This is a genomic window from Streptomyces sp. NPDC006339 (assembly GCF_040612775.1).
Classification (GTDB): Bacteria; Actinomycetota; Actinomycetes; order Streptomycetales; family Streptomycetaceae; genus Streptomyces.
Window position 1 is genome coordinate 1 of record NZ_JBEXQW010000055.1, and the last position, 49236, is coordinate 49236.

The following is a 49236-nucleotide window of genomic DNA, read 5'->3' on the forward strand; positions in this document are numbered from 1 at the left end:
AAGAACGTCGTCAACTCGATCAACATGTTCGGGATCATCGCCGTCGTCGGTGCCCTCGCCGTCTCGCTCGGCGTGTGGGCCTGGGGCCACCACACTGGTGGCCACCAGGCCGAGGCCAACGGCAAGAAGGGCGCTGTCGTTGCGGCCGGCGCCGCCCTCGGCCTCGGCGCCGCCAACGGGATCGTGAGCTTCTTCTCGGCCCTCGGGTCGCAGGTCCAGTGATGCAGAAACGATTCCCTTCTCTTTCGTTCTCCTCGTACGGCGCCGACTGGTCCGCCAACCGGCGCATCGCGATCGTCGCCGCCATCGTCGCCGTCCTGCTGGCTGTCGCCACGGTCGTCGCCTGGCTGTCCGGCGGCAACAACGGCCACCAGGCCCCGGACGCCTCCGCTCCGGCCCCGGCGCCGAGCACGTCCTCCTCCGAGGCCGCCCCGAAGCCCGCGGCCGGATCCGGGTCCGTTCCCCACTCTCCGCGGATCGCCGAGCCGGTCGCGTATGCCAAGGCAGCGGCCCAGATGCTGTGGTCCTACGACACCCGGACCACCAGCCGCGACCAGCAACTCGCCGGGATGCGAGCGTGGATGACCAGCGAGACCAAGTACGCCGACTGGGCCTCCGTCGTCGGACAGGTGCCCGATCCGGTGCTGTGGTCGCGGATGGCCGACCAGGACCAGCACGCCACCGGCACGGTCCTCGAAGGCCACTACCCCGGCGCGTTCAAGCAGGCCCTGACCGAGGACCCCTCTGCGATCACGAAGGCGTACATCTACGTCGTCACCGTCAACGGCAAGCAGCAGATCGCCTGGAAGAAGGGCGGCGCCGGCGCCGAGGGTCGCGCCGTGACCCTCGCCGTGCAGTGCCGCCCCAGCCACGACTGCGCCCTGGCCGCCATCGCTCCGAGCGTCACGCAGTGACCCGCGCCTGACACAAGATAAGGAGGAGTAACTCCTCGTGGGTTTCTGTGACTTCCCCCTGGCGGACAAATTGTGCGCCGTCGGCGACGCGGTGGACTTCGCTTCCAACCCCGGCAAGGCGATCGGCGACTGGATGGCGAAGTCGGCAGGCGAGCTTGCCGCCGCTTCCGCCGACCTGGCCGCCGAAGCCGTCGACACCACTACCAAGGTGGACCTGAACGCCGGATGGTTCCGCGACAACTACGAGACGCTGCTGCCGCTGGGCCTGGTCCTGCTGGTCGCGACGTTCTGCGCCCAGCTGGTCCGGGCCGCCGTCCGCCGCGACGGGCAAGCCCTCACCCAGGCGTTCACCGGCACCATGGGCGGCGTCCTGTTCGCCTTCTGCGCCATCGCCTTCACCACGGTCGCCGTCGAAGTCGTCGACGCGATCTCCGACGGCTTGTTCAAGGCCGCACAACTGGACATCGCCTCAGCCGTGCGTCGCATCGTGAAGGTCAACCAGATCGGCGCCCTCGCCCCACTGGGCTGGCTCGTACCGGTCGTCGCCGGCCTCGGTGCCGCGATCGGCGCGATCCTCTACTGGTGCGTGATGATGGTCCGCAAGGTGGGCATCCTGGTCATGGTCACCTTGGCGATCTTCGCATCCGCCGGTGGCGGCTGGGAGGTCGCTCGGCGCTGGCGTCGGGGCTGGATCGAGGCCACCGCCACCCTCGTGGTCAGCAAGCTGCTGATGACCGTGATCTTCGTGCTCGGCATCGCCGCCATGGGTCGGACGGAGGCCAAGGACGGTGTGGCCGCCCTTGCCGACGTCATGGCCGGCATCGTCATCATGGTTCTCGTCCTGCTGTGCCCGTACGCCGTTTTCAAGTTCGTGCACTGGGCGGCCGAGGGCACCGACGGCGAGTCCATCCACCGGGCCGGCGGCGCCGGAGCCCAGATCGCCAAGGCGCATGCCGAGAAGGCCGCCCGGAAGGCCGCCGCAGCGGCGGCCACCGCCGGAACCGGTGGTGCGGCAGCCGGAGTGAGCGCCGCCCCGCAGGGCCCCTCCGCGGCTGGTGGCGGTGGTTTCCCTGGCGACATCGCCTCCCACCCGACCGGCTCAGGTGGAGAAGGCAAGGAAGGCTCGTCGAGCGGCGGAACGGGTGTCTCGCCCGGTGGTGATGCCATCAAGTCCGGTCTGGAGAAGGCCGTCCAGCCCGCGCCGACGAGCGTGTCGGCCGACACCAGCGGCCAGGTGGGTGGCAGCGCGGGGCAGGGCGGTTCCGGAGTGAACCCCGCGTCCGGCCAGGGCGGCGGATGGCAGTCCACTCCGCCGACCACGACCCCACCGCCGCAGGGCGCATCCTCGTCCTTCGGCTCACAGAACGCCACGTCCGGCGGACCGGCCTCACCGCCGCCGCCTCCGGCCGGCCTCTGATCCCCTGCCCGACTACCGGGGGCGGGAGTGCACGCCACCTCCCGCCCCCTGGTTCCACCCGCGTCCCCAGGACCCGTCCCTTGACTGATCTCTCCGTCGCCCCGGTCACGGTGAAGTTCCCGCACCGGTCCCGCCGCGGCATCCTCCTCGGCCTCTCCCTGCCCCAACTGGTCCTTGTATCCGCCACCCTGGCCCTGCTGCTGATGACGGTGGTCTCCACCGGGCTGCTCGGCGCCGTCACCCTGACTCCCCTGTGGGCGGCCTCCGGTGCGCTCGTCGCGATCCGCCGGCACGGCCGCTCCCTCATCGACTGGATGCCGATCGTCGCTCGCCACGCGCACCGCCGCCGCACCGGCCAGGCTCTCTGGCTCGCCCGACCCGTCACCCGCCCCCGGCAGGACGGCGTCCTTCACCTGCCCGGCAGTGCCGCCTCCCTCAAGGTGGTCACCCCCGGCGACTCCGCCAACGGCGGCGCGGCCGTGCACGACCCCCACCAGCAGAGGCTGACCGCCATCGCCCGCGTCAGCAGCCGGGCCTTCGCCCTCCTCGACCCCGCCACCCAGAATCACAACGTGACCAGCTGGGGACGTGCGCTGGCGAGCATCGCCCGCAGCGGGCACATCGCCACCGTGCAGGTCCTGGAGCGCACCGTTCCCGACAGCGGCGACACCCTCACCCGTCACTGGACCCAGAACGGGCAGCCCCAGGCCCCGGTCGCAGGCCAGATCTACTCCGAGCTGGTCGCCTCGGCCGGCCCCGCCGCTGCCCCGCACGAGACCTACCTCGCCATCTCCCTCGACCTGAAGGCCGCCAAGCGGCTGATCGCTCAGGCAGGCGGAGGCTTGCCCGGAGCGTTCACCGTCATGGAGCAGACCACCGCCTCCATCGCCCAGGCCGCCCGCACCGCCGGCCTCCAGGTGACCGGGTGGCTCAGCTCGCGGGAGATCGCCGCCGTCATCCGCACCGCCTACGACCCGAAGGCCCTCGGCGCACTCCAGCAGTGGTCCGAGACGGGCCGCGCCGAGGCCGACCCGGCCGCCGCCGGGCCCGTCGTCCAGGTCGAGGAGTACGACCGGATCGCCACCGACAGCGCACGGCATGCGACGTACTGGGTGGAGAACTGGCCGCGCACCGAGATCGGGGCCGGATTCCTGCACGGGCTGATGTTCACGGCCGGCGTGCGGCGCAGCCTATCCCTTATATACGTGCCGCAGGGGCTCGAGTCCGCGCTGCGGGACGTCCAGCGGAAGAAGGCCGCGATCATCGCCGACGCCAACGAACGAGCCCGCCGGGGACAGGTCGACAGCGAGGAAGACTCCGTCGAGTACGCCGACGTCAAAACCCGCGAACGCCAGCTCATCGCCGGTCACGCCGACGTGGCGCTCACGGGTCTGATCACCGTCACAGCCGAGACCGACGCCCTCCTGGACGCCGCCTGCGCGCAGATCGAGACCCACGCCGTCACCTCGGGTGTCGACCTGCGCAGGCTCAACTACCAGCAGCCGGACGCCTTCGCCCTCAGCGCGCTTCCGCTCGCCCGGACCGCCCTGTGACCCGGGCCCGCCCCGGTCCTGCTGGCCCCCTCCGATCGTCTGCGGCGGAACCCCCGTCGCCGCCCCTGCCTTCCGGCAGGAAGGACCACCACCGTTGACCTCCTCCGCCCACCCGGCCGACGCCCACCCCTATCTCCGCGCCGCGAACGCCGGAGTACGCCACCACACCCGCGCACTGGCACCGTCGGATACGGGCCCTCCCGCGTCGGCGGACCGCCTGCACCTCGACGTGCTTCACGCCCACCTCACCACCGTGCACCGGCTCCTCGACCGGCTCGCCGAGACGACCCGGCCACCGCACCCGGCAGCCGGCCGCCGCCTGGCCGCCGCGCACACCTACCTGTGGCAGGCCGCCAGCGAGGTCCACGCCGCCTTCCACCTGCTGCCCAGCAGCACGACGGCGGGCACCGAGTCGAGCACGTGCCGTCCTGAACGGCTGCCCGAGGGACCGCCCGTGCTGACCATCTGCCAGCGCCACCTCGCCGCCGGCCACGTCGTCCGGCGCAAGACCACCCCCACCGACCTCCGCGCGCACACCACGGCCTGCGCGCGATGAGCACGACCCGCAGAAATGAGGGCCTCCGATGAGTCACCGGCCCGCCCGCCGCGCCCGCCGCGCCTCCGCGTCTCCTCTGTTCACCCCCCATGGCACCGACCGGGCCAGCCGAAAGGCCGCTCGCCGTCAGCTCGCCGAGGCGACCGCCAAGGCCCGCGCGGAAGCCAGCGCCCACCAGGCCGAGACCACGACGGCCGAGCACGACACGCCGGCCCCGCTCTACCCTCCGGGCGGACGCCCCGGCCCTGCCTCCGCCCGCCACAACCGGCTGAAGCTCCCCGCCCACCGCATGACCACCGCTGTGGCCGCCGGAGCGTATCCGTTCCTCGCGGAAGGCGGGCTCGGCGCGGAAGGCATCTACATCGGGCGCGACGTCCACGCCGAGGCCAGCTTCGTCTTCGACCCGTTCGCCCTGTACGGCAAGGTCGAGGGCTTCACCAACCCCAACATCCTGTTGGCCGGCGTCATCGGCCAGGGAAAGAGCGCGCTGGCCAAGTCCTTTGCGCTGCGTTCGATCGCCTTCGGGTACCGCGTCTACGTCCCGTGTGACCCGAAGGGCGAGTGGACACCGGTGGCGGAAGCCCTCGGCGGACGGTCCGTGGCCCTCGGGCCCGGACTGCCCGGCCGGCTGAACCCGCTCGACGCGGCCCCGCGCCCGGCAAGCGTCTCGGAGGCGGACTGGGTCGGCGAGATCCGCAAACGGCGCCTGCTTCTGCTCGGCTCCCTCGCCCGGACCGTCCTGGGCCGGGACCTGATGCCGATGGAGCACACCGCCCTGGACATCGCCCTGGACGCAGTCGTCAGCCGCGCTGCCGCCACCGGCCGTACGCCGCTCCTGGGTGACGTCGCCGCGACCCTCAATGATCCCCGGGCGCTCGACGAGGCTGCCGGGATCATGTCGGGGCAGCTCGGCGACGCGGCCCGCGACCTGGCCCACGCGATGCGGCGCCTGGTCCACGGTGACCTCGCCGGGATGTTCGACGCCCCCTCAACCGTCGCCTTCGACCCGAACGCGCCGATGCTCACCATCGACCTCTCCCGGCTCGGCGGCTCCGGAGACGACACGGCCCTCGTCCTGGCGATGACCTGTGCCTCCGCCTGGATGGAGTCTGCCCTCTCCGACCCGAACGGCGGCCGGCGCTGGATCGTGTACGACGAGGCATGGCGCCTGATGCGGCACGTCGGCCTGCTGCAGCGGATGCAGGCCCAGTGGAAGCTCTCCCGCGGCCTCGGCATCGCCAACCTCCTGGTGATCCATCGCCTGTCCGACCTGCTCACCGCCGGCGATGCCGGCTCACAGGGTCGCGCTCTCGCCGAGGGCCTGCTCGCCGACTGCTCCACCCGCATCATCTACCGCCAGGAGAACGACCAGCTCCAGGCCGCGGCCTCCCTGCTCGGCCTCACCTCGGTCGAGATGGACGCCATCGCGCACCTGAACCGCGGCCGGGGCCTGTGGAAGGTCGCCGGACGATCTTTCATCGTGCAGCACCTCCTGCACAGTCACGAGCTGGCGCTCTTCGACACCGACGCCCGAATGCACTGAAAGGCCACCGGGACCCTTCCATGCCTGATATCACCCACCCCGTCTACTTCATCCGGCTCGCACGAAGTGTCGACAGGACCCTCAACGACCTCCCTGAAGCCGAGCACCTGCGTCAGGGCGACGACATCAGCCCGGCCATCCAGAGCATGGTCAGCGACATCGCCTACTACTTGATCGAGATCAGCGAAGAGCTGGCCACCAGCAACCGCCACGAAGCCGAGATCCCGTCGGCGCACAGCCACGCCGAACGTTCTGGCACCGCAGCCCTCACCCGGTGTGCGGCGCCTCTCGGCACCGCCCTCGCCCATCTCGGCCAGGTAATCGAGCGTCTCGGCTTCCTCCACGAGAACATCCGGCACTCCTCCACCAAGCGCACCCCCGCGCCGGACGACGTCCGGCATGTCCTCCAAGAGCATCTTGACCACACCGACACCGCCCTGCGCACGGCCGCCCAGCACCTACGAGGTCACGCCGCGCAGCTCTCGCAGGCACCTTCGGTCAGCAGCACGACCGCACCGGCCCACCCCGTGGCACCTCCCGCTGCGACAAACGCCTCGCGAGGACGCTGACATGAACGCTGACGGCGACAACCTCGCAGACGCCCGTCACACCGGCCGGCTCGCTCCGCTTCCCGATCACCGCCACGTCACCGCCCCCTGGTGGCAGGAGCTGTGGTATCGCCACTCTCACATCACCATGCCCCTGCGCCGGCGCGGGCTGGAATGCAACGTCGAGTTCGGCCTCAGTGCCTACGTCGTGCGCGTATCGCTCCCCGACGACAGCCACCTGGTCATCGGCCCGCCGCAGGAGCCCTGCTCCGACCGCCCGCCCGGGGATCCCGAGGGGTGGATCGTGACCCGCGAACACCCTGACGACCAAAGCCTGTTCGAGGTGATCTACGACTCCAGTCCCGCTGCCGGCTCCAGCACCCCTGATCGGCCCGAAGCCGTGCATGGCGGCAGCATCCCACCCCTCATCGAGGCGATCGACGAGCGGCTGGCCCAGCTCGGACTGCTCCACCACGCCCCGGGAAGGAGCGTCGATACGCCCCCGAGGGTGCTTCGCGGGTACGCCCGCCGGGACTCGGAAGCCTTTCTCGCCGAGCATCCGCTTCCGCAGGAGCCCCTTCCGCTCCCGGTCCTGACGCCCTTCCTCTCCGCCCTGGGCGCGGCCGAGACGCCCGCCGAGGTCAGCGCGATCACGCACCACCTGGCCGGGATCACCGCGCCGGTGCTCGACCACATTGCCGGGCACATCGTCGGTGTGGCTCTCTGGCGCGGCCAGGACCACCAGCACACGCCCCAGGCCCAGCGCCTTCTGCGGGAGGCGGCGCAGAACATCCGCACAGCCATGGCGAAGGTGGCCGAGGCCGACCTGGAGAACCTGCGCGCCAAGTACGCCCCCCTTCCTGCGCCCCCGTCCGCAGCTCGAAGGACCGCTCCGGCGCTTCCTCCGGCTCCGCCCAGCTCACCGAAGCCCGGCACCTCCCCCAGCCGCTGACCGCTCCTGGAGAGTTCCCCCTGACCACCGGTTCCTTCATCGCCCGCCCCACCGGCACCGGGTACACCGGGGTGTACGTGAGCCTCGACGGCACGCCCGCTTCGAAGCTCCCCCTGCTCGTCACCGCCTTTCAGTACCGCTTCGGCCGGGATCTGGAGGCGATGACCCGGCACCTCGTGGACGACGTCGCCATCGGCTGGGAGGAGCTGGGCAGCGATCTCCTCGACGGAGCACCGCCGGGGATCGTCGCCGCCCTTACCGGCGGCGAGCCCTGGCCCAGTCGGACCCTAGACAACCTGATCACCCCGGACGGCTCGCCGCCGTCCCGCATCGCGGTCACCGAGACGACCGTCAGCGGCATGGACGTGGAGTGGGGGTACATCCTGCGTCCGTCCGGCGTCGAGGTGTTCCCCACGATGTACGCCGCCTTCGGCCCCGTCGTCGACTGGGACGCCGACCCTCTCACCGACTTCGGGAACCCCGCATCCTGGCCCACCGTCACACCGCCTCGCTCCGCTGCGCCGTCCGCAGCCTCTCCCGTTCCCGCAACCCCGGGCGCCTCCCGTACGGGCGTGCGTCGCTGACCGTCCCGTCCCGCCCCGAACACAGGAGCCCTTCGCTGTCCGTCCCGCAGATCACCGTCGTCATAGCCACCCAGCTCCGCCCCGAGCGCCTGCCCTACCTGGAGGAGATGCACGCAAGCCTCGCCCGGCAGACCGTGCCGTGGGAAGCCGTACTCGTCCTCGACGGCGCCGACCCGCAGCAGCTCCCCAGCTCGGTTGCCGCCGACCCACGCGTCCGGCCTCTTGCACTGCCCCGCCCGGTCGGTGCCGCCTGCGCTCGCAACCTGGGCCTGACCCAGGTCCGCACGGAGTTCGTGAACTGGGCCGATGACGACGACCTCTTCCCCGATTGGAGCCTGGGCCTGCGGCTGGAAGCCTTCACCGACCGGCTCGGATGGGTCGCCGGATACAGCGAGGACTGGCTCCCAGACGGCTCGACTCGCCTGTGGAAATGCCCCGCCCCGCCCGGCTACCACGCGGCCGGCGACGTGATCACCTACTGGCCGCGCCCCGAGGACACGATCCCGATCGGGCCGACCACGATCCTCGCCCGCACCCGCCTCGTACGCGCAGCCGGCGGCATGGGCGGACTCGTCCAGGGCGAGGACTACATGGCGGCTGTCGGCACCTCGAATCTCGCGCCCGGAGTCCTACTGCCGGTCCCGGTCTACCGGTACCGAAAGTGGGGCGGGCAGATGACGGCCCAGGTCGGGTACGACCGGATGGAGGCGGCGGCCCGCAGTCACGCCTGGCAGTACGGGCACAGCCTGCGCTCCGTCCTGCACAGCCGCGCGGATCTGGTCCACGGCTGACAACCGGGGCGTCCTGTCGCACCCCACCGCCGCCGCCTCTCCCCGCTTTCACTCCAGTGCGCCCTTCGACGCGGCCCACCCGCCGCATGACAGCCGCTGATCACCTCCACCACTGACCCGTGAGGAGAACCCCGCCCCTTTGCAACCCGGCACCCACTTCGCCTTCGGCACCCACAAGGACCACGGCTTCGTCGCATCCTTCACCACCTCCATGCCCGCGCACCTCGCCCACTGGTTCCTGGAGCGCGAGCAGTTCGAGCCCGTCCCCGGGAAGTCCCAGCTGTACCGGCTCGTCGAACCCGAGCACGACGGCCCGCGCCGCACCCGCCAGGCCGTCCACGACCTGCGACGACAGGGCTACACGGTGCACGCCGACATCGCTCTCGACCCCGCCTCGTCAGCCGGCCCGCCGCGTCCGATCCGCCCGAACGGACTGCAGGAGCGGCGCAGCCGGCTCGCGCAGGCCGCCGCAGGTCGAACCACACAGCGCGCTATACCGCCCACGACCTCCCTGCCAGCCGCCCGGCCGATCCCGCCGAGGCCCAGCTACGCACCCACCGTCCACCTGACAGCGGCAGGCGGCGGGCGATCCCGATGACACCCGATAGCAACCCGCCCTCGGCCGTTTCCCCGCCAACAGCGCTCGACCTCACCGACCGGGCCCGCACCTTCCGGCTGCGGATGGCGGTCATCGACCGCGAGACCGAGACCGCGCTGGACATGACCCGCGACCGCTACGGCCGCACCGTCCACCCAGACGCCGCGGCAGAAGTACGTGCTCGCCGCGACAGGGCGGCCGTCGAGGCGTACACCACGTATCTCGCGCCGTGCGCCGATGCCCTACTCGACACCGCCCGTCATGCGCTCGACGAGCTGCCGCCCGCCCGGCACCTGGCCGGGTGGCGGACCGTGCTGGACGGTCTCGCCGCCTCCACCGCCGCAATCCGCCGGGGGCTCGAACGGCCCACCACCCCCGGCACCGCGGGCGAACGCGCCCAGTACAAGTCCCTTTGGCCACACCTCACCGCCTGGGCGGACCACGGCTCGATCGCCAGCCATCTCGCCAACCTCGACCAGCGCCAGCATCACAAGGCCCCGCTGACCGGAGACGAGCAGCAGATGTGGACCGAGCGGGCCCGGGCCGCGCAGAAGCGGGGCGAGCTGGAGCTCACCGAGTCCTGGTACGCCGCGGACGGACAGCCGATCACCCTTGCCTACCTGGTCGAGGACGACGACTCGACGGTGGTCGCGCTGAGAGGCGACCCGGACGCACCGGGCTGGCAAGTGATCGGCCACTACACCCACGAATACGAAGCAGGGAAGGCACTGCCCGCCGCAGTCCCACCCGGTGTACTGCGGTCCGATGTCTCCGAGTTCAACCGGGCCGAGCCTGCCCCCGAGGTGTCGCTCCAGGAACTCATCCGGGACATCGTCGAGTCCCAGCACGCCGGTGACGCGTCCAACGCGCTCCTCGGCGCCATACAGCGCGGCCACGACGCGGGCCCGATGGTCCGCCTCCAGGAACTACTAGAAACCGGCGCTCAGTTCGCCGAAGCCCTGGAGACCGTTCAGGGCCGGCAGATCGCCGCCCGGCTCGCCGCACTCGGCCGGCAGATCGAGTTCCTCACGCGCGAAGTCGAAGAGGCGGCCGAGGACCTCGGCGCGACCGTCGCCGTCCTGCCGCCGCACCGCACTCCCGTGCCACGCGTCCGTCCACGACCTGCCGTGGACACCACACCACCCACGCCGGCGCCCCGCACCAGCACAGCCGCCCGCCACCGCTGAGCCGTCGCCTCCCCGAGAGAGCCCTTCTTGTCCCTGACCGCACCCCCGGCCCCAGCACCGCGCATCACCTACGGCGCGGTGCTGGGCAGCCCGTACGTCGCCCGCCTGCTCGGCGGCACCCTCGCCGGCCGCCTCCCCAACGGCATGGCACCCGTCGCCATCCTCCTGTGGGCCACCACGAACGGCGGCAGCATCGCCTTCGGCGGGCTGCTCAGCGCTCTGTACGGGCTGTCGTCCGCGCTGGCCCAGCCGGTCAAGGGACGCCTCATGGACCGCCACGGCCAGGCCGCTGTGCACCTTCCGGCCGCCCTGCTCAACGCTGCCCTCCTGGTGACCCTTCCCCTGGCCGGACCGTACGGTGGACCAGGTCTGGCCGCGGCCATCGTCGTCGCCAGCGGCCTGACGACGCCTTCTTTGGAGGCAGGGCTTCGGGCGCTATGGCCGAGTGTGCTGCCCGACCACCGGCTGCGGCACGCGGCGCTCGCCCTCGACACCGGCACGCAGGGCCTGTTGTACATCGTGGGCCCCCTGCTCGTCGCCGCGCTCGCCTCCGCGTACAACCCTTCCGTCGCGCTCGCTGTCATCGCCGCCCTCGGACTTACCGGCACCGCCGTGGTCGCCTTCACGCCACCGTCACGGCGCTGGTGCCCGACACCGTCCGCACAGGCACAGGCCAGGACGGCGGCCCGGTTGGCCAGCCCCGGCCTGATCCTGCTGTTCGTCTCTCTCACCGGAATCGGGTTCGCAATCGGGGCCATGAACGTCTGGGCGATCACCATGGCCGGGCACCACGGGCAAGAGCTGCTCTCCGGAATCCTGCCCGCCGCGTTCTCGACCGGCAGCTTCCTCGGTGGCCTCCTCTACGGACGACGCCGCTGGAGCAGCACCACCACTGATCGGCTGATCGGCGCCGGAACCCTCTTCCTGGCCGGATGGCTCCCGCTCGTTGCTCTCCCGGGCCCGTACGCGGCCACCGCCGCGGTCGCCTTGCCCGGTGTGTTCCTGACCGTCGTGATCGCGTGCGCCTACGTGACCACCGACTCCCTGACACCCGCGGGCCGCACCAGCGAGGCGTACGCGTGGCTGATCCTGTCGATCGGCGCCGGGCAGTCCGCCGGCACCGCCCTGGCCGGACACCTCGCCGAGCAGCCCCTCGCCACCGCAGCGCTCCCTGCCGCTGGCTCGGCCTTCGCGCTCGTCGTCCTGCTCACCGCGCGTCGTCGTCTCGGCCCCGCCGGACGCCTGAACCGCCGCGGTCGACACCGCCGCCCGCCCGAGGGCCAGCACAAGACGTTCTGATTCAGGGCATCCCCACCTTCCCATCGTTTCGCCCGACACCCCACCGCTTTCCCGGCACCACCGATAGGAGATCCGCCTTGTCCGAAGCACCAGCAGAGCCGTTCATGCCGATCCGGCATGCCATCACCGGGGAGGTCACCACTACCGGCTACAACGCCGCCGCCCGGCGGATCCTGCTCCAGGACGGCTTCGAAGAGGCGCCAGACTGCGCCTGCCAGGCGACGGAACCCGGTGCGGAGCAGACGCACGGGCCTGCTCGGCAGCCAGCGAGCTGCTCGTTGCCGGCCATCCCGTGCACCTGGACCGAGCCCTCGGCCGGCCGGTGAGCGCCGACGGTACGCCCCAGTCGCTGATGTCGGCACAGTCCGTGATCGGCTCCGAGAGCGGCCAGCCTCTCCAGCGCTTCGCCAACCCCGCCCGCACCCGCACCTGTTGAAGGGGCCTCGTTTGACCACACCCGTTACGCCTACCAGTCCAGCGCGCACCAAGGGCGGCGAACTGCGGGCCAAGGTGGCCCGGCTGCTGGCCGACCGGCCGGCGGACGCGATCACCATCGGGGACATGGCCAGGCAGCTGGGCCACTCCCACGGCGCCGTCCGCAACGCCGCCCTCACCCTGGTGCGACGCGGCGAAGCCGACCAAAGCGGAACCGGACAACCGGAGTTCCGAGCGAACGCGAAGACCGCAGCAGCCGCGCAGACCGCTGTGATCAGCCCACCGGGCACCCACTCTCCCCGCGCCCAGACGGCCACGGCCCGCACGACCATTACCGCAGCATCCACGCCCAGGCAGACCGGACCGATCCGCCGCGCGGGAGGCCAGCTCTACCACCCCCGGGAGCTGGCCGATCTGCCCGACGTCGAAGCTCTGAATCGCCTGCGCGACGCCGACGTGCCAGTGCTGCTCTACGGCCCTCCAGGTACCGGCAAGACATCGTTGGTGGAGGCGGCGTTCCCGGACCTGCTCACCGTCGCCGGTGACGGCGACACCACGGTCGGCGACCTGATCGGCGAGTACACACAGGACGACGGCGGCAACTACGTCTTCCAGTACGGTCCGCTGGTCACCGCGATGACCGAGGGCCGCGCCCTGCTGATCGACGATGCCACCTTGATCTCACCGAAGGTCCTGGCGGCACTGTATCCCGCGATGGACGGGCGCAGGCAGATCCAGGTCAAGGCCCACAAGGGCGAGACCATCAAGGCCGAGCCGGGCTTCTACGTGGTGGCGGGCCACAATCCCGGCGTCCACGGCGCGGTTTTGACGGAGGCGCTCGCGAGCCGGTTCAGCGTGCAGATCCAGATCGGCACGGACTATGACCTCGCCCTGGCGCTGAGGATCGACGCCCGGGTGGTCCGGGTCGCCCGACACCTCTCCCGCCAAGTCGAGCTCGGCGAGCTGGGCTGGGCCCCCCAACTGCGAGAGCTGCTCAGCTACCAGAAGACCGAGGCCGTCCTCGGCACCAACGCCGCGCTCGCGAACCTGGTCGGCATCGCTCCTCTGGAGGATCGCGACGCCGTCGCCGACGCCGTCGTCAAGGCTGTCGGCGTCAAGAAGATCGCGCCCCTCACCCTCGGCAAGCAGCTCCCCGCCTCAGCAGTCCGAAAGCCTCCGGGCAGCACCGTCTCCGCGCACCGGGGCCGCTCGCGATGAGCGCCCACCACCACGTTCAGTCCCCCGCCACCACGCCGGACGACGACGCCGACCTCGCGCGATGGGTCGACGACGGCGCCCCGCCCGCGCAGCCCCGTTCCTCCCCGGACGCGTGGCTGCGCGTGGGAGCCGAGCTCGGCGACCGGCTGGTCGCCCTCTCCGGCCGCCAGGACCTCCTCGTCACCTGCCGCCCCGGCACGCGCAGTGGCGCACCGGCCGCGTTCTTCCCCGCTCTGGGCGAGGTCGAGTTCGACGCCGGCCTGTTCGCCCCGCTGAAGCCCCACGAGATCCATCCGCGGATCGTGGGCGACGAGGAGCGGTATCCCGCCGCCTGGGGGGTGTTCGTCCACGAGGCCGCGCACGCGGCCCACTCCGTCTGGACGGCGCCTGCCGGAGCGAACCCCCGTGTCGTCGAAGCCGCGCTCCTGCTGGAGGAGAGCCGTGCCGAAGGCGCACACCTGACCAGGCGGCCCACGGACCGCACGTACCTGCGCACCAGCGCCCGGACCCTGGTCATGCCCGACATCGCCCACCCCACCCTTCAGGGCGTCGAGCACGCCGCCGGTGTGGCGGCCCTGATCCTCGGCCGCCGTGACGTCGGCATCCTGGACGCCGGCGAGACCCAGGCCGTCGCCGATCTGTGCGAAAAGGTGTTGGGCGCAGACCTGCTGACCACGCTCACCCGTATTTGGACCGCAGCCCATCAGTGCGCCGACCACGATGCCACGACCATGCTCGCGCACGCTCAGGAATGGTGCGACGCTCTGGACATCGCGGCCCCGGCCCTGCCCGTGCCGGAGGGCCTTCCCGATCTGCTGTCCGGCGCCGTGGGGGTCGTCATGGACAGCGCGGCAGCCACCGACGCCGCCGACCTCGCGGCACAGGAGGCAGCGGCCAACGCCAGGGCCGCGCAGTCCAAGGCGCAGGCTCAGGACCGCGCCCAGCAGGCCGGACAGCGACGCAAAGCCGCCGCCACCGCCAAGTCGGTCTTCAACGCCCGTGGCACCACCGTCGCCCCCGACGGCACACCGGCGCCCCGCAGCAACCCGGTCACCGGCACCCGCAGGCCCACCGCCGCCGAGCAGAGCGCCGCCGCCCGTCTGAGCCGCGCCCTACGAGCCGCCGCCTACCGCGAGCGGACCGAGGAACGAACCACCAGCCCCACCCCACCCGGCCGCCTCAACATGCGCGCGGCCCTCGCCCGCGACGCTCAGCGCGCGGCCGGGTCGGTCCCCACCGCGGAACCGTTCACCCACACCCGCCGCCGGAACTCCCCCACCCCACCGCTGCGCGTGGGTATCGCCGTCGACGTCTCCGGCTCCATGCGTGCCGCCTGCGCGCCCGTCGCGTCCGCCGCCTGGATCGTGGCACGCGCAGCAGCCCTCACCGACCCCGACTCCCGTACCGCCACCATCGCCTACGACAGGCACCTGACCGCATTGACCCGACCCACCCACCGAGCACCAGAGCGCGTGACGACGTTCGATGCCACCGGCGGCCACCACAACCTCGGAGACGCCATCGACGCACTCGACCACGCCCTCGACCTCAGCCGCCCCGGCGCCGGCCGCCTCCTCGTGATCGTCACCGACGCCCAGTACCGCAGCGACGAAACCGCTCAAGCCATCACCCGCGTCAAGCAGCTCACGACCGCCGGCTGCGCCGTACTCCAACTCACCCTCACCCCGAAGTCCCGCCACTTGCCGGGAACCACCTTGCTGCACCTGCCCCGGCCCTCCAGCGCTCCCGCCGCCATCGCCACGGCGGCCACAGACGCCATCCGCAGGACCCGCTGAGACGACACAAAAGATAGAAAGTAGGAATAATTACATGGCAGTACGTACGAAGTGGACTGTTGAGCACTCGTGCTCCCACCAGGTAGTTCATGACCTGTCCGACCGCCCCGCCGACCGGCGGGCCGGCTTCGCCCGCTGGCTCGCCGGCCGGGACTGCACCGACTGCTGGAAGGCAGCCCGTGACGCCGACACGGAGTCCAAGGAGGAGTGGCTCGCCGCCAAGCGCGCCGAGGAGCAGCAGGCTGCTGTCGAGTGGGCGGAGAAGTTCGACATGCCGCAGCTGGAGGGCCCGGAGAAGGCCCTGGCCTGGGGCGAGCGGTCCCGCCACAGGCTGATGGCCTCCGCTCACACCGCGCTGGTCGTCGAGGGGGCCTGGGACGAGGCGGACTGGGCGAAGCTGGAAGAGAAGGCCCGCTCCGTCACCCGCGCCGGATGGTGGATCGACCAGCGGGATGCGGAGGACACCGACCTCCTCGAACTCCTCGAAGCCGCCAGCGAGGACGACCGCGGGACGGAGAACCCGTTCCGATGACCGGCCGTCAGTGCACGGCCGGGGTCGTACACTGACGGCCCCCTCCGTACGGGCCACCGTCACACTGTCTCGCCCTCCGGGATCGGTTCCATCACCTGCCCCAGGCGGGTTCGTACGATCCTCATGCGTGGCGGCGGGGGCGGCTTCGGCCAGCCCTCCTCGCGCGCCTTCTCTACGCGGCTCGAAACCCAGCCACGCCAGAGATAGACCGGATCGTTCTTCCCGAGAAACCAATAACGGTCAAAGAACCAGTCGCTGCGCGCCTTGTCGTCCAGCTCCGACTTGACGCCCTCAATGCGCGCCGTGACTTCATCGAAATCGTGCTCGATCCTTTCCCGCATCCACCAGAGGCCCTTGTTCCCGTGCGGCCACGTACTGGCTTCCGCGCCGTAGCGCTGATAAGTCAGCTGAGCAACCCACGCCAACAATCCCTTGTGGCTCTTACCCTGGTTGCACGGCCCACAGGCCGGGACCATGTTGACCCAGTGGTCCCACCCGCCATGCGTCACCGGAACGACATGATCGATCTCCTCTGACTCGGCAACGTCGCAATAGACGCAACGCCCCATGTTGGTGAACAGCACCATCAGCCTGATCCAGATGTCCTGCTTCTTCCGGCCCAAGGCACCCTCCCCGTGCTCGGGAGGAACCTAGCGGACAGCACTGACAAGGTGCGGAGGACTGGTGCCAGGTCAATCGCTTCAGCGAGTTACGGACGCCCTCTGGCGCACAGACGGAGCGTCCGATGCGGTCAGGTGCGCTGCCGATCCGGTTGATCGCGGCGGAACATAGCCGACGATCGCCGGTTAGCCAAACCGGCGATCCTCCGGACCATTGTTCCTCCCACCGCATCCGCCCCGCGTGGAAGGAATCGCATGTCCCAGCTCCCGCCCGACCCCGTGGTCGCCCCTACTCCCGACCCGCTCACCCCCCACCGGGACATGACCCACGCCCACTTCCAGGCCGGCGACACCGTCGTCGTCCTCAAGGGGGTGGCTGGCGGCGAACTGTGGGGGGACGCCATGCGCGTGGTCGCCCCGTCGTGGCACCTCCCGACTGACGAGGCGGGCTGGCGCCTGCGAGACGCGACCGGCGGGCAGCAGTCCTATATCACCGCCCACCCCAGGTACCTCGTGCACCTCTCGCGCCGCTGCCCGGACTGTCTGATCCACCTGCGGGCCATGGAGGAGGCGCTCCTGCCGAAGTACCCCGACGACAACGCCCTGATCGACTGCGGTTGGTACTCCACCACCGCCGTGGGCCAGCTGGTGCACGTGGCCGACGTCCGGGCCGGGCGGTGATCCCCCGTCTCCACGAGCGGACACATGCCCCGCGCGACCCGCTCGCCGAGGCGCTCGGGCGTCCGGTCTCACCGGACGAGGGCCTGACCGAGCACACCGTCGTTGGCCACTGGCCGGGCTTGGACAACTACACGTTCGATGACGAGGAGATGACCTGGACTTCCGTCCAGTGGGCCGAGCACCTCGAAGATCCTCTCCTGGAGCACCCCTTCGCCGTCAGCCCGGACGACGACCGGCGAGCGATCCTCCACCTCGACGTCCGGCTCCATCCCGACGACCGGGACCTCACCGGCCCCGAGTGGGCAGAAGTCGCCCACCGGCTCGCCCGCGCCGCCGGCATCGAGATTCCCGGCAAGGAGAACGGCTGCCGGTGGATCGCCGTCCAGGCCCAGCCCCGGCGCCTTGACCTGATCGCCAACCTGATACACCTCGACGGTGCGTGGCACGCGCCGCCCCCCGATGTCCTGCGGCGGCTCGCTGCAGAGGCCCGCCGAATCGAGGAGGACTTGCAGCTGATCCCGGTACGGGCCGCGCGGTCGGCGCCGACCTCACGGCTCGCGCCGACGGCGTCGGCTCAGCTCGCGAGCGTGCTCACTCAGCTCGCCGACGAGCAGGCCGGCCCGCTGGCCACAGTCCGCGGACTCGTCGAGCACGTCGCTCACCGGATCGCCTCCCGGCCCGGCGCCGCCAGCGTCGGCACCGCGCACCGCCTGGAGCTGATCGCGCGCCGCCTGCACGCCATCCAGCAGGACCTGGACGCCACCGCCACGGACCTTGTCCAGCCCCGGGTCGCCGCCACCTCGTCCGCCGTCCAGCGCCCCATCCACCGAGCCCTGTAGGAGAAACGTCTCTTTGCCCCTTGCCGACCGCTTCTTGGCCCTCCGCCGCGACCCTCACTCCGACGAACTCCTCGCTCTCGGCCGGGACATTACGGCGCACAGCATCCTCCAGCGTGGCCGGCTTCGTCTCCGTTGTCTGTCTCCTCGAGATCTACCACCACGCCCCTACCGGCCTGGCCGAGCGAGATGAGAGCCGCCTCGCCACCACAGCCGTCGCCCGACTGCGTGCCGCCGGGTACCACGTCGACTGCCACGAGGACTTCGACACCGACTCCTGCCCCGCCAGATACCTGCCGCTGGGCTCCTCCGTGGCACACATCGCCGAGCGGATCCGGGAAGCCGTCACCAGAGAAGAAGCGGCCGACGCCGTGACCGAGCTGACCGCCGACCGCGACGGCATCCTCGCCGCCCTGCACGAAGTCCTCACCGCCACCGCCGACTTCCACGACAGGCGCAGCCAAGCGTCCGCCCCCTACACCTCCCGGCCGCTGCGCTACCTCGCCGACGAGCTCCGCGTCATCAACGACCTCGCACACACCTGCAACGCGCTCGCCGACCGGCACGCCCCTCGCCCCGGACACAACACCTGCACCCAAGAGGTCCCCGCCACCGAACGCGAACGCTCCGCCGTGTGCGCCTGCCCGCCCGCGCTACGCACGCTGCCGGCCCCGCCGCCCCCGGTCGCCGCCGGCCTGCGCCGCTGACCCTCACCTCGCCCAAGGACACCATGCACGACCACGACACCTCCGAGCGCCTCGCCTCGTACGCCGACGTCCTCGCCGGCGAACTCCCCGACACGTGGACCAGCTCCTACCTCCCGCCGGACGCCAAGGACGATCTCGCCGAACTCTCCGAGCGCATCTGGGACCTGGACCTGGTCGCCGACTCCCTCGCCGAGCGCCCGCTGCGGCAGGCAGCCGTCCTGAGCCGCACGGACGGCGCCCAGCTCGTCCTCCTCGAGCGGCACGACGACCGCCACGGATTCCTCGTCGCCGCCGTCGCCCCCCGCGCCCTGCCCGACGAGGCGTACCGAGCCGTCCCCGAGCCCAACGGTATCGCCCTGGCCGACGACCCGTTCCTGAGCGCCGAGCAGGTCGCCGGCGACCTGCTCCTCCGCTACGACAGCGCCCTCGCCCAGGTCCGGCACAACGCCCTGGGCGGTATCCAGCCCTCCCAGCCGGACCGTCTCGTCCTGACCTGGCAGCAGGACGGCAGCATCGCCACCGCCCCTGTCGACGACAAGGCTGGCACCGTTCTCGAAGCGAACGGCTTCATCCAGGACCCGCAGAGCGGCATCTACCGCCTCGGCGCAGATGACACCCGTCGGCAGGCCCGCGCCCTGCGCGCGATCGGACCGCAGCTCGATGCCCTCGGCATCGGCACGGCGCTCCAGCACCCGGCAGGCCGGACTGCGCCCACTTCGGCCCCGGCACCCGCTACACCCGCCCCGGCCGGCGCCCGGACGCCGACCACCCGCACCCGTTGACGCAGAAGAGAGGCCCATGGGCAACCTGGCCGATGAATACGGCACGGACGTGGAGTTCTACGTCAAGCCGTTGACCACCACGATCCACGCTGACACCCCCACTGGCGCCCCCGCAGCGCTCCACGACCTGCTGGACCAACTCGGCCTGCAGCGCCACGAGTACCCCGCCGGCGCGCCCCTCTACATCTGGCACACCGTGCCCGAACAGCTCGACGCCCACGAGCAGAGGTGTCTGGCGACGCGCGCCATCCCTGTCCTCCGCCTCGCCGGGTACAAGGTCGACTGCACTCCCGAGGTCTTCGACGAGGCCACCTTCCGGCAGGCCGCACACGAGGTCCGTGCCCGCACGGCCCACCCCTCGGTGCAGAACCCGGCACCGGCCCCTTCCTCTTCGCGCCCCGCACCGGCCCGGCGCACCCCGTAAGACCGTTCGGGCGGCCCCGGCACCCGGCCGGGGCCGCCCACCCCGCATCGCTCGACTCCCGGAGAAACCCGTAGCACCCCGCACCCCCGCACGGATCACGTCCCTGCTCAAGCCCCGGCTCGCGTCGGCCCTGTTCCGCCGCTACCTGCGCGCCTGCATCCCGACCGGCCCCAACCAGATCTCCCCGCTGACCCGCGCCCACCCGGAGGCGATCCTCGCCGAGGCCCAGCGCGTCGGCCACCGCCACCACCACTGACCGTCCACCGACCCGGAGGAGCATGTCCCACCCCGCCCCCTATCCAGTGCGGCTGGCCGACGAGATCGCCCGGCAGCTCGGCCTGCTGACCGCCCACCTCGCCCAGCTCCCGCCTCACGAAGCGGTGCAGGTCATCGCTCACGTCCTCGACCCGGACCACGGACTGCTCGACGGCGTCACCGGCCTCATGTCCGTCAGCAGCACGTTCGCGAAGACGCAGGCCGAGCGGGGCGCGCTGCCGGCCGAGGTGTGGCTCGCCCTCGGCCGGGCCACCAACGACCTCGACGCCATCGGCGGTGACTTGGACGAACACCGAGCCGCCCTCCGGCGCGTCGGAACCCAGCCCTCCACCACAGCGGCGATGCCCCCGGCTCCCGCCCCGCTCGTCATCCGGCGGCACCGATGAAGAGGACGTGGCAGGGCTGGGGGCCGGATGAACAGGCCGAGCAGCACTACCTCGTCCACCCTCGTGGCCTCGCCGGCGGCGGCGACGTCCGGCACATCTCCGAATTCCTGCGCGCCTCGGGATGGCGAGACCACTCCAAGACCGGCGGCCCCCTGGCCATGGAGAGCCCGGACCGCACCATCCGCATCGCGTACGACCCCTACGTCCTTCCCGGCGGATGGACCATCCGCGGCGCCGCGACCCGCCACAGCAACGAGTGGTCGGCACATCTGGGCCGGCAAACCCCGGTGGAGATCGTCGCCGGCCTCACCGATGCCCTCACCCGTCCGCGCTCCGCGCACGCTCCCAACGTCTGGGCGCCGCTGCAGGAGCAGAACTGGCACACGCGTTTCGAGGGCGAGCACTACACCGCGACCAGCCCGGACGGCACCGCGTGGATGCAGTACCACCAGAGCCCCGACGGCGAGGCGATGTGGTGGACCGGAGCGAAGGACAGCCAGGGCAACGGCTGGACCGCGAACTTCTCGCCGAGCACGCCGATGCACCTGGTGCAAGCCTTCTCGACCGAACTCGCCAACCCCGACCCCGTCATGCGTCCGCGCGGACGCGTGCCGCTGAGCGCACAAATCCGCACCTGGTCGGTCTCCGTCAAACCTTCCCAGCTCAGCGCGTGGCAGCAGGCCCGGATCACGGCAGCCCGCGCCACCGCCTGGGCCCGCAACTCCGTCCGAAGCCCCCACACCCGCCCCACCACCCGGCCGCACGCCCACACAGGCGGCGCCCGCGCCCACCACTGACCCGATGGTCTCTTACCCCGAGGAGCCCCTTGCCCGCACCGACCCTTGACGACATCCGCAACGCCACCGAGACCCTGTCGCGGCTCACCGAGTACCTGCGTGGCAACCCCGACCCGGCCGAAGCACTCACCCTCACCGAGCCACTCCTCGACGAGTACACCGGCGTCCCCATCCAGCTCGGCGACACCCTGCGCGCCCTCGCCCGCGCCCTACAGGACCACCCCGGCAGGCCGCGCAACCCCGAAGTCCGTCTCCTGATCGCCGAGCTGCGCACCGCGGCGTGGGAGCAGACCGACCAGCACGCCCTCCACTTCGTCCTCGACGACCTCCGCACCCTGTACGCGAAGACTGCGCCACCGGCGCAGGGGTGTAGCCCGTGCCGGTGAGCGAAGGGCAGCTCGCTGCCTTCGCCGACAAGCACGCCTGGCGGATCCCGTTCGACACCAGCCCTCGTCACCTCGCCGGCGCCGGTGACGCCTGGCACGTCACGCACGGCCTGGCCGCCGTCGGCTGGACCCGCACGTCCGACCCGCTCAGCGCGGAGATCGTCCTGACGAGCCCCGACCGCCGGCACTCCCTCCAGTTCGACCCGCAGTCCGCCACCTCCGCATGGTGGCGGCTGCGGGTCGAGCCCACGGACACCGAGCCGGGCTGGTACGCCGAATTCGGCGAGCTCGTCCCCGCCGAGATCCTCGGCAGCCTCACCGACGCCCTCGTCGTAGCGCCGCCCGCCCAGCGACCGGACCTCTTCCCCATGCTGGAGTCGGCGGGCTGGCTGTTCGACGCGCCGAACGCGGCTCGATCGCCCGACGCCATGTGCCACGTCGAACAGCGGGCCGACCCGGGCGACGGCGCCGCGGCGTACTGGCACGTCGAGACCTGCGAGCCGGGATACGGCACGCCGATGGGGCGCCGAATCTGGCACGCATGGTTCGACGGCCGTACGCCCAAGCACCTGGTGAACGCCTTCATCACGGCGCTCGCCGACCCGACCCCGCTCCAGCGAGGCATGTACGACCGCACCGCCCTCCACTCCGTCGTGCAGAAGCCGAGCCCGCTCACCCCGCAGCAGGTCGTCGACGCCCACACCCGCCGACTCGACACCATCCGCGCGCAAGCCCGAGCAACCGCACGCCGCCGCCCACCGGCCACGACATCCCCGGCGAAGGCAAACACAGCCCGCCCGTCCGTTCGCCGCTGACCCCGATTGGACACCCTGCCCATTTCCCCCACGCCCACCGTCCACCGCGAATTCGTCAACCACCTCGACCGCTTCGTGCGCGAGAGCGAGCAGACCCTCGCCGCCTGGGACGCGTACTCCGAGGACCACACCGACCTCGACGGCTGGCCTTACGACGAGGACGCCTACGGACTGCGCAAGAGCCGGCGCGACGCCGACACCGCCGAGGCGTTCGAAGCCGTCCGCGCCGGTGCCCGTCATCTGCTTGCCACCGCCGAAACACAGCTCACCGCCCTGCCCGCCGGCACCGTGCAGAACCGCTGGGTCTGGCAGATCGGCACTCTCCACAACGCCCTCGAACGCCTGGAGTCCCTGCACGCCGAATGGCTGCAGACCCGCGACAGCCTGCCCGCCAACGCCCGGCCGGGCGCCGACCTCTACGAGGACGCGCTCGCCGACTACCACGCGGAGGCGTGGAGCTACCTCGACGACTGGGCCACCCACGGCCGCGTCATCCTCGACATCAACGCCGCCGCCCTCAAGGCGCCGCCACGGATTCTGAGCGCCCTACGGGTCCCGGGGGCAGCGGCAGCCCGGCACCGGGCGGGGAGGCCCGGGTGAGCATCAAGGTCGAGCAAGCGCTCATCTCACCCCGCTACCTCGCCGGCCCCGGAGACCCGTCCTGGGTCACCGCCGCCCTGCACGAGGGTTCCGGATGGAGTCACGGCCACGACCCGCTCATGCCCCGGGTCATCCTGACCAGCCCGGACCAGAAGACGCTGCTCCGCCTACAGCCCGATCTGAACGAGCCGTGGTGGCACCTCTCCCACCGCGACGGTCGCACCGGATCCGTCTGGAACGCCTCCTTCGGGGGCGGCACACCCGTCGAGCTGATCGCCGGGGTCACTGACGCCGTCACCGACCCCGACTACCACGCACGGAAGGCCGCCGACCCGTACCAGCCGCTGCGGCGTGCCGGGTGGGACGCCGTCCCCAACGGGGAGTTCCGCTCGCCAGACGGGCGCGTGAGGGGTGAACGCTTCAACTTCTCCGGCAGTCGCAACTGGCGTGTCACGGCCTCCCTCGACGAGGACGATCCCGTGTGGAAAGCCTGGTTCGACAGTGCCACGCCCCCAGCCGTCGTGACCGCGTTCATGCAGGCCCTCGCCGATCCAGAGCCGGTGCGCCGCTCCCACGAGCAGACCATCGGCCTCAGCCGCCGCCGGATCACCCTGCACTGGCAGGAGTGGTCGGCCGAGAGCGTCACCCGGGCGCTGCCCGAGCGGATCGAGCGCCTCGCCGCCCGCCGCGCCAGCGCTCCGCCGCCCGCGCCGCCCGTGCTGCCGCCAGCGCCCCGCCGCACCCGCTGACCCTCCCTCGCCCGCCGAGGCCCACAACCGTTCAAGGAACCGCCGCTTGCCCCCTGCTCCCTCCTCCAGTTCCGACGGCTACGACATAGCCCTGAAGATCCTCCTCGGCGCCCTCGCCATCGGCCTCCCCCTCGCCTCGATCGCTTGGCTGGGCGGCAACCTGACCGCCTGGGCGGCCGGCACTGGGCCCTGGGTGCCGTACCGGCCCGGCGACGCGCTGCTCCACCCCGAACAGCTCTGGCCCCAGGCCGGAGAAACGTCCCTGCTCATCAGTACGCGGATCGTCCCCGTCCTGCTGACGCTGCTCCTCGCCGCCAGCGCCAGCATCCTGTTCTTCCGCTACAAGAACCGCACCGGGGGCCGAAAGAACAAGGTCGACGGGATGGCGAAGGCCCGCGACATCGAGCCGCTCCTCGCCAAGTCGATCGAGGCCAAGGCCCGCTCCTTGCGACCGAGCCTGAAGGACGCCAAGCACATCGCGCCAGCCGACACCGGCATCCTCCTCGGGAACCTCACCGGAACCCACCACGAAGTACGGATGGGATTCGAGGACGTGGCCGTCGCGATCATGGCCCCGCGGTCCGGCAAGACCACCTCCCTCGCCATCCCCTCCATCCTCGCCGCGCCGGGCCCAGTGCTGCTCACCTCGAACAAGGCCGCCGGCGACGCCTATACGACCACCCTCGACGCCCGAGCGGACGTGGGGCAGGTCTGGTCCATGGATCCGCAGCAAATCGCGCACGCCGCACGCGAGATGTGGTGGAACCCGTTGGCGGACGCCAAGACCCTGGACGGCGCCGGGCGGTTGGCCGGCCACTTCCTCGCCGCCTCCGTGGACGCGAGCCAGCAGGGCGACTTCTGGTCCAAGGCCGGCAGCAACATCCTCTCGCAGCTCTTTCTCGCCGCCGCCCTCGACGACCGGCCGATCACGGACGTCATGCAGTGGCTCGCGTTCCCCGCGGACCGCACCCCGCTCGACATCCTCCGCGACCACGGCTTCGCCGCCGTCGCCGCGCAGCTCAAGGGCACGGTCGAAGGCCCGCCCGAGACACGGGACGGCATCTACGAGACGGCCCGCCAGTATGCCGCCGCCCTGCTGAACAGCGGAATCGCCGCGTGGGTCACCCCGCAGAAGGACGTCCCCGAGTTCCGGCCCGCCGAGTTCGTCACCTCCACCGACACCCTCTACCTGCTGTCGAAGGACGGCGGCGGCGGAGCCTCAGCGCTGATCGCCGCGTGCGCGGACTCGGTGATGCGGGCAGCGACCGCGCAGGCCGAGCGTGCCGGCGGTCGCCTCGATCCACCGATGCTCGCGATCCTCGACGAGGCCGCGAACGTGTGCAAGATCAGCGATCTCCCGGATCTGTACTCGCACCTCGGCAGCCGGGGAATCATCCCGATCACCATCCTCCAGTCCTACCGCCAGGGCCAGAAAGTCTGGGGAGACGCGGGCATGGACGCCATGTGGTCCGCCTCGACCGTAAAGGTCATCGGCTCCGGGATCGACGATCCGGACTTCGCCGACAAGCTCTCCCGGCTCATCGGCGACCACGACGTCGAGACCACCTCCACCTCGACCTCCGAGTCCGGCAAGTCGACCTCCGTGTCCATGCGGCAGGAGCGAATCCTGCCCGCCGACGCGATCCGCGCCCTGCCCAAGGGCACCGCTCTGTGCTTCGCCACGGGCATGCGCGCCGCCATGCTCGACTTGCGCCCTTGGTACCTGGAGCCCGGCGCCGCCGAACTCACCGCCGCCTCCAAGCGGGCCTCCGACGGCATCACCAAGCGAGCCGTCGCCAAGCACACACCCCGGCAGGCCGACTTCGGGACCGCAGCATGAGAGCGATACGACTCCCTGACGGTGCCCAGCTCGCCACCTATGTCGACGGACCTGCGCAAGCACCCGTCACAGCGGTCCTCGTGCACGGCCTCTCGGTCACCGCCGCCCTGTGGCGCTCACACGCACCGCTCCTTGCCAGTGAAGGGATGCGCGTCGTGCGCTACGACCAGCGCGCGCACGGCTACTCCACCCGCGGCACCGCCCCGCTGAGCCTCAACCAGCTGGCCGACGACCTCGCCCTGGTCCTAGAGACGGCAGCGCCACGGGGACCACTCGTCCTCGCCGGCCACTCCATGGGTTCGATGACGCTCATGCGCTTGGTCGCGCGCCACCCAGCCCTCGTGCCCCGTATCCACGGGCTGGTGCTGATCTCGCCCCCGCACGGCGGCATCAGCACCCGCACGGGCACCGGTCCGGCCCAGTCCTTCCTCACGCTGGGCCGCAACCTTCTCGCGTCCGCGTGCACGCACGCGCCACACCTGCTCGACACGGTCAGGCGGCGCCTTCCCACCAACAACCGGTGGGCCCTCCATACGCACGCAAGGCCAGCGTCCGGTGTGCTGCCGTTGCCGTGCCGGAAGGGCCTACACGCCATGGTGACCGGCGATATCGCCGCCCTGTGGCACGACCTCGCCAGCCAGCAGCCTGACCCCCATCCACTGCAGCAGCTCGGCGAACGGGTCCACCTTCTGGCCGGAAGCCTCGACGCCCACATCCCGCCCGAGCAGACCAGTCGTCTTGCCGTCTGTCTGCCCGAAGCTCAGCTGGAGACCGTCGCGGGCGCCACCCACGCACTGCCGCTGCGCCACGCACAGCTGGTCACCGAGCGAATCTCCCGCTGCACCTCCCCATCGTTCCCCGCTGACCGATCACCCGGAGCCACACCACCCCATGCCTCCGCTGAACCTCGTGGAAAAGGCAGAACAACTCCGCCAACTGGCACACGAGTTCCAGGCCCTCCATGCACGCGTTAGGGACGTCTCCTACACCCCCGGAACCGACGCGCTACGCCGGATCAGCCCGCTTCTGCTCACGGTCCAGGACCTGATGGCCACCGCCCTCGTCCGCCTGGGCGCGCTCGACGGCAGCGCGTACGCCGGCATCGCCGGGAGCCGCGCCAGCCTGGAGTGCCTGGCCTCGGTCGTGGTCGCTTCCTCCCTGGCCAGCAACGACCTCGCCAGCGCGCTGTACGCCAACCCGTACGAAGGCGCGCCGTTCGCCGGCTACTCGGCAGACGACGAAACTGTACGCACTGCTCGCCACGCCGAGGCCATACCGCGTATGACCGGCCACCTCGCGTATGCCGCCCAGCAGCTCGACCTGAGCGCGACCGGGTGCCACTACGTCGCCACCGGCATCACCCGCGACCTCGCCGCCGCACAAGAGCAAGCGAAGCCTGCTATGCGGACGACCAGCCCCACCACAGCCCCCTCAGCGTCCCGCACTCCTCCCGTACGGCGTTGAGGCGGCCCCAGCCACAAGCCGGGGCACTGACCTTCTCTCCCGCCGAGGACACCTCTTGCACCCCTTTCACCTGTTTGCCCTCCAGCTCGCCGACCATCTACCCGGCACCTGGACGGCCCTCCACCGTCAGTACACCCGCGGCGCCGACCAGTTCGATGACACCTGCCGCGTGTGGACGCCGCTGGACGCCCGGCCGCCCATCGCCTTCCGCAGCCACGGAGCCACCCTGCGGCGGGACGACGGCCTGGAGCTCTACCTCGTCGAGCACCGGCGAGGCCGGGTCCTGTTCTGCCCTGTGATCCCCCACGGGCTGCACGAGGACATCACCGACCGCATCCCCGCGCCACCGACCGTCGCCGGCCCTCTCGATCCGGCCCGCGCCGCCTGGCGGATCACCGACCGCGTCCTGCCCCACTACACCGCTGCGGTCACGAGCGCCCGCGAAGCCACCTCCGCCCTCGCCGCCCGGCGCTCCTCCGCCCCCGCGCTTCTCCCCGTCCCGCAGCCGGACGTCTCCCGAACCCGCACCCGCTGACCCGGCCTCCTCCCCCTCCACGCACCGCAAAAGGATTTCCCATTCACCCCTCCCCCCAGTTCCGCGCACTTTCTCTCGGCGCCGGCGTCCAGTCCAGCACCCTGCTCGCCCTGTCCGCCGAAGGCATCCTCCCGAAAATCGGCTACGCGATTTTCGCCGACACCGGATGGGAGCCCAAATCCGTCTATGACCATCTCGACCGCCTCGAACGCGAAATAGCCAAGCCCGCCGGTATACCTATCCTCCGGGTTTCCTCCGGAAATATCCGAAACGACGCCCTGAACCCAAACCACCGTTTCGCGTCCATGCCCCTCTACATCCTTAACACGGACGGGCGCCCTGGGATGACCCGACGCCAGTGCACCGGGGAGTACAAGGTCAAGCCCATCAAGAAGAAGATCCGCGACCTTCTCGGCTATCCGTATCCGACGCGGGTACCAAAGGGAGTGTTCGTCGAGCAGTGGATCGGCATATCCACCGACGAATTCCACCGCGCCAAGGACGCCGACGTGCAGTACATGCAGAACCGGCATCCGCTGATCGACATGGGCTGGTCGCGTTCCGACTGCATTCGTTATCTCACCTCGCTCAATCTGGCCGAAACCCCGAAATCGAGCTGCCTGGGCTGCCCTTTCCACGGAAATGCCCAGTGGCGACACATCCGCGACAACTCCCCTGCCGAGTGGGAGGACGTCGTGGAATTCGACGCGGCCATCCGCAAGGGCAACGCCCGCGCCAACGCCAGCGGCAACCGGCTACTGGGCGAAGCGTTCCTGCACCGCTCCCGCGTTCCCCTCGGCCGAGCCCCGATCGACCACGTCACCGCCGCCGAGTGGGCAGCCCTCCAGCAAGAGCTCGCCGACGAGAACGAGTTGGAGCGGGGTGTCGAGGACGGCTGCTCCCCCTGGGCGTGCCGCGGGGATGCGGACGCGCCGACGCAGGAGGACTTCGGGCTGGCCACGTGATACTCGACCTCTTCGCGGGGCCGGGTGGCTGGAGCAGGGCGCTGAGTGTCTTCGGCGTGCGTGACGTGGGGCTGGAGTGGGACGAGTGGGCTTGCAGGACCCGTGCTGCCGCTGGGCAGTTGACGATCCGAACCGACGTGGCGATGTATCCGACGTGGTCCTTCCTCGGTCGGACGCGCGGGCTGATCGCCTCTCCGCCATGTCAGGCGTGGAGCATGGCCGGCAAGCGCCTTGGCCTGGTGGACCAGCCGCTGGTGCATGCGGCAGTCGAGGACCTCGCCGCCGGACGCGACACGCGGCAGCGCCTCCTCCTTGCCTGCCGGGACGAGCGTTCCCTTCTCGCGGCCGAGCCGATGCGCTACCTCCACGCTCTGAACACGGTCGGCGAGCCCGAGTGGGTCGCCATGGAGGAGGTGCCGGACGTCCTGCCGCTGTGGAAGCAGTACGCGGCGATCCTGCGCGGCTGGGGGTTCTCGGTCTGGTACGGGATCCTCAACGCTGCCGACTTCGGCGTTCCCCAGACGCGAAAGCGGGCGATCCTGCTCGCCTCCCGAGTCCGCGCGGCACAGCCTCCCACGCCGACACACGCCCGCGTCGCCGAGCCCGAATCGCTGTTCGGCCCGGGACGAGCCCGCTGGGTGAGCATGGCCGAGGCCCTGGGGTGGGGCGCGACCGACCGGCCCGTCCCCACCGTCTGTGCCGGGGGCGGCCCCGGCGGCGGGCCAGAGCCGTTCCCTTCGGGCTCCCGCAAAACGCTCTCCGACGCCCGGGAGCGGGGCACCTGGATGCCGCGACCGGACGGAGTGGTCCTGCAGTCCCGCCGCGAAGGCGCGGGATGGGCGGCGCGGCACGGCACCCGTGAGAACCGTTCTGCCACAGCCCCGGCGCCGACGTTCACCGCCGCGGCGCATCGCTGGTCCTGGTCCCTGCGCAGCAACAACCAGGCCAACGCCACCATACGGCCGCTGTCCGAGCCGGCCGGGACGCTGTTCTTCGGACATCGGGCCAATGAGTGCACGTGGGTCGCCGAACCGGTCCCGGCGTCGGCGCAGGACGGGGACGCACCAGCGGTGCCGGAGCCGATCCGGATCACTGCTCGCGAGGCTGGCCTCCTGCAGACCTTCCCCGGCGACTACCCGTGGGCGGGGAACAAGGGCCAGCAGTTCTCGCAGATCGGCAACGCGGTTCCGCCCTTGCTCGCCGGCCACCTTCTCGCCCCACACCTCGGGGTGACCCTCGACCCCAACGACTTCGCCCTGGCCGCTTGATGCCCCACAGCCCAGAACCCGACGAGGACGATCTCGATGCGATCCCGGCGCCGCACCCGGTGTTCCACGTCGAGCAGGCCCTCCTCGGTGCGCTCCTCTTCGATCCGCGACGTCTCGGCGACGTGACCGGGATCTCCGCCGACTCGTTCTCCACCGCCGCCCACGCCGCCCTGTTCACCGCGATCAACGCCCTGCCGCCACCCGACCCAGTCGAGCACACGAAGAACACCAAGTGGCTCAACCAGGTGCTCGCTGCGGGCCGGGAACAGGCACGCGGCCTGACCGCCTCCTACCTGCACACCCTCATCCAGGTCTGCCCCTGGCCCCGGCACGCGCCGGCCTACGCACGGATGGTCGAGGCCGAACACGCCCGCCGCCGTCTACGGGCCGCCGCCGAACACCTCGTCCAAACGGTCCACGACGCCTCCCTCCCGCACCCCGTCCAGACGGTGCTCGCCGAGGCCGACGCGCTCGCCGCGGTCGTGGACGACATCGCCTCACGCTTCCCACCGCGCGCCGGCGTCCTGCCCCGCACCCCGGCGTCCCCGCCGGCCACCGTGCCCGACTACGCCGAAGCGGTGGAGGAGGAGCAGTTGCTGCTCGCCACCGCCACCGCCCACCCCGCCGACATCGACTCCGTACGGTGGCTGATACCCGAGGACTTCACCCAGCCCCTGCACGCCGGCCTGTGGCAATGCCTCACCACCCTCATGCGCCGCCACGAGCCCGTCGACCCCGTCACCGTCCTGTGGGAAGCCCAGCAGCGCGGGCTACTGCACGACGGGCGCGAGCCGGGCGACGTGCTCTGTCTGCTCGCCGAGCCCGCCGGCTCCGTCGAGCACTGGAGCCAACGCGCCCTCAAGCGCTCACTCCTGGCCGCCGCTGACCGCTCCGCCCGCCGCATCGCGGCGTACACCGACGACCCGACGAACACACCGTTCCAGCTCGTCGCTGGTGCCCGCCGGGGCCTCGCCGACATCGGCGCCATCCGCACCCGCTGGCAGCACGCCACCGGGCGCCCGCTTCCCCAGCGACCGCAGGCCACACCCACCACGCGCGCCGGCCCCTCGATCCGCCGCGCCCCCGCCGCCTCACAACCGCCTGCGCGCCCCGCCGCCGTACGGGCCGCCGTCGGCCGAACCCCTTAACCCCCCAAGGACCTCCGATGCACGCCCCCGCCGACGCCCATATCCGCTTCACTCTGCACCCGGACCATCCTCCTGCCGTGGTCGCCACGACATCCGGTCCGACCAGCGACGCCGCCCGCTCCCACCTGTACGACCTCGGCTTCCGCAACACCGGCCCGACCACGATGGTCCTGGCCCGCATCGACCGAGAGGAGCCCTACTACACCGCCAAGGCCGCCGAACAGCTCCGGCAGTACGGCTTCGCCACCGAGACCGACCCCGCTCTCCAGGAGGAGATCGACACCGAGTGGACCTGGGCGAACTACCCCATGCCCTGGTGCACCCGCGACGAGATTCGCGGGGTGGGCGCCGAGGCCCAGCGCATCCACGACGACATCGCCGAAGGCCGACTGGTCATCCACCTGCACGCCGACGACGGGCACACCACCGTGGCCTGCGGCAGCTACACGACAGGCGTGCGCCGACACGTGCACCTGCACGGCGAGAACCACCTGCGGCAAAGCACCGACACCGCGTTCGACACCGAAGCGGAGGCCGTCGCCGAGTTCCACCGGCTCTACTCCGTTGCCGTCCGCCCCGGCCCCGCCCCGCTCACCGACCTCGAACAGGCCGTCCGCCAGCTCCTCGCGGGCAAGTCTCCGGCCACCACCGAGCAGACCTCCGCGCCCGCGGTCGAGCCGCCGGTCGCGGAGCCCGGCGAACATGAGGCGTTCCTCGCGGCCCTGTTCGCCGAGGAGCGCCGGTGGGAGAAGTACCGGCCCTTCGACGAGACGACCATCGCATCCCACGAGTCCCTCACCGTGCGGGCCGAGTTCGACCACGAAGCACGCCACCGCACCGACGTCGCCTGGACCATCGCCGAATACGACGGGCCCGTCGGCGAACGCCTCTGGCACGCCACCCTCACCGCCGGCACCCCCGTCCCCCTCATCCGCGCGATACTCCAGTACCTCGATGCCCCGCCCCTCACCGCCGCCGACCACCCGGACGACGTCCTCCACAGCGCTACCTGGCACCCGGCGAGCCACCCCGCACGCACCACCTGGGCCGCACCGGACCGGACCGTGGTCTTCGAGTCCACACCTCACGCCGTAGCGGACCGATGGATGCTGTACGGCGGGGAAGACCTCGACCGAGCGGCCTGGACCATCCGTCTCTCCGTCGGCGTTCCCCACACTCTCCTGGCCCAGCTCGCCAGCACAGCCGCCGACCTCTCTCCGTGACCCACACGGCGGAGCCCGAGGCCGCTCCCGGCACCCGCCCCCCGGCTCCCCGCAGCCGCGCCGCCCCAGCGCACCCGCAGCCGGTAGCCGGTCCACCGGCCCGAACGACGCCGACGCTTGGCAGGTGCCTCACCGGCTCTGACCTGCACGGATGTGGCGCCAGGGCGCCCAAGACGGTCCGGCGAGCTAGATTTCGGGAAGCGCGAAAGCTAGATTAGGAGCGACGCTAAAAACTTGACGCACAACCCAAATACGCGGCAACTTATTAGCGTCAGACCATCCGCAACAAAATAACGGCGAAGATTACGGCGCCAAACTTTTGGTGCGGGGAAGATTAGCAATGTTGCTCGCGGCACAGATTAATAGTTTCGCCGCCGCAAAAGTTGGGGCCGACGCGGACGAGAGCGTGCGCGCCGGCCCCTCCCGGACGGCCGTCCGGGACCGGCTACGACCCGGTCCCGGACGGTCTACTTCGTCAAGATGACCAGCAGCATCACGCCGCTGGCCAGCGCAGACGCCACGTGCGCCACGATCGCGCAGATGGCCGTCAACCTGGGAAGCCCCTTCGGGGGACTACCTCCTGACGAACGTTCGGGTTCCTGCCGCGACGGACCACACATGCGATCCACCTTCCCGCCAGGGGCACGCCGGTTGCGTGCTCCGGACAGGACAGCTCGGCACGCCGAACCGCCCGTGCAGAGCACGAGCCAAGGCACCCCAGCGAGGAACGGGCGACAGGACACCAAGATAGCCTTTCTTGAACCCTCCGCGCGACCTTCGAGATAACACCCGGAAAAGACAGGCTCGGCATGCGTACTCGATGCGTACGCACGCGCCAGAACGCCAGTCGACTTCCGCTCGCGTTGCCTATCGCTTTCAAGATGCATTGCCCTGCGCGGCTGCCCAGTCGAGCCGGACTGCACTACCGTGTAGCGGCATGACGGTGCTGATCATCGGGGCAAGTGGGTTCCTCGGGACGGAGCTGGTCCGGCAGGCGAGCGCCGCAGGCCGGACCCCGGTCGCCACGTTCAACTCCCGCCCCGGTGACCCCGCCAGCGCCACGTGGCACCACCTGGACCTCCGCGATGCAGTTCACATCGACGCGATCCTCGACGCCGCTGCCCCCAGCACGGTGATCAACGCATCCAGCGGCGATGCCGACTGGGCGGTCACCGCCGACGGCCCCGTCCGTCTCGCCGTGGCGGCGGCAAGCAGAGGGATCCGCCTGGTGCACGTCTCCAGCGACGCGATCTTCTCCGGGGCCGACGCGCACTACGACGAGACTGCACTCCCCGATCCCGTCACCCCCTACGGGGCCGCGAAGGCCGCCGCCGAGACCGCGGTGCGCCTCCTCCACCCCTTCCCTGTCATCGTCCGCACCTCGCTGATCATTGGCGACGGCGAGTCCGCGCACGAACACCTCGTCCACGAGCTCGTCGCCGGAACGCGAGAAGGAGCGCTGTTCACGGACGACGTCCGCTGCCCCGTCCACGTCATGGACCTGGCAGCCGCGCTCTGGGAACTTGCTCTCTCCGACGCAGTCGGCGTGTTCCACCTGGCCGGCCCCGACGCCGTCAGCCGCTACGCCCTCGGCGAGCTCGTCGCCCGCCGGGACGGACTCGATCCCGCCCTTCTGCCCTCCGGTCGCCGGGCTGACAGCAACCGGCCCGGAGCCCTCGACGTGCGCCTCGACAGCCGCGCTACGCAGCAACGGCTGAGCACCCGGCTCCGCGGAGTACGAGAGTTCCTGCGGAAGGAGTGACGAGAGATGGTCAGCCCTCGTCGGCTCCATGACCGCATGCTGGGCGTGGGCAGCCTGCTTATTCGGGTCAACGGTTACCCGTCCAGACGATCCGCCCGGCGAAACCTCCCCGCTCGCCCGCCTTCTCGGCGCGAATGGCCTCCAGCCGCTCGGGGCTGATACCGAGGTCGGTAGCGAGCGCCAACAGCACCTCCGCCACGTCCGCGAGCTCGTCGGGCGCCGACACGTCGTCCGCCTCCAGGAACTCCGCGACCTCCTCGCGCAACTTCTCCCGCAGCCGAGCCCGATACTCCTCGGGGCCCGCGACGTAGGTGACCGGCTCAGCCCCGTCGTTCCGGATGATCTGTGGGATTCGGTCCCGCACCAGCTTGCCGACCCCGGGGGTCGTCTCGCTGTCCGACATAGGTCTTCCTCCGCTCGTTGGGTGGGGCGGCACTTCCCCTGTGGAGGGGAAGTAACGCACGCCGCCGGCCGTGTTGTTCCACGCCACCCTCGACCGCCCGCCCCACGGCACACGCGGAGGCGCCAGCCGTCTGCGGAGGAAGTCGGTGTCAGGCGTGGCGTGCTGAGCGTGGGGGACGTTCCGACCCATGACGCTGCGTTCGGTGGATCTGTGCAAAGAGCCGGTGGAACGCGTACTGGACGGACGATGCTCGCCTTACGGGATCAGCCGTACGGGCATCGGCGCAGGGGAACATAGCTTGGGATCGCCGGTTGGCCAAACCGGCGATCCCACGGATCATTGATGCTCCACCGCCACGCCTTGCCCGTCCGTCGAAAGGCATCTCCCGACGACCACAGACCACCCGCGAAGCACGCACAGCCGAGAGGTCGGCAGGCGATCACGCCGCCGCGTAGCTCGCCCGGAAAAGTTCCTGCGCCCGCTCCACGTCCCTCAGCGTACGGAGCTGCACCTCCAGATCACCCGTCCCGTGATGGCCGAGACCGGAGACATCGCGGGTAAAGCCCGGCACAAGATCGACGCCCTTCGGGTCGACCTTCAGGTAGACCAGGAGCTTGCTCCGCTGCGGCGGACAGACGCAGGCGAAGTTCCGCAGTCGCTGGTACGCGCGGTACTGCTTGCGCTCCACCCGGTTCACGCCGTCCCCGAGCCCGAGCAGCGCCTCGTCGACCGCGCTCGCCAGCTCCGCCAACGCCGCGCCCCGGACGTCGGCCGCCGCCCGGGCGACCGCCTGTCGGCGCGCCCTGCGAGCCGCCGGCATGCCCCCGCTGACGGATGCCACGGTCTCAAGCCCCAGCAGGTCGCTGCCGAAGAGTCGGTAGCGGACCAGATCGATCGAGCGCCGGTGCTCGCGGACGGCGTGCACGTCGTAGCGGGTGAAGTCGCCGGCGATACAGATCAGGCGCGGGCCGCTCCACAGCACCTGGGACGCGGCCGTGACCCCGAGCCGGTCGCGGACCAGGTGCTCGAACTCGGCTCGGTGATCCACCAACCAGCTGAGATAGAACAGCCCCTGGTTGATGACGCCCGCGTCAACCCCGCGCTTGTACTCGACGATGACCGGAGACCCGTTCTCGTCCAGCCCGAGCGAGTCGATCCGGCCTCCGTGGACCGGCCCCGTGCTGTACTCGCTCGCCAGGAAACGGACGCCCAGCAGCGTCTCTATATGGGCCTCGACGAGACCCTGTACATCTGCCTCGACATCGGCAAGACGCGGCGTGACCTCAGTCACGCCGCTATTCGTCGTGTTCGTGCGAAACAGCCTCAGGCCCGACACCTTCCCCTCCTCGTTAGGAGATCAACAACGTCAGACGTCTGCGGATTTGTTTCCGCAGGGCCCGTCGGCGCCGTGAAGAAGGTGTGAGGGCGTGCAGGTCAGGATCTCTTGCGTCTTCTGACAGGGAGCCGGTCCCGCGATCCAGCACGGAGTCCGAGCGGCATCCCAGCACGATCCCAGCACGGTAGGGGTGAGCAGGGGTGACGAGGGGTGACGAGGGGTCAGGTCTCCCAGCACCATCCCAGCACGGGAAAAAACCAGGGGCCCGACCCCGGAGAGTCGGACCCCTTCTGACCTGCATGTTTGCCAGATCAGCGATGTGGTGGTACGTCACCCACTACACATTGAAGCGGAATTCCACCACGAAGAGCCTATCTTCGGGCGCTGGAGCCCCTACTGCCCTCGAGAGGACGTCCGCTCGCCAGCCGCCTCGACATGACGGACGTCATACCCAGGAGGCGATGGAGCGGGCCAACCAACCGCGCGGCAGTGAGCCTCATCGCCCCGCTGCGGGGGGGGGAACTCCATACGCACGCGTGCCCCGGCCGACACCTCCGGACCGCGCATGACACTTCTTCAGGAAATGCGCCGCTCGTGCATCAGATATCGTACCAACGCATGTGACGTACGTATCGCGCACTCAGAGGAACTGCAGGTCAGCGGCCCTTCCCATCAGGCTCAATTACCGCGTCGCAGTCCACCTGGTGGGTTACAAGAATCAGATCTATAGAGAACAGGTCGAAGGAAAAAGCAGGTCAACGGCGTGCGCCGCGCAAATCGGACTAGGATCAATGTGCATTGTGGGCGCTACGTGCGCTCTCCAGACGCGTGAACAGGGCACCAGAGCACCGCACCTGCCGCGAGGCGGCTGCCCGGACACAAGTACGCATCGGCGCCACCGCCCTCGCCGAGCCCGGCCGCCCCGTAGTCCTCACGCCCGACGCCGAGGACATCTGGATAATCACAACAGATCATCGTCGTCTGACCGCTGAGAAGGTCTGATGCACGGTGCCACACCATGTATCGACCGGGGCGACGCCGGTGAGTCAGCGACCGACTCGACCGGTTGACGTGCCTCGTTGACGCGGTGCCCTGTCCGCGAACAGAACGACGCACGCGGCGACGGCAGACAGTCCTGCGAGTACGCCAAACAGGGCGTCGTACCCGCCGAGCGGGCCGGCGAGGGCTGCCCCGGCCCAGGGGGCGAGGGCGGCGGCGAGGTGGGCGGGGGCGCCGAGGAGTGCGGAGAGGTGGCCGTAGTGGGTGGTGCCCCAGCGGTCGGTGACGGCGGTGGCCTGGAGGAGGGTGAGGTTGCCGCGTACGACTCCGGCGAGGACCGCGAGGAGGACGAGGAGCGGGATCGGCCCGGGAACGACGGCCAGCAGAGTTGTGGTCGCCCCGCCGAGGGCGATCAGGACTGTGGTGCGCGTGGTGACCGATGTTCTGGAGGCGAGGCCGGCGTAGAGGGTGCGACCCAGGGTCTGGCCGGCTCCGCCGAGGCCGAGGGCCCATGCGGCGGCCGTGGTGCTCGTGCCGCGTTCCTGGAGGAGGGGGACGAGGCCGATGACGACCGCGTACACGGCGAAGCCGGAGAGGGTGAAGGCGACGGCCAGGAGCACGAAGGGACGACTGCGGGCGATCGGGGTGCCGTCGTTTGACGCCGGTGGCGCGGGTGGTGCCGGCGGCCAGGGCGCGCGCAGGGCGAGGGCGTGGGCTGGGATCGTGACGGCGGCGAGGATCACGGCGAGGACGGCGTACGTGGCACGCCAGCTGAGGTGTTCGGCGAGGAGGGCGGTGAGCGGGGCGAAGACGGTGCTCGCGAGGCCGCCGGCGAGGGTGACGATGGTCAGGGCGCGGATGCGGTCGGCGCCCCACCAGCGGGTGAGGGCGGCGAAGGCGGGCTGATAGAAGGTGGCGGCCATGGCGACACCGGCCGCTGTCCAGGCGGCGAAGAACACGGGGAGGTTCGGGGCCGCGGCCACGGCGAGGACAGCCAGGACGGCCAGAACCGAACCGCCGGTCATCACGAGGTGGGGGCCTCGCCGGTCCAGCATCCTGCCGATAGGGATGCCGGCCACTGCCGAGACGAGCAGGGCGAGGGAGAAGGCGGCCGTCGCGGCGCTGGTGGACCAGCCGGTGTCGGCGGTGATGCGGGAGAGCAGGACGGGGAACGCGTAATAGACGATTCCCCAGCTGGTGATCTGGGTGGCGCAGAGAGCGGGGAGTACGCCGCGGGGCCGCGACCGGTCCCCCGTTCCGGTCGCGGCCACGTCGGCCTGGATATCGGGCACGGTGGTCAGCAGCCGCCGGAGGGGGCGGGGGCTCCGATGCCGATGGTGAGGGTGCTGGGAGTGGCGCAGCAGCCGCCGCCGTCGGCCGGGGTCGCCTCGGGCTCGTCGAAGAGGCCGGCGCCGCCGCAGACACCCGTCTCGGGGAGGGTGAGTTCGACGCGCTCGGCGGCTTCCTGGTCACCGGCCAGGGCGGCGGCGATGGAACGGACCTGCTCGTAACCGGTCATGGCCAGGAACGTCGGGGCGCGTCCGTAGGACTTCATGCCGACGAGGTAGACGTCCTTCTCCGGGTGGGAGAGCTCGTTGACGCCGTGGGGGTAGACGGTGCCGCAGGAGTGCTGGTTGGGGTCGATCAGCGGGGCCAGTTCGAGCGGGGCCTGGAGGCGCTCGTCGAGGCCGAGGCGGAGCTCGGAGAGGAAAGAGAGGTCCGGGCGCAGGCCGGTGAGGACGATGACCTCGTCGACCGGGTCGAGTCGGCGGCCGTCGTCGCCGACGAGGACGACCTGCTCTCCGTCGCGCTCGATCGCGTCCGTGCGGAAGCCGGTGACGGCGTCCGCGTGGCCCTGGTCGACGGCGGCCTTGGCGGCGAGGCCGAGGGCGCCGCGGGCGGGGAGCTGGTCGGCGGTGCCGCCGCCGAAGGTGGAGCCGGAGATGCCGCGCCGCAGGATCCAGACGGCGTGGGTGCCGGTGCCGTCGTCGGACTTCGCGAGGTCGGCGAGGGAAGCGAGGGCGGTGAAGGCGGAGGCGCCGGAGCCGATGACGGCGGTGCGCTTCCCGGCGTAACGGGCCCGTACAGCAGGGTTCTTGAGGTCGGGAATGCGGTACGAGATGCGGGCGGAGGCCGCCTTCTCGCCGAGGGCGGGGAGGCCGTTGCCGCCGATGGGACTCGGGGTGGGCCAGGTGCCGGAGGCGTCGATGACCGCTTGGGCCAGGAGCCGCTGCTCCGAACCGTCGGCCAGCTCGATCTGGACGGTGAAGGGCTGGGCCTCGCGGTCGGCGTCGACGATGCGGTCGCGGCCGACGCGGGAGACTCCGGTGACGGTGGTGCCGTAGCGGACCTTGTCGCCGAGGACATCGGCGAGCGGCTGGAGGTACCGCTCGGCCCAGTCCGCGCCGGACGGGTACGTCGCGCCGTCCGGCTTCACCCAGCCGGTGGGCGCGAGAAGCTTCTCGGCGGCCGGGTCCACGACCTCGGACCAGGTGGAGAACAGCCGCACGTGCCCCCACTCGCGGACCGCACTGCCGGCGGCGGGCCCCGCCTCCAGGACGAGCGGCTCGATGCCACGCTCGACGAGGTGGGCGGCGGCGGCGAGACCGGCCGGGCCGGCACCGATGACGACGACGGGAAGCTGCTGCTCGGACATGACGGGTGTTCTCCTCAACGCGGGGTGGTGTCAGGGCGGTCGGGGTGGAGCAGGTCGGCTCAGTGGGGGCCGAAGGTGAGGACCGAAGTCTGTACGCGCCGGCGGTGGGCCTCGGCACGGCAGGGGCTGTCGCAGATCTCGGCGCGGCCGTCCTGGAAGCTGACGTCGGCGAGCTGTCGGGCCGCGCGGCGAACGCGGGCGGCGTGGAGAGCGCTGCGCACACTGGTGATCACGACGGAACCCCCTGTTTTGATGCTTGTCGATATCCTTCGATGACTGGAGCTTGCCACCTGAATCGACAGCTGTCAACATAGACATATGTCGAACTCATTGGTGGAGCTTCCGGTCGTCCAGGCCGAGCAGGTGACTCCGTGCTGCCCGCCGATCACCTCGGCCGAGCTGTCGCAGGCGGACGCGGAGAAGATGGCCGTGATGTTCAAGGCCCTCGCCGACCCGGTGCGGCTGCGGCTGTTCTCGAAGGTCGCCTCGCATCCGGCCGGGGAGGCGTGTGTCTGCGACATCGCCGACGTGGGCGTCTCGCAGCCCACCGTCTCCCATCACCTGAAGAAGTTGCGCGAGGCCGGCCTGCTGGCTTCGGAGCGGCGCGGCACCTGGGTCTATTACCGGGTGGAACCGTCCGTGATCGCCGCGATGTCCGCGCTGCTCGACAACCCGAACCCGCGCTGACCGGCCGGACCCCTGCGGCCCGTCAGTCTCCGCAGCCGGGCGGGCAGCATCGCGCCAGGTAGTCCTTGAGCTCGTCGAGGCGGCTCGCCATCGTGGCGCCGTCGGCGCGGTAGTAGACCTGCTTCCCCTCCTTGCGGGAGAGGACCAGGCCGCCGCGGCGGAGCAGGCTGAGATGCTCCGACGCGGTCGACGGCTTGAGCCCACAGCGTTCGGCGATCTCCCCGACCGTCAATTCGATCCCTCCGGTGAACTGCTGCATCACCTTCTGGCGTGTCTCGCTGGCCAGCGCCTTGAGGAAGTCGGCTGTCGCCGCGTCCATCATTTCGTCACTTCCCGAAATAACGATCATAAGGAGCCCAGAGTCTCATGAATCATGCCGACCTCGTCATCATCGGCGCCGGCCAGTCCGGTCTCGCCACCGCCGCCCTCGCACCCCGCCACGGCTTCACCCGCACCCTGGTCCTGGAAGCCGCCGACCAGCCCGGCGGCACCTGGCCGCTCCACTACGACAGCCTCACCCTGTTCTCCCCGGCCCGGTACTCGGCCCTGCCCGGAATGCGCTTCCCCGGCAACCCCGATCGCCACCCCACCCGGGACGAGGTCGTGGACTACCTGCGCGCGTACGCCGGCCATGTCCCCGCGGAGATCCGGACTTCGACGACGGTCGCCTCGGTGCGGCCCATAGCAGGCGCCTGGAGCGTGTGCACTGCCGATGGTGAGGAGTGGACCGCGTCCACGGTCATCGCCGCGACTGGCGACTACGGCCATCCGTACGTACCGGAGATTCCCGGGAGCGCAGACTTCGACGGCGATCTCCTGCACGCCGCCGGCTACCGCAGCCCTCACGCATTCGCCGGCCGACGTGTACTGGTCGTGGGTGGCGGCAACTCCGCGATCCAGATCGCCGCCGAACTGGGCGCGGTCGCCGATACGACGCTCGCCACTCGCCGCCCCATCGGATGGATGGCGCAGCGCCCGCTGGGACGCGACCTGCACTGGTGGCTCAGGCACACCGGCCTCGACGTCGCACCGATCAGGCGGCTGCTGATGAAGGCACCCATCTCCGTGCTCGACGACGGCACCTACCGCGCAGCCCTCGAACGGCACGGGGTCGACCGGCGCGAGATGTTCAGCCGCTTCACGACGGACGGGGTGGTCTGGGCGGACGGCTCGAAGGAGGCCGTGGATGCCGTGGTGCTCGCCACGGGCTACCGCCCCACCTTCCCCTACCTCAAGGAGAGCGGCGTGCTGGACACCGCGGGGCAGCCGCTGCACCGCGGTGGCGTCGCCACCACGGCGCCGGGCTTCGGCTTCGTCGGAATGGAGTTCCAGCGCAACTTCTCCTCCAAGACCCTCCGGGGCGTCGGCCGCGACGCCGGCCACGTGCTCAGCCGCCTACGCGGCTGACCGCCGACCACCGTTCTCCATCGACGGGTTGTCCACTATCGTCGACGACCGATGAAGAACCCTGACAGAGGGGTCGCGCCGCTGAGACCCGAGGACCTCGAGCTTTGCGTGGGTCTGTTCAAGGCGCTTTCCGACCCCATGCGTCTCCACCTGCTCAACGTGCTGGCCGCCGAGCAGCGGCCCATGGCGGTGGGGGAGATCGCCGACCGCGTGCCGATCGGGCAGTCGACGGTCTCCCACCACCTCAAGACCCTGGCCGACATGCACTTCGTGCGCCCCGAACGAGCCGGGACCTCCACCCTGTACGAGCTCGACGCACGCGGCCGGACGCACTTCGACACAGCCGTACACGCGTTCCTGGGACAACCGTGAACATCGCACCGCTCACCACGGAGCACGCCGACGAGGTCGTCGCGATCTACCAGACCGGCATCGACGAGGGCAACGCCACCTTCGAGACCACCGCCCCCACCTGGGAGCAGTTCGACGCCGCCAAAATGCCCGAGCACCGCTTCGTCGCCCTCGCCGAGGACGGGCGTGTGCTCGGCTGGGTGGCAGCCACCAAGGTCTCCGACCGATGCGCGTACGCGGGCGTGGTCGAGCACTCGGTCTACGTCCACCCCGCAGCCCGGAGCCGGGGCGTCGCCACCGCGCTCCTCCAAGCTCTGGTCGACTCCACCGAGGCGGCCGGGATCTGGACGATCCAGTCCGGCATCTTCCCCGAGAACACCGCCAGCCTGACCATCCACGAGCGCGCCGGCTTCCGCATCATCGGCACCCGCGAACGCATCGGCCGCCACCACGGCGTCTGGCGCGACGTGGTCCTCACGGAGCGCCGCAGTCCGCTCATCAGCTGACCGAGCTTCGGCCTGCCGTCAGCCACTTCCGTCGAGGGTGAGCTGGCCGTGGTGGAAGTCGAAGTGCTGGGTCGGATAGCGGTAGATGTCCGCGAGGGTCATGAAGTCCTTGAAGAAGGGGTCCCACCGCTCGGGGTAGTGCATCCCGCGCGCCAGGCCGGCCTCGGACTCCACCGTGAGGCGGCGGCGCAGGGAGTCGAGGACGCGGTCGAACGCGGCGCCCGTCCGCCGCGGCCCGAAAACCTTCACCGCCCCGCACGGGCCAACGTAGTTGATCCAGTCGAACGGCACCGTCGCCGCGTTCAGCACGCGGGCGAACACCTTGCTCGCGCCCCGGGGCAGCCGACCGAAGACCTGTGCCAGGACCAGCAGAACCCGGGTGATCAGGTAGCCGAAGAACATGTGCCAGAGCAACTGCTCGTTGGTCCACTTCGTGCCGTCGGTCGGCTTGGCGAGGTCGCCAGGCGAGGAGGTGGTCAGGAGACGATGGAAGGTCCGTCGGGCACGTTCGTACTCCTCGTACACGGCCTGCCGGTCCATCGGATGCACACTGGTCATGACCTGCTGCTTTCGAGCGCCCACTGATTCCGCCAGGGACTGTGTTGATTCCCCTTCCTCGGCTCCGGAACCCCGACGACGGGACGTCCACGATCACCCCGAAGTCGCCAGGGCGCCGTCCTTTGTTCGTCTTGGCGCCACCCACCCCTCCCGCATATCGGTGAGCATCTATGCATCGGGCCGCTGTTGTTGATCGCGGCCGTTCAACCGCGTGTGTCCAAGGGGGATCACGGTGCAGCTCCGACGTACGGGACGGGCGAGCCGAAGGCGAGAGGTGGCTGCCGTGCTGGCGGGCGCGCTGCTGCTCGCGGGCTGTGGCGGAGGCGATGACAGCGCCGAGAAGGCTGCTCCGAAGGGGCCCCTGCCGGACATCGAGTGCGCCGAGTCCGGCCAGGTGCGCGGGTCGGGGTCCACGGCGCAGCAGAACGCGATGAAGCGGTGGATGGAGCAGTACCAGCTGGCGTGCGAGGGGGTACAGCTCGTCTACAACCCGCTCGGATCGGGAGCGGGCGTCGCCCAGTTCCAGCGCGGAGCCACCACGTTCGGCGGCACGGACGAGGCGCTGAGCGCCGAGGACGTGGAAATGACCAAGGACGTCTGCCGCGGCGGGAGGGCCATCGACCTGCCCATGGCCGGCGGGCCCATCGCCATCGGCTACCACGTGCCCGGCGTGACCAACCTGATCCTGGATGCCGCGACCCTTGCCCGGATCTTCGACGCACGCATCACCCGCTGGAACCATCCGTCGATCCAGCGCCTCAACCCGGACGCGAAACTCCCGGATCTGCCCGTCGTACCCGTACACCGCGCGGATGACTCCGGTACCACGCAGAACTTGAACGCCTATCTCAAGGGCGCGGCCGGGGACCACTGGCCGTACGAGGCGAGCAAGAAGTGGCAGGGCAGGGGTGGCCAGTCGGCGAGCGGCTCGGACGCGGTCTCGACCTCGGTGACGCAGACCGAGGGAGCGATCGGCTACTTCGAGCTGTCCTTCGCCGCCAAGCGGAAGATCGACACGGTACGCATCGCCACAGGCGCCTCCGAGCCCGTCGCGCCGAGCACGAGCAGCGCGTCTGTGGGCATCGCCGAGGCGGAGATCGCCGGCAAGGGCAACGACCTGGCTCTGAGGTTCGACTACAAGACCTCAGCCGAAGGCGCTTACCCCATCGTCCTGGTGACGTACGAGATCGTCTGCGAGACCGGGAACCAGCCCGAGAGCCTGCCCGCGCTCAAGTCGTTCCTCACCTACACCTCCAGTGAGGAGGGCCAGGAGCAGTTGCACTCCATCCACTACGCGCCGCTGCCCGAGTCCGTCGCGGCGCAGGTCCGCGAGGTCGTCAGCACGCTGTCCTGACGACGGCCGCACATCGGCCGAGGTTACGGCTCCTCGATGATCGCGCAGACCGTGACGGGCTCGTCGCCCGCGCAGTCGTCCGCTCGTTCGCGCGTGTCGACGAGGGTCTTGCGCAGCGCGAGGAGTTCGGTGATGGCCGCGTCTGCTTCGGCGATGCGGGCGTCGAGCAGATCACGGATGGTCAGAGTCCGACGTGCTGCTGCGGCAACACGATGGTCAGGGCCGAGTAGCGGCTGACCGACGGTTGCCGGCCCCGTCTCGCCGGGGCCGGCTTCTGCGCGTCAGGGCAGGTCGAGAAGTTCCACGATCGCTCGGGCAGCGTCGCGGGCGGGGCGCCCGACGCCGATGAGGGTGGCGGAGGCGGGGCCGGTCCAGTCGCCGTAGCCGAGGAGATGGAGCCTGGGTTCCCTGAGCGCCTGGGTGCCCGCGGTGGGGATGTGGCCGCGCGGGCCCCGCAGGCCGAGCGGCGCGAGGTGCGACAGGGCGGGGCGGAAGCCGGTGCACCAGACGATCGCGTCGGCCTCCGCGCGGGTTCCGTCGGCCCACTCCACGCCGGTCGCGGTGAGACGGGTGAACATCGGCTGAGCCTTGAGGAGTCCGGCATCGCGGGCTTCACGTACGGGCGGTACGGCGACGATGTCGCCGAGCGAGGCGACGCCTCCGGTGTCGGTGCGGCCCTCGTCGAGGGCGCGGCGGCGGGCCGTGGCGTGGTCGAAGAGGGCGCGGCCGTCGATGTCGTCGGCGAGGAAGCGGGCCGGGCGCTGGGTGACCCAGGTCAGGTCGGTGTCGTGGGCAAGGTCGGCGGCGATCTGCGCGCCGGAGTTCCCGCCGCCGACCACGACTACCCGCTGTCCGGCGAGGTCGGCAGGTCGGCGGTACTCGACCGTGTGGAGCTGGGCGCCCTTGAACTCCGTACGGCCGGGGACCGCCGGCATGAACGGGCGCCACCAGGTGCCGGAGGCGCTGATCACCGTACGGGCACTCCAGGATCCTGCCACGCTCTCCACCCGCAGGTAGTTACCGTCACGGTGGACCCCTTCGACCTGGACGGGACGGACGACGGGGAGGTCGTAGCGCCGCTCGTAGTCGGTCAGGTAGTCGACGACGTGGGCGGCGTCGGGGTACGTCTCCCCCTGCTGCGGCGGCATGAGGCGGCCGGGCAGGGAGGAGTACGCGGCCGGGGAGAACAGGTGCAGCGAGTCCCAGGTGTGCTGCCAGGCACCACCCGGGGTCGCCTGGGCGTCCAGGATGACGAACTCCAGGCCGAGGCGGCGCAGGTAGTAGCCGGCCGCGAGTCCGGCCTGGCCGCCGCCGATGACGACCACGTCGACATGCCTGCTCATTGCGGTATCCCCTTCCAAACGCGGCTGCCCCGCTGCATGCAGCGGGGCAGCCGAATGATGCCGTACGACGACCTACTACTTCACCTGGGCGGTCGTGAACTTCTTGCGCCAGGCCAGGGACACGTACACCAGCGCGACCAGGACGGGGACCTCGATGAGCGGGCCGACGACTCCGGAGAGGGCCTGGCCGGAGGTGACGCCGAAGGTGGCGATGGCGACGGCGATGGCCAGCTCGAAGTTGTTACCTGCGGCGGTGAAGGCGAGCGTGGCGGTGCGGTCGTAGTTCAGGCCGATCGCCTTGCCGAGCAGGAACGTGCCGAACCACATCACCGCGAAGTACACGAGCAACGGAAGCGCGATCCGCACGACGTCCAGCGGCTGGGACGTGATGGTCTTCCCCTGGAGGGCGAAGAGGATGACGATCGTGAAGAGCAGACCGTAGAGCGCCCACGGGCCGATCTTCGGCAGGAACTTCGCCTCGTACGACTCGCGGCCCATCTTCTTCTCACCGATGCGGCGGGTCAGGAAACCGGCCACCAGCGGAACGCCGAGGAAGATGACGACATTCAGCGCGATCTTCCACATCGAGATGTCGAGGTGCTCGCCCTCGCCGAGGCCGAGCCAGCCGGGCAGCAGGTCGAGGTAGAACCAGCCCAGGACGCCGAAGGCGATGACCTGGAAGACCGAGTTCAGGGCGACCAGGACGGCCGCGGCCTCACGGTCGCCGCAGGCGAGGTCGTTCCAGATGATCACCATGGCGATGCAGCGCGCGAGACCCACGATGATCAGGCCGGTGCGGTACTCGGGCAGGTCCGGCAGGAAGATCCACGCCAGGGCGAACATGAGCGCCGGGCCGAGGACCCAGTTGATGACCAGCGAGGAGATCATCAACTTGCGGTCACCGGTGACGGCGTCGAGCTTGTCGTACCGGACCTTGGCGAGCACCGGGTACATCATGATCAGCAGGCCGACGGCGATCGGCAGCGAGATGCCGCCGATCTCGACCTTGGCGAGCGCGTCGTTCAGGCCGGGGATCAGCCGACCGAGACCCAGGCCGAGGCCCATGGCCAGGAGGATCCAGACGGCGAGAAAACGGTCAAGCGTCGAAAGCTTCGCGACGACCGAGGGCTCCTCGGTCGGGGCGGGCGCTTGGGTGGGGGTCACGGACAGGCCCTCTTGTTCTCGGCAGCGGTACGGGCGGACTCGGCCAGGTCGGCGAACTGGCCGGCAACGGAGGCGATGACGTCCGGGCGGAGCTTGTAGTACGTGAAGCGTCCGCACGGCTCGGTCTCGACGACACCGGCCTCCCGCAGCACTCTCAGATGGTTGGAGAGGTTGGTCTGCTTGGCACCTGTCTCCTCCACGAGGTGGGTGGTGCACAGGGCCTCGCGGGCAAGCAAGGTCACGATCTGGAGGCGCAGGGGATCACCCAGAACCCGGATCAGCTCAGTGTCGACTGACGTCATCATGTACTGATACTCTCACATCAGTGGTGGATGACACCACCGGGTGCTGATTTCAGTTGCGCCTGATTTCGTCGCGAGACAAGAGAGACCTGCCGTGTCCGAGAAGCCCTCCGTCCTGTTCGTCTGTGTCCACAACGCCGGCCGTTCCCAGATGGCCGCCGCGTGGCTGTCGCACCTGGCCGGGGACCGCGTCGAGGTCCGCTCCGCCGGTTCCGCCCCCGCCGACCAGGTCAACCCCGCCGCCGTCGAGGCGATGCGCGAGGTCGGCATCGACATCACGGCCGAGACCCCGAAGATCCTCACGGTCGACGCCGTCAAGGCGTCCGACGTGTGCATCACCATGGGCTGCGGTGACACCTGCCCCGTCTTCCCGGGCAAGCGCTACCTCGACTGGACGCTTGAGGACCCGGCGGGCCAGGGCGTCGAGGCCGTCCGTCCGATCCGCGACGAGATCAAGAAGCTCGTCGAGGGCCTGATCGAGGAGATCGCCCCGGAGAAGACCGCATGAGCAGCCCGGCCGACGTCCGCGAGGTCGTCATCATCGGTTCCGGCCCCGCCGGATACACCGCCGCCCTCTACACCGCTCGCGCGCAGCTGAAGCCACTGCTGTTCGGCAGCTCGATCTTCGTGGGCGGTTCGCTGACCACGACGACCGAGGTCGAGAACTTCCCGGGCTTCCCGGAGGGCGTCGACGGCCCTGTCCTCATGGAGAACATGCGGGCCCAGGCCGAGAAGTTCGGTGCTGAGATGATCGACGACGACATCGTCGAGGTGGACCTCACCGGCCCGGTCAAGCTGGTGACCGACTCCGAGGGCACCGTCCACCGCGCGAAGGCCGTGATCATCGCGACCGGCTCGGGCTACCGCAAGCTCGGCCTGCCGAACGAGGAGGAGCTGTCCGGGCGCGGTGTGTCCTGGTGCGCGACCTGCGACGGGTTCTTCTTCCGTGACCGCGACATCGTCGTGGTCGGCGGCGGCGACACGGCGATGGAGGAAGCCACCTTCCTCACCCGCTTCGCCCGCTCGGTGACCGTCGTCCACCGCCGCTCGGCCTTGCGTGCCTCCAAGACCATGCAGAACCGCGCGTTCGCCGACGACAAGATCTCCTTCGCCTTCGACAGTGAGATCGCCGAGATCAAGGCGGAGAACGGCATGCTCGGCGGAGTCGTCCTGCGGGACACCTTCACGGGCAAGACGCGCGACCTGGCAGCCACCGGTCTGTTCATCGCCATCGGCCACGACCCGCGTACCGAGCTCTTCACCGGCCAGATCGACCTGGACGACGAGGGCTACATCAAGGTGGAGTCGCCCTCCACCCGTACGAACCTCCCGGGCGTCTTCGCCGCCGGTGACGTCGTCGACCACACCTACCGCCAGGCCATCACGGCCGCCGGCACCGGTGCTGCGGCAGGGCTCGATGCCGAGCGCTACCTCGCCGCCCTCGCCGACAAGACTCCGGCCATGGCCACGGCCGCGGTCTGACCCGGACGGATCCGCACCGCACACCCACAAGGAGGTACCCGATGGCTCTCAAGTCCGTGACCGACGCTTCCTTCGAAGCCGACGTCCTCAAGAGCGAGAAGCCCGTCCTGGTCGACTTCTGGGCCGAGTGGTGCGGCCCGTGCCGCCAGCTCGCCCCGTCACTGGAGGCCATCGCGGCCGAGCATGGCGACAAGATCGAGATCGTCAAGCTCAACATCGACCAGAATCCGGACACGGCGGCCAAGTACGGCGTCATGTCCATCCCGACGATGAACGTCTACGTCGGCGGCGAGGTCACCCAGACCATCGTCGGCGCCAAGCCCAAGGCCGCCCTCGTACGGGAACTGGAGAGCTTCCTCTCCGAGTGACCGGCAGGCGCGGAACACCGAACCGGCCTCCGGTCTGCCCCCCTCCGAAAGACCGATCAGGCGGAGGTCGGGTGGCCGTCGTTCGCGCGTGCCCCGCGCGTCCCCCTCGGCGCTTCCCGTACCGCACCGCCTG

Annotated in this window: 56 protein-coding genes; 45 read left to right on the forward strand and 11 right to left on the reverse strand. The window is 70.5% G+C overall.

Features of this window, described 5'->3' with window-relative positions; translation table 11 throughout:
• The 17 genes from ABZ135_RS32350 to ABZ135_RS32430 form a co-directional block, all read left to right on the forward strand.
• On the forward strand, positions 1–222 hold a 222-nt coding region (locus ABZ135_RS32350), incomplete at its 5' end, for a hypothetical protein (RefSeq protein ID WP_356699492.1).
• Positions 222–914 (forward strand): hypothetical protein, encoded by a 693-nt coding sequence (locus tag ABZ135_RS32355; RefSeq protein ID WP_356700847.1) that lies wholly within the window; start codon positions 222–224, stop codon positions 912–914. The genes ABZ135_RS32350 and ABZ135_RS32355, both read left to right, overlap by 1 nt.
• A gap of 37 nt (positions 915–951) precedes the next feature.
• On the forward strand, positions 952–2331 hold the full coding sequence (locus tag ABZ135_RS32360; protein WP_356700849.1) for an ATP-binding protein: 1380 nt from the start codon (positions 952–954) through the stop codon (positions 2329–2331).
• 80 nt (positions 2332–2411) lie between these two features.
• The gene (locus tag ABZ135_RS32365; RefSeq protein WP_356700850.1) at positions 2412–3884 is read left to right on the forward strand and encodes an SCO6880 family protein; all 1473 of its coding nucleotides are present in this window, start codon (positions 2412–2414) and stop codon (positions 3882–3884) included.
• Between the two features lie 94 nt (positions 3885–3978).
• Positions 3979–4440, forward strand: coding sequence for a DUF6238 family protein (locus tag ABZ135_RS32370; protein ID WP_356700852.1), 462 nt, complete (start codon positions 3979–3981; stop codon positions 4438–4440).
• 28 nt (positions 4441–4468) lie between these two features.
• Entirely contained in the window at positions 4469–5983 is a 1515-nt protein-coding gene (locus ABZ135_RS32375) for an ATP-binding protein (protein ID WP_356700854.1), read from the forward strand.
• A gap of 20 nt (positions 5984–6003) precedes the next feature.
• Positions 6004–6552 (forward strand): hypothetical protein, encoded by a 549-nt coding sequence (locus tag ABZ135_RS32380; protein WP_356700856.1) that lies wholly within the window; start codon positions 6004–6006, stop codon positions 6550–6552.
• Position 6553: 1 nt separating this feature from the next.
• A complete protein-coding gene (locus tag ABZ135_RS32385; RefSeq protein ID WP_356700858.1) occupies positions 6554–7483 on the forward strand; it encodes a hypothetical protein in 930 nt (309 codons plus the stop codon).
• Positions 7484–7560: 77 nt separating this feature from the next.
• Positions 7561–8067: a hypothetical protein gene (locus ABZ135_RS32390; protein ID WP_356700860.1), complete on the forward strand. Its 507-nt coding sequence runs from the start codon at positions 7561–7563 to the stop codon at positions 8065–8067.
• 50 nt (positions 8068–8117) lie between these two features.
• Positions 8118–8858, forward strand: a complete 741-nt coding sequence (locus tag ABZ135_RS32395; RefSeq protein ID WP_356700938.1) for a glycosyltransferase — start codon at positions 8118–8120, stop codon at positions 8856–8858.
• Positions 8859–8997: 139 nt separating this feature from the next.
• Positions 8998–9456: a hypothetical protein gene (locus ABZ135_RS32400; RefSeq protein ID WP_356700862.1), complete on the forward strand. Its 459-nt coding sequence runs from the start codon at positions 8998–9000 to the stop codon at positions 9454–9456.
• A complete protein-coding gene (locus tag ABZ135_RS32405) occupies positions 9453–10643 on the forward strand; it encodes a hypothetical protein (protein WP_356700864.1) in 1191 nt (396 codons plus the stop codon). The genes ABZ135_RS32400 and ABZ135_RS32405 overlap by 4 nt, the downstream gene beginning before the upstream one ends.
• Before the next feature lie 27 nt (positions 10644–10670).
• The gene (locus tag ABZ135_RS32410) at positions 10671–11942 is read left to right on the forward strand and encodes an MFS transporter (protein WP_356700866.1); all 1272 of its coding nucleotides are present in this window, start codon (positions 10671–10673) and stop codon (positions 11940–11942) included.
• 104 nt (positions 11943–12046) lie between these two features.
• Positions 12047–12268: a hypothetical protein gene (locus tag ABZ135_RS32415; RefSeq protein ID WP_356700940.1), complete on the forward strand. Its 222-nt coding sequence runs from the start codon at positions 12047–12049 to the stop codon at positions 12266–12268.
• Positions 12269–12452: 184 nt separating this feature from the next.
• A complete protein-coding gene (locus ABZ135_RS32420; protein WP_356700942.1) occupies positions 12453–13595 on the forward strand; it encodes an AAA family ATPase in 1143 nt (380 codons plus the stop codon).
• Positions 13592–15391, forward strand: a complete 1800-nt coding sequence (locus ABZ135_RS32425; RefSeq protein WP_356700868.1) for a hypothetical protein — start codon at positions 13592–13594, stop codon at positions 15389–15391. Before ABZ135_RS32420 ends, ABZ135_RS32425 begins: the two co-directional genes overlap by 4 nt.
• A gap of 34 nt (positions 15392–15425) precedes the next feature.
• Entirely contained in the window at positions 15426–15923 is a 498-nt protein-coding gene (locus tag ABZ135_RS32430; protein ID WP_356700870.1) for a hypothetical protein, read from the forward strand.
• A gap of 59 nt (positions 15924–15982) precedes the next feature.
• Here the strand turns inward: ABZ135_RS32430 and ABZ135_RS32435 are convergent, their stop codons facing one another.
• The gene (locus ABZ135_RS32435) at positions 15983–16546 is read right to left on the reverse strand and encodes an HNH endonuclease signature motif containing protein (protein ID WP_356700872.1); all 564 of its coding nucleotides are present in this window, start codon (positions 16544–16546) and stop codon (positions 15983–15985) included.
• 252 nt (positions 16547–16798) lie between these two features.
• Here ABZ135_RS32435 and ABZ135_RS32440 point away from each other — a divergent pair, with 252 nt between their 5' ends.
• The 20 genes from ABZ135_RS32440 to ABZ135_RS32535 all read left to right on the forward strand — a co-directional run bounded on the left by ABZ135_RS32440 (position 16799) and on the right by ABZ135_RS32535 (position 34187).
• A complete protein-coding gene (locus ABZ135_RS32440; protein ID WP_356700874.1) occupies positions 16799–17224 on the forward strand; it encodes a hypothetical protein in 426 nt (141 codons plus the stop codon).
• A complete protein-coding gene (locus ABZ135_RS32445) occupies positions 17221–18063 on the forward strand; it encodes a relaxase/mobilization nuclease (protein WP_356700876.1) in 843 nt (280 codons plus the stop codon). The genes ABZ135_RS32440 and ABZ135_RS32445 overlap by 4 nt, the downstream gene beginning before the upstream one ends.
• A gap of 113 nt (positions 18064–18176) precedes the next feature.
• Positions 18177–18767, forward strand: a complete 591-nt coding sequence (locus tag ABZ135_RS32450; RefSeq protein WP_356700878.1) for a hypothetical protein — start codon at positions 18177–18179, stop codon at positions 18765–18767.
• 23 nt (positions 18768–18790) lie between these two features.
• Positions 18791–19549, forward strand: coding sequence for a hypothetical protein (locus ABZ135_RS32455; protein WP_356700879.1), 759 nt, complete (start codon positions 18791–18793; stop codon positions 19547–19549).
• 16 nt (positions 19550–19565) lie between these two features.
• Entirely contained in the window at positions 19566–19973 is a 408-nt protein-coding gene (locus ABZ135_RS32460) for a hypothetical protein (protein ID WP_356700881.1), read from the forward strand.
• A gap of 278 nt (positions 19974–20251) precedes the next feature.
• Positions 20252–20635: a hypothetical protein gene (locus ABZ135_RS32465; protein WP_356700883.1), complete on the forward strand. Its 384-nt coding sequence runs from the start codon at positions 20252–20254 to the stop codon at positions 20633–20635.
• Entirely contained in the window at positions 20632–21432 is an 801-nt protein-coding gene (locus tag ABZ135_RS32470; protein WP_356700885.1) for a DUF317 domain-containing protein, read from the forward strand. Before ABZ135_RS32465 ends, ABZ135_RS32470 begins: the two co-directional genes overlap by 4 nt.
• Positions 21433–21461: 29 nt before the next feature.
• Positions 21462–21818 (forward strand): hypothetical protein, encoded by a 357-nt coding sequence (locus ABZ135_RS32475; protein ID WP_356700887.1) that lies wholly within the window; start codon positions 21462–21464, stop codon positions 21816–21818.
• Positions 21815–22633 (forward strand): DUF317 domain-containing protein, encoded by an 819-nt coding sequence (locus ABZ135_RS32480; RefSeq protein ID WP_356700889.1) that lies wholly within the window; start codon positions 21815–21817, stop codon positions 22631–22633. Before ABZ135_RS32475 ends, ABZ135_RS32480 begins: the two co-directional genes overlap by 4 nt.
• A 6-nt stretch (positions 22634–22639) precedes the next feature.
• Positions 22640–23233: a hypothetical protein gene (locus tag ABZ135_RS32485; RefSeq protein ID WP_356700891.1), complete on the forward strand. Its 594-nt coding sequence runs from the start codon at positions 22640–22642 to the stop codon at positions 23231–23233.
• Positions 23230–23982, forward strand: a complete 753-nt coding sequence (locus ABZ135_RS32490; protein WP_356700893.1) for a DUF317 domain-containing protein — start codon at positions 23230–23232, stop codon at positions 23980–23982. The genes ABZ135_RS32485 and ABZ135_RS32490 overlap by 4 nt, the downstream gene beginning before the upstream one ends.
• Positions 23983–24028: 46 nt before the next feature.
• The gene (locus ABZ135_RS32495) at positions 24029–25822 is read left to right on the forward strand and encodes a TraM recognition domain-containing protein (protein WP_356700895.1); all 1794 of its coding nucleotides are present in this window, start codon (positions 24029–24031) and stop codon (positions 25820–25822) included.
• Positions 25819–26796, forward strand: a complete 978-nt coding sequence (locus ABZ135_RS32500) for an alpha/beta hydrolase (RefSeq protein ID WP_356700897.1) — start codon at positions 25819–25821, stop codon at positions 26794–26796. Before ABZ135_RS32495 ends, ABZ135_RS32500 begins: the two co-directional genes overlap by 4 nt.
• Entirely contained in the window at positions 26732–27286 is a 555-nt protein-coding gene (locus ABZ135_RS32505; RefSeq protein ID WP_356700948.1) for a hypothetical protein, read from the forward strand. The genes ABZ135_RS32500 and ABZ135_RS32505 overlap by 65 nt, the downstream gene beginning before the upstream one ends.
• 55 nt (positions 27287–27341) lie before the next feature.
• The gene (locus ABZ135_RS32510; protein WP_356700950.1) at positions 27342–27821 is read left to right on the forward strand and encodes a hypothetical protein; all 480 of its coding nucleotides are present in this window, start codon (positions 27342–27344) and stop codon (positions 27819–27821) included.
• A 101-nt stretch (positions 27822–27922) separates the two neighbouring features.
• The gene (locus ABZ135_RS32515; RefSeq protein ID WP_356700944.1) at positions 27923–28786 is read left to right on the forward strand and encodes a hypothetical protein; all 864 of its coding nucleotides are present in this window, start codon (positions 27923–27925) and stop codon (positions 28784–28786) included.
• On the forward strand, positions 28783–30054 hold the full coding sequence (locus ABZ135_RS32520) for a DNA cytosine methyltransferase (RefSeq protein ID WP_356700899.1): 1272 nt from the start codon (positions 28783–28785) through the stop codon (positions 30052–30054). The genes ABZ135_RS32515 and ABZ135_RS32520 overlap by 4 nt, the downstream gene beginning before the upstream one ends.
• Entirely contained in the window at positions 30054–31202 is a 1149-nt protein-coding gene (locus ABZ135_RS32525) for a DnaB-like helicase N-terminal domain-containing protein (RefSeq protein WP_356700901.1), read from the forward strand. Before ABZ135_RS32520 ends, ABZ135_RS32525 begins: the two co-directional genes overlap by 1 nt.
• Positions 31203–31279: 77 nt before the next feature.
• A complete protein-coding gene (locus ABZ135_RS32530; protein WP_356700903.1) occupies positions 31280–32425 on the forward strand; it encodes a DUF317 domain-containing protein in 1146 nt (381 codons plus the stop codon).
• A 937-nt stretch (positions 32426–33362) separates the two neighbouring features.
• Complete coding sequence (locus ABZ135_RS32535) at positions 33363–34187, forward strand: sugar nucleotide-binding protein (protein WP_356700905.1); 825 nt, start codon at positions 33363–33365, stop codon at positions 34185–34187.
• 67 nt (positions 34188–34254) lie between these two features.
• Here ABZ135_RS32535 and ABZ135_RS32540 read toward each other — a convergent pair whose 3' ends face one another.
• The 5 genes from ABZ135_RS32540 to ABZ135_RS32560 form a co-directional block, all read right to left on the reverse strand.
• On the reverse strand, positions 34255–34590 hold the full coding sequence (locus ABZ135_RS32540) for a nucleoside triphosphate pyrophosphohydrolase (protein WP_356700907.1): 336 nt from the start codon (positions 34588–34590) through the stop codon (positions 34255–34257).
• A 439-nt stretch (positions 34591–35029) separates the two neighbouring features.
• The gene (locus tag ABZ135_RS32545) at positions 35030–35926 is read right to left on the reverse strand and encodes a DUF5655 domain-containing protein (RefSeq protein ID WP_356700909.1); all 897 of its coding nucleotides are present in this window, start codon (positions 35924–35926) and stop codon (positions 35030–35032) included.
• A 1046-nt stretch (positions 35927–36972) separates the two neighbouring features.
• A complete protein-coding gene (locus ABZ135_RS32550) occupies positions 36973–38217 on the reverse strand; it encodes an MFS transporter (RefSeq protein WP_356700910.1) in 1245 nt (414 codons plus the stop codon).
• Between the two features lie 5 nt (positions 38218–38222).
• Positions 38223–39581 carry an FAD-dependent oxidoreductase gene (locus ABZ135_RS32555; protein ID WP_356700912.1) on the reverse strand — a complete coding sequence of 453 codons (1359 nt, stop codon included), beginning with the start codon at positions 39579–39581 and terminating at the stop codon, positions 38223–38225.
• 59 nt (positions 39582–39640) lie between these two features.
• The gene (locus ABZ135_RS32560) at positions 39641–39814 is read right to left on the reverse strand and encodes a hypothetical protein (RefSeq protein WP_356700914.1); all 174 of its coding nucleotides are present in this window, start codon (positions 39812–39814) and stop codon (positions 39641–39643) included.
• Positions 39815–39899: 85 nt separating this feature from the next.
• Between ABZ135_RS32560 and ABZ135_RS32565 the strand changes: the two genes are divergently transcribed.
• On the forward strand, positions 39900–40268 hold the full coding sequence (locus tag ABZ135_RS32565) for a metalloregulator ArsR/SmtB family transcription factor (protein WP_356700916.1): 369 nt from the start codon (positions 39900–39902) through the stop codon (positions 40266–40268).
• Between the two features lie 22 nt (positions 40269–40290).
• Here the strand turns inward: ABZ135_RS32565 and ABZ135_RS32570 are convergent, their stop codons facing one another.
• Positions 40291–40587 (reverse strand): metalloregulator ArsR/SmtB family transcription factor, encoded by a 297-nt coding sequence (locus ABZ135_RS32570; RefSeq protein WP_356700917.1) that lies wholly within the window; start codon positions 40585–40587, stop codon positions 40291–40293.
• Between the two features lie 47 nt (positions 40588–40634).
• Between ABZ135_RS32570 and ABZ135_RS32575 the strand changes: the two genes are divergently transcribed.
• The 3 genes from ABZ135_RS32575 to ABZ135_RS32585 all read left to right on the forward strand — a co-directional run bounded on the left by ABZ135_RS32575 (position 40635) and on the right by ABZ135_RS32585 (position 42532).
• Positions 40635–41675: an NAD(P)/FAD-dependent oxidoreductase gene (locus ABZ135_RS32575; protein WP_356700919.1), complete on the forward strand. Its 1041-nt coding sequence runs from the start codon at positions 40635–40637 to the stop codon at positions 41673–41675.
• A gap of 108 nt (positions 41676–41783) precedes the next feature.
• Positions 41784–42047: a metalloregulator ArsR/SmtB family transcription factor gene (locus ABZ135_RS32580; protein ID WP_356700946.1), complete on the forward strand. Its 264-nt coding sequence runs from the start codon at positions 41784–41786 to the stop codon at positions 42045–42047.
• Positions 42044–42532 carry an N-acetyltransferase family protein gene (locus ABZ135_RS32585; protein WP_356700920.1) on the forward strand — a complete coding sequence of 163 codons (489 nt, stop codon included), beginning with the start codon at positions 42044–42046 and terminating at the stop codon, positions 42530–42532. The genes ABZ135_RS32580 and ABZ135_RS32585 overlap by 4 nt, the downstream gene beginning before the upstream one ends.
• 18 nt (positions 42533–42550) lie before the next feature.
• On the opposite strand, the gene ABZ135_RS32590 is transcribed toward ABZ135_RS32585, so the two are convergent.
• A complete protein-coding gene (locus tag ABZ135_RS32590) occupies positions 42551–43090 on the reverse strand; it encodes a DinB family protein (protein ID WP_356700922.1) in 540 nt (179 codons plus the stop codon).
• A gap of 274 nt (positions 43091–43364) precedes the next feature.
• Between ABZ135_RS32590 and pstS the strand changes: the two genes are divergently transcribed.
• Entirely contained in the window at positions 43365–44444 is a 1080-nt protein-coding gene (gene pstS, locus ABZ135_RS32595; protein ID WP_356700924.1) for a phosphate ABC transporter substrate-binding protein PstS, read from the forward strand.
• 281 nt (positions 44445–44725) lie between these two features.
• Here the strand turns inward: pstS and ABZ135_RS32600 are convergent, their stop codons facing one another.
• The 3 genes from ABZ135_RS32600 to ABZ135_RS32610 all read right to left on the reverse strand — a co-directional run bounded on the left by ABZ135_RS32600 (position 44726) and on the right by ABZ135_RS32610 (position 47256).
• Entirely contained in the window at positions 44726–45787 is a 1062-nt protein-coding gene (locus tag ABZ135_RS32600; protein ID WP_356700926.1) for an ArsO family NAD(P)H-dependent flavin-containing monooxygenase, read from the reverse strand.
• 75 nt (positions 45788–45862) lie between these two features.
• Complete coding sequence (gene arsB, locus ABZ135_RS32605; protein ID WP_356700928.1) at positions 45863–46951, reverse strand: ACR3 family arsenite efflux transporter; 1089 nt, start codon at positions 46949–46951, stop codon at positions 45863–45865.
• Positions 46948–47256, reverse strand: a complete 309-nt coding sequence (locus ABZ135_RS32610; protein ID WP_356700930.1) for a metalloregulator ArsR/SmtB family transcription factor — start codon at positions 47254–47256, stop codon at positions 46948–46950. Before ABZ135_RS32610 ends, arsB begins: the two co-directional genes overlap by 4 nt.
• 91 nt (positions 47257–47347) lie before the next feature.
• On the opposite strand from ABZ135_RS32610, the gene ABZ135_RS32615 reads away from it, so the two are divergent.
• Genes ABZ135_RS32615 through trxA form a run of 3 tightly spaced genes read left to right on the forward strand, consistent with a single transcriptional unit; the run spans position 47348 to position 49103 of the window.
• Positions 47348–47761, forward strand: coding sequence for an arsenate reductase ArsC (locus ABZ135_RS32615; RefSeq protein WP_356700932.1), 414 nt, complete (start codon positions 47348–47350; stop codon positions 47759–47761).
• Complete coding sequence (gene trxB, locus ABZ135_RS32620) at positions 47758–48735, forward strand: thioredoxin-disulfide reductase (RefSeq protein ID WP_356700934.1); 978 nt, start codon at positions 47758–47760, stop codon at positions 48733–48735. Before ABZ135_RS32615 ends, trxB begins: the two co-directional genes overlap by 4 nt.
• Positions 48736–48776: 41 nt before the next feature.
• Positions 48777–49103 carry a thioredoxin gene (gene trxA, locus ABZ135_RS32625; RefSeq protein WP_356700936.1) on the forward strand — a complete coding sequence of 109 codons (327 nt, stop codon included), beginning with the start codon at positions 48777–48779 and terminating at the stop codon, positions 49101–49103.
• Positions 49104–49236: the final 133 nt, after the last annotated feature.

Excerpts from the sequence above, each read along its gene's own strand:
- ABZ135_RS32355 (WP_356700847.1), top strand. The coding sequence starts at position 222 with ATGCAGAAACGATTCCCTTCTCTTTCGTTCTCCTCGTACGGCGCCGAC.
- ABZ135_RS32375 (WP_356700854.1), top strand. The coding sequence starts at position 4,469 with ATGAGTCACCGGCCCGCCCGCCGCGCCCGCCGCGCCTCCGCGTCTCCT.
- ABZ135_RS32380 (WP_356700856.1), top strand. The coding sequence starts at position 6,004 with ATGCCTGATATCACCCACCCCGTCTACTTCATCCGGCTCGCACGAAGT.
- ABZ135_RS32385 (WP_356700858.1), top strand. The coding sequence starts at position 6,554 with ATGAACGCTGACGGCGACAACCTCGCAGACGCCCGTCACACCGGCCGG.
- ABZ135_RS32405 (WP_356700864.1), top strand. The coding sequence starts at position 9,453 with ATGACACCCGATAGCAACCCGCCCTCGGCCGTTTCCCCGCCAACAGCG.
- ABZ135_RS32415 (WP_356700940.1), top strand. The coding sequence starts at position 12,047 with ATGCCGATCCGGCATGCCATCACCGGGGAGGTCACCACTACCGGCTAC.
- ABZ135_RS32425 (WP_356700868.1), top strand. The coding sequence starts at position 13,592 with ATGAGCGCCCACCACCACGTTCAGTCCCCCGCCACCACGCCGGACGAC.
- ABZ135_RS32430 (WP_356700870.1), top strand. The coding sequence starts at position 15,426 with ATGGCAGTACGTACGAAGTGGACTGTTGAGCACTCGTGCTCCCACCAG.
- ABZ135_RS32440 (WP_356700874.1), top strand. The coding sequence starts at position 16,799 with ATGTCCCAGCTCCCGCCCGACCCCGTGGTCGCCCCTACTCCCGACCCG.
- ABZ135_RS32455 (WP_356700879.1), top strand. The coding sequence starts at position 18,791 with ATGCACGACCACGACACCTCCGAGCGCCTCGCCTCGTACGCCGACGTC.
- ABZ135_RS32460 (WP_356700881.1), top strand. The coding sequence starts at position 19,566 with ATGGGCAACCTGGCCGATGAATACGGCACGGACGTGGAGTTCTACGTC.
- ABZ135_RS32465 (WP_356700883.1), top strand. The coding sequence starts at position 20,252 with ATGTCCCACCCCGCCCCCTATCCAGTGCGGCTGGCCGACGAGATCGCC.
- ABZ135_RS32470 (WP_356700885.1), top strand. The coding sequence starts at position 20,632 with ATGAAGAGGACGTGGCAGGGCTGGGGGCCGGATGAACAGGCCGAGCAG.
- ABZ135_RS32500 (WP_356700897.1), top strand. The coding sequence starts at position 25,819 with ATGAGAGCGATACGACTCCCTGACGGTGCCCAGCTCGCCACCTATGTC.
- ABZ135_RS32525 (WP_356700901.1), top strand. The coding sequence starts at position 30,054 with ATGCCCCACAGCCCAGAACCCGACGAGGACGATCTCGATGCGATCCCG.
- ABZ135_RS32535 (WP_356700905.1), top strand. The coding sequence starts at position 33,363 with ATGACGGTGCTGATCATCGGGGCAAGTGGGTTCCTCGGGACGGAGCTG.
- ABZ135_RS32540 (WP_356700907.1), bottom strand. The coding sequence starts at position 34,590 with ATGTCGGACAGCGAGACGACCCCCGGGGTCGGCAAGCTGGTGCGGGAC.
- ABZ135_RS32555 (WP_356700912.1), bottom strand. The coding sequence starts at position 39,581 with ATGTCCGAGCAGCAGCTTCCCGTCGTCGTCATCGGTGCCGGCCCGGCC.
- ABZ135_RS32565 (WP_356700916.1), top strand. The coding sequence starts at position 39,900 with ATGTCGAACTCATTGGTGGAGCTTCCGGTCGTCCAGGCCGAGCAGGTG.
- ABZ135_RS32570 (WP_356700917.1), bottom strand. The coding sequence starts at position 40,587 with ATGGACGCGGCGACAGCCGACTTCCTCAAGGCGCTGGCCAGCGAGACA.
- ABZ135_RS32575 (WP_356700919.1), top strand. The coding sequence starts at position 40,635 with ATGAATCATGCCGACCTCGTCATCATCGGCGCCGGCCAGTCCGGTCTC.
- ABZ135_RS32590 (WP_356700922.1), bottom strand. The coding sequence starts at position 43,090 with ATGACCAGTGTGCATCCGATGGACCGGCAGGCCGTGTACGAGGAGTAC.
- ABZ135_RS32600 (WP_356700926.1), bottom strand. The coding sequence starts at position 45,787 with ATGAGCAGGCATGTCGACGTGGTCGTCATCGGCGGCGGCCAGGCCGGA.
- ABZ135_RS32610 (WP_356700930.1), bottom strand. The coding sequence starts at position 47,256 with ATGATGACGTCAGTCGACACTGAGCTGATCCGGGTTCTGGGTGATCCC.
- trxB (WP_356700934.1), top strand. The coding sequence starts at position 47,758 with ATGAGCAGCCCGGCCGACGTCCGCGAGGTCGTCATCATCGGTTCCGGC.
- trxA (WP_356700936.1), top strand. The coding sequence starts at position 48,777 with ATGGCTCTCAAGTCCGTGACCGACGCTTCCTTCGAAGCCGACGTCCTC.